42 protein-coding genes and 4 tRNA genes are annotated in these 52,154 nt (G+C 68.1%); 22 read left to right on the forward strand and 24 right to left on the reverse strand.

All coding sequences use genetic code 11. The features are described from left to right. From AC5P5W_RS19810 to AC5P5W_RS19835, 6 genes are all read right to left on the reverse strand, one after another. On the reverse strand, positions 1–294 hold a 294-nt coding region (locus AC5P5W_RS19810), incomplete at its 3' end, for a GTP-binding protein (protein ID WP_495221406.1). Positions 295–335: 41 nt separating this feature from the next. Beyond that, positions 336–411 (reverse strand) — tRNA-Thr (locus AC5P5W_RS19815). Between the two features lie 49 nt (positions 412–460). Further along, a tRNA-Gly gene (locus AC5P5W_RS19820) sits at positions 461–534 on the reverse strand. Between the two features lie 24 nt (positions 535–558). Next, a tRNA-Tyr gene (locus AC5P5W_RS19825) sits at positions 559–644 on the reverse strand. Positions 645–781: 137 nt separating this feature from the next. Then, entirely contained in the window at positions 782–1,798 is a 1,017-nt protein-coding gene (locus tag AC5P5W_RS19830; protein ID WP_169411762.1) for an isoaspartyl peptidase/L-asparaginase family protein, read from the reverse strand. Positions 1,799–1,906: 108 nt separating this feature from the next. Beyond that, entirely contained in the window at positions 1,907–2,908 is a 1,002-nt protein-coding gene (locus AC5P5W_RS19835; RefSeq protein WP_197574785.1) for a Type 1 glutamine amidotransferase-like domain-containing protein, read from the reverse strand. A 169-nt stretch (positions 2,909–3,077) separates the two neighbouring features. Between AC5P5W_RS19835 and AC5P5W_RS19840 the strand changes: the two genes are divergently transcribed. The 6 genes from AC5P5W_RS19840 (at position 3,078) to AC5P5W_RS19865 (ending at position 17,532) form a co-directional block, all read left to right on the forward strand. Continuing rightward, on the forward strand, positions 3,078–5,816 hold the full coding sequence (locus AC5P5W_RS19840; protein ID WP_197574787.1) for a TonB-dependent receptor plug domain-containing protein: 2,739 nt from the start codon (positions 3,078–3,080) through the stop codon (positions 5,814–5,816). Positions 5,817–5,979: 163 nt separating this feature from the next. Then, positions 5,980–8,751, forward strand: a complete 2,772-nt coding sequence (locus tag AC5P5W_RS19845) for a response regulator (RefSeq protein WP_197574789.1) — start codon at positions 5,980–5,982, stop codon at positions 8,749–8,751. Continuing rightward, entirely contained in the window at positions 8,748–9,968 is a 1,221-nt protein-coding gene (locus tag AC5P5W_RS19850) for an EAL domain-containing response regulator (protein ID WP_032956914.1), read from the forward strand. Before AC5P5W_RS19845 ends, AC5P5W_RS19850 begins: the two co-directional genes overlap by 4 nt. Before the next feature lie 127 nt (positions 9,969–10,095). Then, a complete protein-coding gene (locus tag AC5P5W_RS19855) occupies positions 10,096–13,323 on the forward strand; it encodes a hybrid sensor histidine kinase/response regulator (RefSeq protein WP_032956923.1) in 3,228 nt (1,075 codons plus the stop codon). Then, positions 13,320–13,961 carry a response regulator gene (locus AC5P5W_RS19860; protein WP_014036089.1) on the forward strand — a complete coding sequence of 214 codons (642 nt, stop codon included), beginning with the start codon at positions 13,320–13,322 and terminating at the stop codon, positions 13,959–13,961. The genes AC5P5W_RS19855 and AC5P5W_RS19860 overlap by 4 nt, the downstream gene beginning before the upstream one ends. A gap of 262 nt (positions 13,962–14,223) precedes the next feature. Next, positions 14,224–17,532 carry an autotransporter family protein gene (locus AC5P5W_RS19865; RefSeq protein ID WP_197574790.1) on the forward strand — a complete coding sequence of 1,103 codons (3,309 nt, stop codon included), beginning with the start codon at positions 14,224–14,226 and terminating at the stop codon, positions 17,530–17,532. A 503-nt stretch (positions 17,533–18,035) separates the two neighbouring features. Here AC5P5W_RS19865 and ychF read toward each other — a convergent pair. From ychF to AC5P5W_RS19905, 8 genes are all read right to left on the reverse strand, one after another. Then, complete coding sequence (gene ychF / locus AC5P5W_RS19870) at positions 18,036–19,127, reverse strand: redox-regulated ATPase YchF (protein ID WP_014646036.1); 1,092 nt, start codon at positions 19,125–19,127, stop codon at positions 18,036–18,038. Positions 19,128–19,309: 182 nt separating this feature from the next. After that, positions 19,310–19,888: an aminoacyl-tRNA hydrolase gene (gene pth / locus AC5P5W_RS19875; protein WP_495221412.1), complete on the reverse strand. Its 579-nt coding sequence runs from the start codon at positions 19,886–19,888 to the stop codon at positions 19,310–19,312. 48 nt (positions 19,889–19,936) lie between these two features. Continuing rightward, positions 19,937–20,554: a 50S ribosomal protein L25/general stress protein Ctc gene (locus AC5P5W_RS19880; RefSeq protein WP_010481743.1), complete on the reverse strand. Its 618-nt coding sequence runs from the start codon at positions 20,552–20,554 to the stop codon at positions 19,937–19,939. Positions 20,555–20,662: 108 nt separating this feature from the next. Further along, positions 20,663–21,622 carry a ribose-phosphate diphosphokinase gene (locus AC5P5W_RS19885; protein ID WP_005415400.1) on the reverse strand — a complete coding sequence of 320 codons (960 nt, stop codon included), beginning with the start codon at positions 21,620–21,622 and terminating at the stop codon, positions 20,663–20,665. A gap of 140 nt (positions 21,623–21,762) precedes the next feature. Then, positions 21,763–21,839 (reverse strand) — tRNA-Gln (locus tag AC5P5W_RS19890). 11 nt (positions 21,840–21,850) lie between these two features. After that, complete coding sequence (gene ispE, locus AC5P5W_RS19895) at positions 21,851–22,720, reverse strand: 4-(cytidine 5'-diphospho)-2-C-methyl-D-erythritol kinase (RefSeq protein WP_197574791.1); 870 nt, start codon at positions 22,718–22,720, stop codon at positions 21,851–21,853. Next, entirely contained in the window at positions 22,717–23,376 is a 660-nt protein-coding gene (lolB, locus tag AC5P5W_RS19900; RefSeq protein ID WP_014646033.1) for a lipoprotein insertase outer membrane protein LolB, read from the reverse strand. The genes ispE and lolB overlap by 4 nt, the downstream gene beginning before the upstream one ends. After that, complete coding sequence (locus AC5P5W_RS19905; RefSeq protein WP_173390336.1) at positions 23,373–25,058, reverse strand: tetratricopeptide repeat protein; 1,686 nt, start codon at positions 25,056–25,058, stop codon at positions 23,373–23,375. The genes lolB and AC5P5W_RS19905 overlap by 4 nt, the downstream gene beginning before the upstream one ends. Before the next feature lie 63 nt (positions 25,059–25,121). On the opposite strand from AC5P5W_RS19905, the gene hemA reads away from it, so the two are divergent. From hemA to ppk2, 4 genes are read left to right on the forward strand one after another with little or no spacing between them, the layout of a single operon-like run. Further along, on the forward strand, positions 25,122–26,405 hold the full coding sequence (gene hemA / locus AC5P5W_RS19910) for a glutamyl-tRNA reductase (RefSeq protein ID WP_014646031.1): 1,284 nt from the start codon (positions 25,122–25,124) through the stop codon (positions 26,403–26,405). Continuing rightward, positions 26,383–27,465: a peptide chain release factor 1 gene (gene prfA / locus AC5P5W_RS19915; protein WP_014646030.1), complete on the forward strand. Its 1,083-nt coding sequence runs from the start codon at positions 26,383–26,385 to the stop codon at positions 27,463–27,465. The genes hemA and prfA overlap by 23 nt, the downstream gene beginning before the upstream one ends. Before the next feature lie 5 nt (positions 27,466–27,470). Next, the gene (locus AC5P5W_RS19920) at positions 27,471–29,177 is read left to right on the forward strand and encodes an O-linked N-acetylglucosamine transferase, SPINDLY family protein (protein ID WP_197574792.1); all 1,707 of its coding nucleotides are present in this window, start codon (positions 27,471–27,473) and stop codon (positions 29,175–29,177) included. A 46-nt stretch (positions 29,178–29,223) separates the two neighbouring features. Then, positions 29,224–30,006 carry a polyphosphate kinase 2 gene (gene ppk2 / locus AC5P5W_RS19925; protein ID WP_032956942.1) on the forward strand — a complete coding sequence of 261 codons (783 nt, stop codon included), beginning with the start codon at positions 29,224–29,226 and terminating at the stop codon, positions 30,004–30,006. A 493-nt stretch (positions 30,007–30,499) separates the two neighbouring features. Here the strand turns inward: ppk2 and AC5P5W_RS19930 are convergent, their stop codons facing one another. Both AC5P5W_RS19930 and AC5P5W_RS19935 read right to left on the reverse strand, forming a co-directional pair. Then, complete coding sequence (locus AC5P5W_RS19930) at positions 30,500–31,075, reverse strand: TlpA family protein disulfide reductase (RefSeq protein WP_014646027.1); 576 nt, start codon at positions 31,073–31,075, stop codon at positions 30,500–30,502. Beyond that, positions 31,072–32,346, reverse strand: coding sequence for a YihY family inner membrane protein (locus AC5P5W_RS19935; protein WP_032956948.1), 1,275 nt, complete (start codon positions 32,344–32,346; stop codon positions 31,072–31,074). The genes AC5P5W_RS19930 and AC5P5W_RS19935 overlap by 4 nt, the downstream gene beginning before the upstream one ends. 77 nt (positions 32,347–32,423) lie before the next feature. Here AC5P5W_RS19935 and wrbA point away from each other — a divergent pair, with 77 nt between their 5' ends. From wrbA to AC5P5W_RS19950, 3 genes are all read left to right on the forward strand, one after another. Beyond that, positions 32,424–33,017, forward strand: a complete 594-nt coding sequence (gene wrbA / locus AC5P5W_RS19940) for an NAD(P)H:quinone oxidoreductase (RefSeq protein ID WP_069118531.1) — start codon at positions 32,424–32,426, stop codon at positions 33,015–33,017. Beyond that, positions 33,014–33,349 (forward strand): DUF2069 domain-containing protein, encoded by a 336-nt coding sequence (locus AC5P5W_RS19945; protein ID WP_014646024.1) that lies wholly within the window; start codon positions 33,014–33,016, stop codon positions 33,347–33,349. Before wrbA ends, AC5P5W_RS19945 begins: the two co-directional genes overlap by 4 nt. Positions 33,350–33,428: 79 nt before the next feature. Then, positions 33,429–33,914 carry an asparaginase domain-containing protein gene (locus tag AC5P5W_RS19950; RefSeq protein ID WP_010481766.1) on the forward strand — a complete coding sequence of 162 codons (486 nt, stop codon included), beginning with the start codon at positions 33,429–33,431 and terminating at the stop codon, positions 33,912–33,914. A gap of 88 nt (positions 33,915–34,002) precedes the next feature. On the opposite strand, the gene AC5P5W_RS19955 is transcribed toward AC5P5W_RS19950, so the two are convergent. The 3 genes from AC5P5W_RS19955 to sufT form a co-directional block, all read right to left on the reverse strand. Continuing rightward, positions 34,003–35,742: a S8 family peptidase gene (locus AC5P5W_RS19955; RefSeq protein WP_197575397.1), complete on the reverse strand. Its 1,740-nt coding sequence runs from the start codon at positions 35,740–35,742 to the stop codon at positions 34,003–34,005. Between the two features lie 469 nt (positions 35,743–36,211). Further along, on the reverse strand, positions 36,212–37,306 hold the full coding sequence (locus AC5P5W_RS19960) for a branched-chain amino acid aminotransferase (protein WP_014646022.1): 1,095 nt from the start codon (positions 37,304–37,306) through the stop codon (positions 36,212–36,214). A gap of 59 nt (positions 37,307–37,365) precedes the next feature. Beyond that, positions 37,366–37,917, reverse strand: coding sequence for a putative Fe-S cluster assembly protein SufT (gene sufT, locus AC5P5W_RS19965; RefSeq protein WP_005415385.1), 552 nt, complete (start codon positions 37,915–37,917; stop codon positions 37,366–37,368). A gap of 122 nt (positions 37,918–38,039) precedes the next feature. On the opposite strand from sufT, the gene AC5P5W_RS19970 reads away from it, so the two are divergent. Beyond that, on the forward strand, positions 38,040–38,459 hold the full coding sequence (locus AC5P5W_RS19970) for a hypothetical protein (protein WP_046429036.1): 420 nt from the start codon (positions 38,040–38,042) through the stop codon (positions 38,457–38,459). Positions 38,460–38,874: 415 nt separating this feature from the next. On the opposite strand, the gene AC5P5W_RS19975 is transcribed toward AC5P5W_RS19970, so the two are convergent. Together AC5P5W_RS19975 and AC5P5W_RS19980 are read right to left on the reverse strand one after the other, a co-directional pair. Continuing rightward, positions 38,875–40,335, reverse strand: a complete 1,461-nt coding sequence (locus tag AC5P5W_RS19975; protein ID WP_032956961.1) for an NAD(P)(+) transhydrogenase (Re/Si-specific) subunit beta — start codon at positions 40,333–40,335, stop codon at positions 38,875–38,877. Next, a complete protein-coding gene (locus AC5P5W_RS19980; protein WP_111206815.1) occupies positions 40,332–40,652 on the reverse strand; it encodes an NAD(P) transhydrogenase subunit alpha part 2 in 321 nt (106 codons plus the stop codon). The genes AC5P5W_RS19975 and AC5P5W_RS19980 overlap by 4 nt, the downstream gene beginning before the upstream one ends. A 98-nt stretch (positions 40,653–40,750) precedes the next feature. On the opposite strand from AC5P5W_RS19980, the gene AC5P5W_RS19985 reads away from it, so the two are divergent. The 3 genes from AC5P5W_RS19985 to AC5P5W_RS19995 are packed head-to-tail and all read left to right on the forward strand — an operon-like array spanning position 40,751 to position 42,117. Further along, positions 40,751–41,335, forward strand: coding sequence for an RNA polymerase sigma factor (locus AC5P5W_RS19985; RefSeq protein WP_080052964.1), 585 nt, complete (start codon positions 40,751–40,753; stop codon positions 41,333–41,335). Beyond that, positions 41,332–41,661 (forward strand): hypothetical protein, encoded by a 330-nt coding sequence (locus AC5P5W_RS19990; RefSeq protein WP_126411755.1) that lies wholly within the window; start codon positions 41,332–41,334, stop codon positions 41,659–41,661. The genes AC5P5W_RS19985 and AC5P5W_RS19990 overlap by 4 nt, the downstream gene beginning before the upstream one ends. A 3-nt stretch (positions 41,662–41,664) precedes the next feature. After that, positions 41,665–42,117 (forward strand): DUF3106 domain-containing protein, encoded by a 453-nt coding sequence (locus AC5P5W_RS19995; RefSeq protein ID WP_014646015.1) that lies wholly within the window; start codon positions 41,665–41,667, stop codon positions 42,115–42,117. Positions 42,118–42,237: 120 nt separating this feature from the next. Here the strand turns inward: AC5P5W_RS19995 and AC5P5W_RS20000 are convergent, their stop codons facing one another. Both AC5P5W_RS20000 and pacR read right to left on the reverse strand, forming a co-directional pair. After that, complete coding sequence (locus AC5P5W_RS20000) at positions 42,238–43,317, reverse strand: NAD(P) transhydrogenase subunit alpha (RefSeq protein WP_069118521.1); 1,080 nt, start codon at positions 43,315–43,317, stop codon at positions 42,238–42,240. A gap of 52 nt (positions 43,318–43,369) precedes the next feature. Further along, positions 43,370–45,691, reverse strand: coding sequence for a PacR family protein (pacR, locus tag AC5P5W_RS20005; protein WP_197575544.1), 2,322 nt, complete (start codon positions 45,689–45,691; stop codon positions 43,370–43,372). A 331-nt stretch (positions 45,692–46,022) separates the two neighbouring features. Between pacR and AC5P5W_RS20010 the strand changes: the two genes are divergently transcribed. Genes AC5P5W_RS20010 through AC5P5W_RS20025 form a run of 4 tightly spaced genes read left to right on the forward strand, consistent with a single transcriptional unit; the run spans position 46,023 to position 48,877 of the window. After that, the gene (locus AC5P5W_RS20010; RefSeq protein ID WP_014646012.1) at positions 46,023–46,604 is read left to right on the forward strand and encodes a nitroreductase family protein; all 582 of its coding nucleotides are present in this window, start codon (positions 46,023–46,025) and stop codon (positions 46,602–46,604) included. Continuing rightward, positions 46,601–47,536: a 5'-3' exonuclease gene (locus AC5P5W_RS20015; protein WP_014646011.1), complete on the forward strand. Its 936-nt coding sequence runs from the start codon at positions 46,601–46,603 to the stop codon at positions 47,534–47,536. The genes AC5P5W_RS20010 and AC5P5W_RS20015 overlap by 4 nt, the downstream gene beginning before the upstream one ends. Further along, positions 47,533–48,087 carry an NUDIX hydrolase gene (locus AC5P5W_RS20020; protein WP_024957736.1) on the forward strand — a complete coding sequence of 185 codons (555 nt, stop codon included), beginning with the start codon at positions 47,533–47,535 and terminating at the stop codon, positions 48,085–48,087. The genes AC5P5W_RS20015 and AC5P5W_RS20020 overlap by 4 nt, the downstream gene beginning before the upstream one ends. Then, positions 48,080–48,877, forward strand: coding sequence for an N-formylglutamate amidohydrolase (locus tag AC5P5W_RS20025; RefSeq protein WP_014646009.1), 798 nt, complete (start codon positions 48,080–48,082; stop codon positions 48,875–48,877). The genes AC5P5W_RS20020 and AC5P5W_RS20025 overlap by 8 nt, the downstream gene beginning before the upstream one ends. Before the next feature lie 136 nt (positions 48,878–49,013). Here AC5P5W_RS20025 and AC5P5W_RS20030 read toward each other — a convergent pair whose 3' ends face one another. Next, positions 49,014–50,432: an MFS transporter gene (locus tag AC5P5W_RS20030; RefSeq protein WP_032956978.1), complete on the reverse strand. Its 1,419-nt coding sequence runs from the start codon at positions 50,430–50,432 to the stop codon at positions 49,014–49,016. A 105-nt stretch (positions 50,433–50,537) separates the two neighbouring features. On the opposite strand from AC5P5W_RS20030, the gene AC5P5W_RS20035 reads away from it, so the two are divergent. Next, on the forward strand, positions 50,538–51,422 hold the full coding sequence (locus AC5P5W_RS20035) for a LysR family transcriptional regulator (protein WP_014646007.1): 885 nt from the start codon (positions 50,538–50,540) through the stop codon (positions 51,420–51,422). Positions 51,423–52,154 lie beyond the last annotated feature (732 nt).

The following is a 52,154-nucleotide window of genomic DNA, read 5'->3' on the forward strand; positions in this document are numbered from 1 at the left end:
CTGGGCGGCACCGGTGATCATGTTCTTGACGTAGTCAGCGTGGCCCGGGCAGTCAACGTGGGCGTAGTGACGGATCGGGGATTCGTATTCGACGTGCGCGGTCGAGATCGTGATACCACGAGCCTTTTCTTCCGGCGCGGCATCGATCGAGGAGTAGTCCTTGAACTCGCCACCGAAGCGCTCGGCACCGATCTTGGTCAGTGCGGCGGTCAGCGTGGTCTTGCCGTGGTCGACGTGACCGATGGTGCCGACATTGACGTGCGGCTTGGTGCGCTCGAACTTACCCTTGGCCATGGCTGCTTATCTCGAATTCGTCTGAGAGGTGATGCTTAAGATGGTGCTCACGAAAGGAATCGAACCTTCGACCTCTTCCTTACCAAGGAAGTGCTCTACCGACTGAGCTACGTGAGCCGAGTTTTGCATTATGACATGAACTCGATAAGATTCAAAGTTCATTCAATGGAGCGGGAGACGGGAATCGAACCCGCACCATCAGCTTGGAAGGCTGAGGTTCTACCATTGAACTACTCCCGCGCCGGGAATGTCACAACGTGAAACTGGTGGAGGGAGGTGGATTCGAACCACCGAAGGCGTAAGCCAGCAGATTTACAGTCTGCCCCCGTTGGCCGCTTGGGTATCCCTCCTTACCACCCCATTCCGTTGCCGCCGAAGCGTTGCGGTGTGTGGTGGTGAGCCGCTTATTCTGCTGATGGGACGGGGGGCTGTCAACGCTTTTTTCCATCTTTTTCACACGTTGTCGCAAACCCATTGATACGCAAGGTTATTGACCGGGGACCGGCAGGGTCTCGCTGGCGAAAATTGCGACATGGGGGACTCCGTCGGCGCCGATCCAGCCCCGATACATGCCCTGGGTGTTGAACGGCGTGGCCATTCTGCCGTCCGCGGCAAGCACGATCGCACCACCGTCGCCGCCCATCTGCGGAATCGTCTCGTTGATCACGCCCTTGCCGGCCTGCTCCGGGCTCTGCCCCTGGTAGCGCATGCGCGCACAGATCTCGTGCGCGGCCGCGGTGCGGATGTAGTACTCGCCCCAGCCGGTGCCCGACACCGCACAGCGCGCATCGGCCCAGGTGCCGGCGCCGATGACCGGCGAGTCACCCACCCGGCCATAGCGCTTGTTGGTCATGCCGCCCGTGGAGGTGCCGGCGGCCAGCTGCCCCTGCGCATCCAGCGCGACCGCACCGACGGTACCGAAGTGCTTTGCGGTCTCCAGGTCGGCATGGGCCTGGCCATTGGCCTCTTCCTTAAGCGCGCGCTGCAGCTGCTGCCAACGCTTCTCCGTGCGGAAGTAGGAGGGATCAACCAGAGCAATGCCCTGCTCCACCGCGAAGGCTTCGGCACCCTGGCCTACCATCATCACGTGCCTGGACTTCTGCATCACGGTCTGCGCCAGCAGGATCGGGTTACGCACCCGCTGCACGCCGGCCACCGCACCTGCTGCCTGGGTGGCACCGTCCATCACCGCCGCATCCAGCTCGTTGTGGCCGTCATGGGTGAACACTGCGCCCTTGCCAGCGTTGAAGGTCGGATCGTCCTCCAGCACGGTGATTGCCGCAGTGACCGCTGCAAGCGCCGGACGACCGGCCGCCAGTTCGGCATGGCCTTTCAGCAGTGCGGCGCGCAACGCATCGCGCGCAGCCTTCTCTTCGGCCGGCGACAGGTCCTTGCGTTCGACGCCGGCGCCGCCATGGATGACCAGCAATGGCGACGCAGCCGGGGCGGCCTGGGCGATCAATGGAAAGGACAGCAGCACGGACAGCGCCAGGCGCAGTTTCATCAGGTACGTCTCCAGCAGGACAAGGGAATGGATTGCAGGGTAGCGCCGGCCGCTGGCCGCAAGGGGCGCATCAGCTCAGGGAAGTGAGTTGCCGGCCAGCGGCCGGCGCTACCGAAGCGTGAACTCGATCTGGCCGTCGCTGATGTCGGCCTCGGCCTGGAAATCGTCCAGGCGCATGCGGCTGCCACTGGCGACCACGGTCACCGGAACGGCATGGAAGCGCAATGGTTCGCCCTCGACCAGGCGATCGGCATCACGACCGGGGCTGACCACCCAGACCTTGCCCTCGCCATCAGCGCTGTAGACCTGGGCCTGGCCATCGGGCTCCACGCACAGGGCGGTGTCCTCATCAACGCCGATGCCGACGATGTCAGGGTCGCCGCTGTCCTGCGCGGCGCGTGCCACGAACACGATGAGGCGGCCAAGGCGGTCACGCTTGTCGAAATGGGTGTCGGTGACCACGCGCTGCAGGTAGGGCATCTGCAGGAAGCCACTGTCCATGGTGACTGCGCTGCCCATCGGATCGGCCAGCGCACCGGCCGAGCTGATGCTGCCGCCATCCATGGCGCCATAGGCATAGCCGCCGAGGATGGCCAGGCCAGCGCTGGTACCGGCAATCGGCTTGCCGGCGCGTACATGGGCGTTGAGCGCGCGGTTGAGTGCGGTGCCCTTCCAGAAGCGGATGTAGCGCGACTGGTCGCCGCCGGCAATGAAGATGGCATCGGCCGCAGCGACCACGCGCAGCACGGCTGGATCATCGGCACCGCGGCGGCTGTCGAAGACCAGCGTCTGTACCGCGGTGGTGCCGCCGATCTCGCGGTACAGGCGGTCCTGCAGTTCATCGCCACCGGAGGCACGCAGGATCAGTACACGGCCATTGCCGGCCTGCTTCAACCACCACTGGAAGGCATCCGGCACCCACTCGCCACCGCCCATCAGCATCATCGCGGATGCACGCGGCCCGGGACGTGGGGCCTCAAGGTCGCCGACCTCGTAATAGGAAAAGCCCGGGCCCTGCAGATCCTGCGCGGGCGCGGCCGACGGCCAGGCCAGCATGAGCAGCGCCAGCCAGGCAACAGGGGTACGCAGGGTCCGGTGAACGCGTCGCATCTTGATCTCCCTGAACAAAATCGACTTGCAAGCGTTTTCACTCTTTGCCAGATAGGGACCCAGTAGTCAAGGACATAAAAAAGGCGTTAAATGCGCGCGCCCATTCCGGAAATCTGAATGGGGGACAGGCCCCTCCTCTGCGGGCCGGCTTCATTTCCGAGAATTCCTCATGCGTAGAAAGGCGATGGCGTGGTCGATCCAGCTAGCGTTGATGGGTGTGGCTGCTTCCGCGGCCGCCCAGGCTCCGGCGTCCTCTCCGGTACAACAACTGGACGCGGTGCAGGTCACCGGTTCGCGCATTCCGCGCGCCCAAGTGGAAGGCCCCGCCCCGATCACGGTGATCAACGCCGAACAGATCCGCTCCAGTGGCTTCACCAGCGTGCCGGACGTGCTGCGTGCGATGACCCAGAACGGCGGTGAGACGCAGAGCCAGCAGTCTTCCAGCGGCGCCGACTTCTCGCCGGGTGCCCAGCAGGTGGACCTGCGCGGCCTGGGCCCGAACCACACGCTGGTGCTGGTCAATGGCCGCCGTATCGCCGACTTCCCGATGCCGTTCAAGGGCCGCAGCAACTTCACCGATGTCTCCAACATTCCGCTGGGGATGATCGAGCGCATTGAAGTACTGACCGGCAGCGCCTCGGCCATCTATGGATCGGACGCGATCGCCGGCGTGGTCAACTTCATCCTGAAGAAGAAGGCCGACGGCACCACGATCGACATGCGCATGGGCACCACCACTGAAGGCGGTGGCGAGTCGTTCGACATGAGCATCGCCAGCGGTTTCAGCCGTGGCAACTTCAACGCGGTATACAGCGTCGAACTGCAGTCGCAGACGCCGCTGTGGGCCTATGAGCGCGACATCCAGGACTCGACCCAGGACGGCCCCACCGAGGGTTCGCGCATCGCGCGCCGTGCGTACCTGCGCACCGACTACAACGATGACTATCTGGACCCCGGCGCCGCCACCTGCGAAGCGCTGTCCGGCCAGAACCAGGGCAGCACCTACCGCGCCTACCGCCCGAAGTACGGCTACTACTGTGGCAGCGACAGCTCGATCGGCTACGGCACCATCCTCAGCAAGCGCCGCGGTGCCAACGGCTACGCGTCGTTGAGCCATGGCTTCGACAATGGCCAGCAGTGGTTCGCCGACGTGCAGCTGGGCTACCACACGATGTCGCTGATGCGCGACGTCACCAAGTGGGGCCGCATGGACGCCAACGGCGATGAGTCGGGCTACTTCAACAACGAAGCCACCGGCGAGATCGAGTTCTGGCAGCGCCAGTTCTCGCCCGAGGAAATGGGCGGCCTGCGCAATGCCATGGTGCGCAGCACGCAGAAGACCTTCAGCGTGACCACCGGCTTCAAGGGCAACCTGGCCGGCAACTGGGACTACGAAGCGGCATTGAGCCATTCGCAGTACCAGTCGCGGATCAGCTGGGCGCAGATCATCGCCGCCAAGGCCAATGACCTGTTCCTCGGCCCGCAGCTGGGCGTGGATGACGACGGTTTCCCGATCTACAACGCCGACCCGTCACGCCTGTACCGGCCGCTGACCCGCGCCGAGTACGATTCGATCGCCGCGCGTACCACCTACACGCCGAAGTCGCGCACGGAGACGGCGGCATTCACTCTGACCAATTCCGCGCTGTTCGGCCTGCCCGGCGGTGACGCCGGTTTCGCCGCGACCGTGGAAGTGGGCCAGCAGGCGTACTCGCTCAATCCTGATCCGCTGGCGACCCAGTACTACTATTACAGCTGGAAGGATTCGGACGGCCAAGGTTCGCGCAACCGCTGGGCTACGGCGGCCGAGCTGCGCATGCCGCTGCACGAAACGGTCAACCTGAGCGTGGCCGGCCGCTACGACCAGTACCGCTATTCCGGCCACACCATCGGCAAGGCGACCTGGAGCGGTGGCCTGGAATGGCGCCCGATCGACACGCTGCTGGTGCGCGGTTCGTATGGCACCGCGTTCCGTGCGCCGGACCTGCACTATGTATTCGCCGGCCCGGGCAACGATGAGACCACCGCCGAAGACCTGTACAGCTGCCGCGCCGACGGCGCCACCGACTGCGCCGACTACGAGCGCAACCTGATCCGCAGCCGCACCGGCAACCGCCAGCTCGACCCGGAAACCAGCACCTCGTGGAGTGCCGGCTTCGTCTGGTCGCCGGCCGTCGGCCTGGACCTGTCGGTGGACTGGTTCGACATCGACATGCGCGACCAGGTGCAGGACATGGACGTGCGCACGATCCTGGCCAACGAAGCGAACTGCCGCCTGGGCAGCGCCGACATCACCTCGCCGACCTGCGTGGATGCACTCGCCCGCATCACCCGCAGCAACGACGGGCGCCTGTATGGCGTGCGCGTGGCGCCGATCAACGTCGCCCGCGAATCCACCTCCGGCATCGACGTCGGCCTGCGCTACCGCCTGCAGACGGGCATCGGCGACTTCATCTTCAACGGCACCCACACCTGGGTGAAGAAGCATGACTTCCAGCGCTACCCGGGCGACCGCACCGAAGACCAGTTCGCAGTGAACAGCGGCTTCGACATCCCACGCACCAAGACCAGCCTGAGCGTGACCTGGGAAAAGGATGCGTGGTCGGCAACGGTGTACGGTTCGCGCCTGGGCAAGCTGCCGACCTCGGACAGCTACGACCAGGTGTTCGACTGGGACAGCGGCGACAGCCCGTACGTGAAGGCGACCTATCGCTACAACGCCTCGCTGCAGTACCGCTTCGACGACCACTCGCGCCTGTCGCTGTCGGTGGTCAATGTGTTCAACAAGATGCCGCCGACGGACCGTACCTACACTGCATACCCGTACTACGACGTGTCCTGGTTCGACAGCGTGGGGCGCACGATCAACCTGCAGTACACCCACAAGTTCGGTGGCAGCGCGCTGTAAGCGCCCGGCCAGCGCCGATACAGGAGACCCCCGCTTCGGCGGGGGTTCTTTTTTTCCGCCGCCTGAACGGTACCCGCGCGCAGGCTCCGGCCCGACCGGCCAGCCGGGGATTTTAGGAAACAGCTGATTCCGCGCCGCGCGCGCCGCTCCCTAGCATCGTTGCATGTTCCGCTTCCCCCGCCCTTCGCTGCAGCAGGCCGTGCCATCGACCACCGCGTCGGTGCTGCTGCGCTGCCTGACCGTGTGCGTCTTCGTCTGCCTGGCCGCCGCGGCCGGCTTCTACCTGCTCACGGCATTCACCGAGGACATCTCGACCCATCGCCGCGAGATGAATGCAGCGGCCTACAGGGCCCAGATCTATTTCGACCAGCGCGAAGCCCTGCTGCGCTATCTGGGCGATTCGGTGGTGAGGGGCAACCCGGATGCACCTGCGGCGGACAGCGAAGGCATGCGCCAGGTGCCGCTGGATGGTGCTGGCGACCAACCGGGCCAGCGGCTGCTGTTGTCAGCGCGCGCCGAACACACGCTGCAGGCACTGCAGACGCATCTGCTGCTGGTCGATGCGCACGGCACGCACTGGCTGGCCGGCGGCGAGGTCGACGTGGACCTGGCGCACCTGCCATCGCTGCGTGCGCTGCAGGCACGCAGCGGCAGCCTGGAGGCGGCCGACCCGGTGCACTGGCTGCGCCCGGGTGACAGTGGCGTTGCATTGGCGCAGCCGGTACAGGCCGGCCCGCATCCGACGCAGTGGCTGGTGCTGCTGCTCGATGGCGCGGCGGCGGCGAGCATGATCGACGGCCAGGGCATCGGCGGCTATGCGCTGCTCGACCGTGCGGGGCAGCCGGCATTGTCCAGCCAGACCCCGCGTCTGGATGGTGCGGGCTGGAAGACCCTGCGGGAACGCCAGGACGACAGCTTCGGCACGCTGTGGAGTGGCGGGCTTCCGCGCGGTGTAGCGCTGGTGAAAAGTGTCGGCAACGACGGCTGGCGGTTGGTCTACCACCTGCCGTCGCAACTGCTGCTGGGTGACCTGGCGGTGCCGCTGCTGGTCTGCGCGCTGTTGCTGCTGCTGGCCGGCGTCGCGCTGCGCCTGCTGCGGCATCGCGTGGACCTCCAGCTGATCCAGCCGGCCCTGCAGCAACAGCGCAGGCTGCTGGAGAACCTGGATTTCAGTTCGACGGTGATCGACATGGCGCCGGTCGGCATCTGCGTCCTGCGCCGCAGCGACCGCGCGCTGCTGCTCTCCAACCAGCTGCTACGCGACTGGCTTGGCGAAGAAGGCGAACACAGCGACTGGCAGGCGCCATGGCGCGGCCATGCCGGCGAGCGCGGGCGTGGACTGGAATTCACCACCCGCGATGGTCGTCAGCTGCAGGTGCTGCACGCGGCCTGCCGCTACCAGGGCGACGACGTGCTGCTGTGCGTGTTCCATGACATTTCCCGGCACCGCCAGGCACAGGCCGCGCTGTCGTCGGCACGCCAGGCCGCCGATGCGGCCAACCAGGCCAAGAGCGCGTTCCTGGCCACCATGAGCCATGAAATCCGTACTCCGCTCTACGGCGTGCTGGGCACGCTGGAGCTGCTCGGGCACACCTCGCTGGACGCCCGGCAGTCGCAGTACCTGCGCACCATCGAGAGTTCCTCATCGGTCCTGCTGCAGTTGATCAGCGATGTGCTGGATGTTTCCAAGATCGAATCCGGGCAGCTCAGCCTGGAGCCGGCGCCGTTCTCGCCGCGCGAGCTGACCGAGAGCGTGCTGCGCAGCTTCGCCGCATCGGCCACCTGCAAGGGCCTGCAGATCCTGGTCTGCACCGACCCGCGCCTGCCCACGCGCGTGCTGGGTGATGCCGACCGCATCCGCCAGGTGCTGGGCAACCTGCTCAGCAACGCGATCAAGTTCACCGAGCATGGCCGGGTGGTACTGCGCGTGCGCCAGGTACAGCGCGAAGGTGAATCGAGCGTGCTGGCCTGGCAGGTCACCGATACCGGCGTGGGCATCGCCGCGGAGGAACAGGCGCGGTTGTTCGAACCGTTCCGCCAGGTCCGCGGCGCGGCCAGTGCACAGGGCACCGGGCTGGGCCTGTCCATCAGCGACCGCCTGGTGCGCCTGATGAGCGGCGAGCTGCAGGTGGTGAGCGAGCCCGGCCTGGGCAGCAGCTTCAGCGTGCGCCTGCCCTTGCCGGTGCTGGCCGCCGCCGAGGATGGCCCGACCCTGCTGCCGGAGCCGCCGATCCTGGTGCGCGGCCGTGATCGCGAACTGGTCGACAGTGCCTGCGGCTGGCTGCGTCGCTGGGGTGCCAACGCACAGCCCCTGCAGGGCGACCCTGCACTGCTGGACCATGACGGCGCGATCCTGATGGACGGCGAGGCCGGGATGCCGCTGGCCTGGGCAGGCCCTCGCGTGGTGGCATCGATCGACGGCGGCGACCAGCCCACCGTTGCCGCCGATGGCAGCCTGGTGGTGACCCTGCATGGGATGACCGCGATCGGCAATGCACTGGCCAACGTGCAGCAGCAACGTGCGGCGCTGCCGGAAACATCGCGCGCGGCAAGGCCGATGCCGCTGGGCCTGCACGTGCTGGCCGTCGAAGACAACCCGATCAACCGGGTGATCCTGGCCGAGCAGCTGCGCACCCTCGGCTGCGACGTGGAGCTGGCACAGGACGGCGTGGAAGCCCTGCAGCGATGCCGAGAGCAGTCTTTCGACCTGGTGGTGACCGACATCAACATGCCGCGCATGGACGGCCACGCGTTGGCCCGGCAGCTGCGCGAGGACGGCAACCCGGTGCCGGTGATCGGCGCCACCGCCAATGCCACTGCCGAGGAGCGCGAGCGCTGCCTGGCCAGTGGCATGCAGGGCTACCTGAGCAAACCCATCGACATCGCACGCCTGCGCAAGGCGCTCACCTCACTGCGCCAAGGAGACCCCGCATGACCCAGCGTGTCCTGATCCTGGAAGACCAGCCCTTCCAGCGTGGTTTCCTGGCCAATCTGTTCGGCAGCCACGCAGGCGTGCAGGTCGACGCCTGCGAAGACGTGGATGCGGCCATCGCGCTGTGTGCGTGCCAGCCCTACGACCTGGTGGTCAGCGACCTGCTGATGCCCGGGCAGGACGGCATCCAGTTCATCCAGGCGCTGGCGGCACAGCCGCGCCCGCCACGCCTTGCGGTGGTCAGCGCGGCCCCGCGGCGGATGATGACCTCGGCACGGCTGATGGCCGAATCGCTGGGGCTGGATGTGGTCGGCCTGCTGCCCAAGCCGGTGGCGGCCGCCGACGTGGACGCTCTGTTCGAGGCCTTGGCGCAGGCGCGTCCGGCCGCCGGCGAGGCCCCCACGCGCGCGGCGGCTGCGCCCGAACCGGATGCATCGCAGCTGCGCCAGGCCATGGCAGATGGCAGCCTGACGGCCTGGTTCCAACCGAAGAAGTCACTGCAGTCAGGACGCGTGGTGGCGGCCGAAGCACTGGTGCGCTGGCGACATCCGCAGCTGGGAACGCTGGCCGCTGGCAGCTTCCTGCCGGCAATCTGCCGCTACGGGCTGGAGGGCGATCTTCTGCGGATGATGCTCAAGGCCAGCATCAGCGCGCAGGCACGCTGGCGCAAGCAAGGGTTCCGGGTACCGGTATCGATCAACCTGCCCCCTCACCTGCTGGAGCAGTCGGACCTGCCCGACGAACTGCTGGCACTGACCCTGGCCAACGGCGGTACGCCCGGTGAATTGTGCTTCGAACTGATGGAAAACAGCACCACGCGGCACGTCAGCGACTTCTACGCCGGCGCCTGCCGCCTGCGCATGAAGGGCTTCGGCCTGGCCCAGGACGATTTCGGGCAGGGCCTGAGCTCGGTCCACAACCTGGTCAATACCCCTTTCACCGAGGTCAAGATCGACCGCGCGCTGGTCAGCGGATGCGCGCGCGACCCGGCCTTGCACCTGACCCTGTCGACGGTGATCGCGCTGGCCAACCAGCTGGGCCTGACCATCGTGGCAGAGGGCGTGGAAAGCGATGCCGACCTGGCTGCCCTGCGCCAGCTGGGGTGCAGCCAGGTGCAGGGCTTCCTGATCTCGCAGGCGCTGCCGTCGGACGAGTTCACCCGCCTGCTGGACGAAGAAGCGCCGCAGTTGGACGAGTCGCCGCGAGCCGCCCTGCGCTGACACGGATTCCACGTCCGCTTCACGAAATCATCAAGTGGCATTGACGATCCTGTCTGTGCAGCGGTGGCGGATGTCCCTCCTTTGCTGCCCATGGTGCCGCTGACCGCTCCCTGCCCTGAGACCTGCCATGCCGGCCGAGGCCGCTCCTGTACGCCGACTCGCTCGCCGCTCACTGCGCGTCCACGCCCTGCTGATCGGCGTTGTGGTGCTGGCCACGCTGCAGGCCGGACTGCTGCTGTCGGCCGGCTCGCAGCTGTTCAACGAAGAGCGCAGCAAGATCGAGTACCACTTCCGCCGCCTGGACGGCACGCTGCGCGAGCAGGAGCGCTTTCTGCGCCAGTGGCGGCTGCATGATGTCGGCACGCATGGGCAGCCGGTGGCCGATGCCAGCGTGGAGCTGCAACGCGGGCCCTTGTTCGCCAACTTTGCGGTGATCGGAAGCGAGGGGGCCAGTCTTTCGCCACCGACTGAACTGGGCGACCGTTTCCTGCGCTTCTACGGCACGTTCTGGTCGGCCTCGCGCTATCCACCGCCGCAATGCCTGCTGGTCGATGGCCAAGGCACGCGCGGGCTGCTGGCACCGGTACAGATCGCCGGTACCGACGCGAGCCAGAACAGCCCGCATCACCTGCGCCCGGCGATCGCCGACATCCACCGGGTGCTGGGTACGCGACCGGCGGTGCAACGTGGTGGCATCGTCTGGGTGGGCGTGCCATGGCGCGACCGGCAGACCTGGCTGCTGGCCATCGCCCACGCCCCGCAGGATGCGCGCCTGTGGGGTGAGGACGACAAGGACTCGCAGGCCGCACTGGCCTGCCTGCTCGATCCTGGCCGTGTCGATGACTATCGCCAGGTGCTGGGTGTCCCGGTGTTCCAGCGGCTGTCGCTGTTCGATGCCAACGGCCAGCGCCTGCTGGGCGATGCAGCCGATGCCAGCGAGGCCGGCACCTCCTGGCAGGCCGGCCTCGCTGGCCTGCAGTTCCGCATGCGCAGCGAGCGCGGCTGGCTGGCGGTCTACCACGTCGGCTGGCGGCAGGTGTTTCAGCACCCGCAGGGGCCATTGCTGGGCGCGACCGTGGTCGCCCTGCTGCTGGCACTGGGCGGCACGCTGGTGCTGCGCGCGTACCGGCGTTCGGTCATCGAGCCGCTGCGCAGCAACCACGCGCGCCTGCTGGAAAGCGAAGCCTTCAGTCGCACGATCCTGGACAACGCGCCGATCGGGCTGTGCCTGCTGCGTCGTACCGATGGCAATGTGCTGCTGGACAACGCCCTCGCCCGCCGCTGGCTGGGCGAGGACTATCATGCCGGCGGCTGGCATGGCCCGTGGCGGCGCAGCGTACTGGCTGCCGGCGGCACCACGCTGGGCGATGGCCTGGCCTACGCCACGCCCGAAGGCCGCCACCTGCTGGTAACGGCGACACCGGCGCGCTATCGCGGTGAGCCGGCGGTGCTGTGCCTGTTCATTGACCTGAGCAGCCAGCATGAAGCCGAACAGGTGCTGCAGCAGGCGCGCCGCGCCGCCGACCAGGCCAACCGCGCGAAGAGCCAGTTCCTGGCCACGATGAGCCATGAGATCCGCACGCCGCTGTACGGTGTGCTCGGCACGCTTGAACTGCTGGGGCTGACGCCACTGGATGCACGGCAACAGGACTACCTTGCAACGATCCAGCGTTCGTCCTCGACCCTGATGCAGCTGATCAGCGACATCCTGGATGTCAGCAAGGCCGAGGCCGGGCAACTGAGCCTGGAGCCAAGCCCATTCGATCCAGTGCGGCTGACCGAGGACGCGCTCGACTCGTATGCTGCCGCGGCCGCCAACAAGGGGCTGCAGTTCTACGCCTGCATCGATGCCGACGTACCGCCCGGGGTGTGCGGTGATGCCGCGCGGATCCGACAGGTGCTCAACAACCTGATCAGCAACGCACTGAAGTTCACCGACAGCGGGCGCGTGGTGGTCCGTGTTTCGGCACGCTGGCAGGAGCAACGCTGCTGGCTGCAATGGCAGGTGGCCGATACCGGTATCGGCATTGCCAGCGAACACCAGGCGCATCTGTTCGAGCCATTTTTCCAGGCCAACCCGGGCACCGATGCGATGCGCGGCACCGGCCTGGGGCTGGCCATCTGCGCGCATCTTGTGGCGTTGATGGAAGGCCAGCTGCGCGTGGTCAGCGAGAGCGGCCTGGGCAGCAGCTTCAGCGTTGAACTGCCGCTGCCCTCGGCTCCACCGGATCCACAGCAGGCCCCGCCGCCGCAACTACCCGCCGGCCTGCAGGTACAGGTGCGGGGCAGCGTGCGCGAACTGGTGCAATCGCTGTGCGAGCGCCTGCAGCAGCGCGGTGCACAGGCCAGCGTGTACCGGGAGGACAGCGCAGCAGGCCTGCCATCGTCCGCCGTGCTGCTCGAGCTGGTCCTGGACGACCCTCTGCCCGCATGGGCGGGTGGACCGCGCGTGATCGCCTGCCGCGAAGGCGGGGTGCGGCCACGGCAGGTCGATGGCGCCTGGCAGGTCGGCCTGCATCGATTCGACGCGATCGTGCTGGCCCTGGCCGCGGCCAGCGGCCAACCGCTGGCGGCCAGCGCCGAAGGGCGCCTGCCGGCGACGCGCCATTTCGGCCTGCAGGTGCTGGTCGCCGAGGACAACCCGATCAACCAGGCGATCCTGCGCGACCAGCTGGAACAGCTCGGCTGCCGCGCCGTGGTCGCCAGCGATGGCAATGAAGCGCTGGGCTACTGGCAACAAGGGGCGTTCGCGCTGGTGCTGACCGACCTGAACATGCCCGGGCTGGATGGCTACGGCCTGGCCCGTGCCTTGCGGGCACGGGGTGTCAGCGTGCCCATCCACGGCGCCACGGCCAATGCCGACCCGGCCGAACGCCAACGCTGCCAGGAATCGGGCATGCAGGGCGTGCTGGTCAAGCCGATCACGCTGGAAGCCCTGCAGCGCCTGCTGACCCGGATCACCGACGGTGATGCACCGGCCGTCGCGATGCAGGAGCGCCCTGCGTCCACTGCGTCGCACGACAAGGATCCCCCGCTGCAGGTTCCCGCGAAGATGCAGTCGCTGTTCGTACAGACCATGCAGGCCGACCTGGACAGCCTGCGCCAGGCGATCGCCGCTGCCGATCCCGCCAGGGTGGCGCAGGTTCTGCACCGCATCCGCGGCGCGCTGGTGATCGTCGGTGCACCTGCGCTGGTCGACAGCGGCCTGCAGATCGAACAGTGCCTTGCCGGCGGCGATGACCTGGCCACCCAGGCGGCCGCTCTTGCCGGGTTCCAGCGACGCCTCGAGCAGCTGCTGCATCCGTTGCGCGACGCTGCATCCCCCTCCCTTCCCGACGACCCGACCCTGCCATGACCACACGGATCCTCATCGCCGACGACCACCCGATCGTGCTTGCCGGCATCCGCGACGTACTGGCCGGGGAACTGGACCTGGACATCGTGGGCGAAGCGGCCGATCCGGCGACGCTGATCGAGCTGATGACCCGGACCCGGCCACAGGCGGTGATCACCGACTACAGCATGCCGGGAGGCGATCGCTTCGGGGACGGCATCAAGCTGATCTCGTTCCTGCGCCGCAGCTTCCCGGAGACGCGCCTGCTGGTGCTGACGATGGTGTCCAATCCGTCGTTGGTCGCGGCGATGTATGCCGCCGGCGCCGGTGGCGTGGTGCTCAAGAGCCATGGATTGGGCAGCCTGGTACAGGCCCTGCGCGTGGTGCTGGCCGATCGCGTCTACCGCCCCCCGGGACTGCTGCCGGTAGCCGCGAGCGAACCGGCCGATGCGGATGCGGTCCGTGCGCGGCTGTCGCCGCGCGAGCTGGAGGTGATCCGCCTGTTCACCAGTGGCATGAGCGTGGGCGACATCGCACGCCAGCTGCAGCGCAGCGCCAAGACGGTCAGCACGCAGAAGATCAGCGCGATGCGCAAGCTCGGTGTGGACAGCGACCAGGCGCTGATCGAGTACTGCCTGCAGGCCTCGCTGTTCGGCTGAGGCCACTCCCGGCTGAATCCCGCCGGCCCCGCGACGGGGCCTGCAACCGCTTTAGGAAACGCCTGATTCCATCGGACAGTGCCGATTTCTAGGCTGGAGACATCCCGCCAAGGTGCGCCTGCCGGCTGTTGCCGCATCGCCGTGGGGGACGGAAGTCCGATGGCGCCTGCAATTGCCGTGGCGTGGGACTTCCGCAGCGACGCGGCCCTGCCGCGTCAGTCCGCGCAGCCTCGCTGCGCCCTGCCACAGGAAGTCCATCAGCATGAACGCCTCCCCCACACGGCACGGCCGTGCGTACGGGCGCGCGCACGGAAAGCGCGTACCCCTCATTCCCAGCCTGTTGGCCACTGCGCTGTGGGCAGCCCTGCCGGCGCATGCCGCAGACCTCACCGGCCCGCTGCTGGTCAACGACGGTGACACCCTGCAGCTGGGTGCCGACGACGTCCTCACCCACAGTGCGGGCAGCTTCGCACTTGCGGTCACCGGTACCGGCAGCAATGCGCTGATCGACGGCAGCCGCATCCACGTGACCGGCAATGGCAGCGGCGTCTCCGCTGCCAATGGTGGCCAGGTGCAGCTGCGCGACGCAACGCTGTCGATCGCACCGGCGACCGGCACGGGCTTCTATGCGCTGTATGCCAATGGTGCCGGCAGCGTGATCGATGCGCGCGATGTCGACATCGATGCCACGCGCAACGGCAGCGGATTCGGCAGCGTGCAGGCCTACAACGGTGGCGTGATCCACTATGCCGGGGGCAGTCTTTCAATGACCGGGACCGGTGGCACGCTGGCCGGTGCATCCGGCAAGGGTAGCGAGCTGCACCTGGCCGATCTGCGGATGAGCGCCGACGGCGGTGCCCGCCTGCGCGCCGACAGTGCCGGCCTGCTGACGATCCGCAACAGCCGCATCACCCTCGCCCCCGGTGGCATCCTTGCCGGCGTGGCGGCCAACGGCGTGGGCAGCCGCGCCGAGCTGTACGACACCTACCTGCAGGGCGGTTGGTTCGATATCGACAGCGGCGGCAGCCTGCTGCTGGAGAACGTGGAAGCCCATTCGGTGGGCGGCAGCATGCGCCTGCTCGGCAGCCGCATCAGCAAGACCTATTCCAGTGCAGTGATCAACGGCGGCAGCTTCTACACCGTCGGTGGCTATGGCGTGAACATCAACAGCTGGGGACAGTTGACCGCAAGCGATGCCGCGTTCGATGTTCGTGATGGCTACTCCGGATTCTGGCTGGCCAGCGATGAGTCGCGCCTGCAGCTGACCGACAGCAGCATCGACACCTGGACCGACACCTACGGCTATGGCGTTGAGATCGCCGGCGGCGTTGCCACCGTGCAGGGTGGCCGGATCACCACGCACGGTGATGCGACCTACGGCGTGCGCGTGACCGGCTCCACCGGCAGCACCGCCAGCCGCATCGAAGCCAACGGCAGCGTGATCGACGTGCGCGGCAACGGCGGCGGTGGCGTGTTCATCGGCGGCTCCACCGCCACCGCGCTGCTCGATGCCGTTGCGATCCGCAGCGATGGCGAGAACGTGTTCGGCATCGTGCACATGAACACCGCGCGGTTGACCCAGGCCGATCGCCTGGATATCCGCATGACCGGCAGCAACAGCGGCGGCTACCGCTCCTACCTGACCGCGTTCGGCCCGTACTGGAACCGTGCCACCTTCAATGACAGCCACATCGAGACCGCCAGTGGCCCCGCGTTCTGGCTGCAGGGCAGCAATCACGCACTGACCGTCAATGGCAGCGACGTGACTGCGGGCGACGGCAGTGGCCGCCTGCTGCGGGTCAGCGACACCGTGTTCACCGACGGCAGCAGCGTGGCGACCAGCCGCATCGACTTCAGTGCCGACGCCAGCACGCTGCGCGGTGACGTGGTGGTCGACAGCGCAACGGCTGAGGTGCACATGGTGCTGGGCAACGGCACCACGTTCAGCGGCGCCCTGCGCAACGAATCCGGCTACCAGGTCGCACAGCTGGCGCTGGATGGCAGCAGCCAGTGGAACGTACGCGCCAGTTCCAGCGTCGGCACGCTCGAACACGCCGGCACCATCGCTTTCGATGCGCCGGCGGCCGGCGATTTCAAGACCGTTACCGTCAGCGGCGACTACGTGGGCAACGGCGGCCAGTGGATCTTCAACCGCGCGCTGGGCGACGACACTTCGCTGGGCGACCAGCTGGTGATCAACGGCAACAGCAGCGGCACCGCCAGCGTGAGTGTGCGCAATGCCGGCGGCGCCGGTGCGCTGACCCAGGAGGGCATCCGCCTGATCACCGTGGCCGGCCAGTCGGATGCACAATTCAGCCTGCAGGGGCGCGCGGTCGCCGGTGCCTTCGACTACTTCCTGTTCAAGGGTGGCGTGTCGACCCCGGACGATGGCAACTGGTACCTGCGCTCGGAATACGTGCCGCCGGTCGATCCGCCGCAGCCGCCGGATCCCCCGATCGACCCGCCGCAGCCGCCGGATCCGCCGGTCGACCCGCCGCAGCCGCCGGAACCGCCGGTCGATCCACCGTCACCGCCGGAGCCGCCGATCGATCCGCCGTTGCCGCCGGAGCCGCCGATCGATCCACCATTGCCGCCGGAGCCGCCGATCGATCCGCCGCGCCCGCAGGTGGAACGCCCGGAACCGGCGGCCTACCTGGCCAACCGCAGCGCCGCGCTGGGCATGTTCCGGCACAGCCTGCACGACCGCGCCGGTGATCCCGCCGCCCAGGCCGGCACCCGCGGCGATGCCGTGGCCTGGATGCACCTTCGCAGCGCGCAGCCCGACAGCCACGACCGCAACCGCCAGGTCCAGGTCGATGGGCAGATCAGCAGCGTGCTGGTCGGCGTCGGCCGCCGCTTCGAAGTGGGTGGCACGGGCGAGCTGCAGGCCGGTGCGATGCTCGGCCACGGCCGCGCGCGCAATGACAGCCGCTCGCAGGTGACCGGCTACACCGCGCGTGGCGTGGTCACCGGCACCAGCGTGGGTGCCTATGCTACCTGGCTGCAGGATGCGCACATGCAAGGCGGCGCCTATGTGGATGGTTGGCTGCAATACGGCCGCTTCCGCAACAGTGTGCAGGGCGAAGGCTTGCAGAAGGAGCGCTATGACGCCCGCAACTGGAGTGCGTCGGCCGAGGCCGGCTATGTGCTGCCCCTGCGGCGCACCGCGCAGCGCGGCATTTACCTGGAACCGCAGGTGCAGGTGGTGCACAGCCGCTATGACAGCGACCGCGTGGTCGAGGCCAACGGCACGGTGGTCGAGGACCGCGGTGGTGGCGAGACCAGCACCCGCCTCGGCCTGCGCCTGTACAGCCGTGGGTTGAGCCCGGCGCAGGGCCAGGTGCACCCGTACGTGGCGGTGAACTGGTGGTCCGGCGGCAATGGTGCGGGCCTGGCGATGGACGGCGAGCGCCTGCAGCGGCAGTTGCCGCGTGACATCTACGAAGCCAAGGCCGGCGTGCAGGTGGATCTGTCCGGCGGCTGGCGCGGCTGGGGTGAACTGAGCCGGCAGAGCGGTGGCATGGGCTTCCACGACGTCGGTGCCCAGCTGGGCGTGTCGTACACCTGGTGACGCGGGACGTGCCCGGCAAGGGAATGCCGGGCACTTTTTCCACATGCGGCGTGGAAAGCGATGGGGGTTTGGTGTGGACAAGTGGGTTCGAGCGTTGCGGGGCAGGCGCTTCCGGGCGTGGTGAGTTTTTGTCCACGCCTGCAGTTCTTTTCCACAACGCGCGTGGAAAGCGATGGGAACTAGGTGTGGACAAGTAGTTGTGAGCATTGCACCGCAGGCGTTTCGAAGCGTGGTGAAAATTTGTCCACACCGCACCGCCAAGCCTCGTAGAGCCGAGCCCATGCTTGGCTGATGCCAACCTGAGCCGAGCGCAGGCTCGGCTCTACAGAGGCGCGCGGGGTTTTCCACACCCGACGTGGAAAGCGATGGGAGTTTGCTGTGTACAAGTACCGGCGAACGTCACACCGCAAGCGTTTCGCAGCCTGGTGTTTTTTTGTCCATCACCGGAAACGCGAACGCCCCGCACAGGGCGGGGCGTCCGGGGTCGATCCGATGCCGCAGGATCAGACGTTGAAGCGGAAGTGCAGGATGTCGCCTTCCTGCACGCGGTACTCCTTGCCTTCCAGGCGCAGGCGACCGGCTTCCTTGGCGCCGGCTTCGCCCTTGTACTTGATGAAGTCGTCATACGCGATGGTTTCGGCGCGGATGAAGCCCTTCTCGAAGTCGGTGTGGATGACGGCGGCAGCCTGCGGAGCGGTAGCGCCCTTGCGCACGGTCCACGCACGGACTTCCTTCACGCCGGCGGTGAAGTAGGTCTGCAGGCCGAGCAGGCTGTAGGCCGCGTTGATCACGCGGTTCAGGCCCGGCTCGCTCAGGCCCAGGTCCGCCAGGAAGGTATCGCGGTCTTCGTCGTCGAGCTGGGACAGCTCTTCTTCGATCGCGGCCGACACCGGCACCACCTGCGCGCCTTCGGCGGCAGCATGCGCACGCACGGCTTCCAGGTGCGGGTTGTTGTCGAAACCGTCTTCCAGCACGTTGGCGATGTACATCACCGGCTTCAGGGTCAGCAGGAACAGGTCGCGCACCAGCGCCTTCTCTTCCTCGTCCAGCCCGGCCGAGCGCCCAGCCTTGCCCTCCGACAGTGCAGCCTGCAGCTTGGCCAGCACCGGCTTGCGCGCCGCCGCATCCTTGTCGCCGCCCTTGGCCGCACGCTCGGCACGGTTCAGCGCCTTCTCGACACTGTCCAGGTCGGCCAGCGCCAGTTCGGTGTCGATGGTTTCGATGTCCGAGATCGGGTCGACCTTGCCGGCCACGTGCACGATGTCACCGTGCTCGAAGCAGCGCACCACGTGAGTGATCGCATCGACTTCGCGGATGTGCGCCAGGAACTTGTTGCCCAGGCCCTCACCGCTGGCGGCACCGGCGACCAGGCCGGCGATGTCGACGAACTCGACCGCGGTCGGGATGACCTTCTGCGGGTTGATGATGCCCGCCAGCTCGTTCAGGCGCGGATCCGGCACCGGCACGATGCCGACGTTCGGTTCGATGGTGCAGAACGGGAAGTTCGCCGCGGCGATGCCCGCCTTGGTCAGCGCATTGAACAGGGTCGACTTGCCGACGTTGGGCAGGCCGACGATGCCGCATTTGATACCCATGGGTGACAGCTCTCTGGGGTGAAAGTGATTGGGGAAACAGCGGCCTGGGCGCTGCTTTTCCAATCATTCTCCATATCGACCAGCGGTCGATACCTACCGCTCTGGTTGGCTCCGTATCGACCAACGGTCGATACCTACCGGCCTGGTTGGTTCCGTACCGACCAACGGTCGGTACCTACCGGTTATTTCGGGGTGTGCAGGCGCTTCATCGCTTCGTTGAAATCGCCCTGCACCGCCAGCGGCAGCACGTCGATCGCATCGTCGATGGCGCGTGCGATCAGCACGTCATCCTCCTTGGACGGGCGCCCCAGCACCCAACCCACCACGCGGTCCTTGTGGCCGGGATGGCCGATGCCCACGCGCAGGCGGTGGAATTTGCCATGACCCAGCAGGCGGATGGTATCGCGCAGGCCGTTCTGGCCGCCGTGGCCACCGTCGAACTTCAGTCGCGCCGCACCGGGCGGCAGGTCCAGCTCGTCGTGGGCCAGCAGGGTTTCCTCCGGCTCGATCTTCCAGAACCGCTGTGCGGCGGTGACCGACTTGCCGCTGAGATTCATGAAGGTGGCGGGCTTGAGCAGCCACACCGTCTGCCCGGCGATCTCGACCTTGGCGGTCTCGCCGAACAGCTTGCTGTCCACATTCCATCGCGCACCGGCTTTTCCCGCCAGGGCCTCAACGAAATGAAACCCGGCATTGTGCCGGGTCCGGGCGTGTTCCGATCCGGGATTGCCCAGACCGACGATCAGTCGCAGTCCTGCCATGGTTCCTTCCAGTACGGTGCCTGCCCCGAGGCAGGCACCGTAACGGTATTACTCGGCGGCAGCCGCTTCTTCGTCAGCCTCGTCGGCCTTGCCGGCCTTGGCGGTGACGATGGCGTCGTCGTGGTCCTTGCCCAGCGCCAGCGCCGGGATTTCCACGCCCTTCGGCAGCTTGATGTTGGACAGGTACACGACGTCACCGGCCTTCAGCTCGCCCAGGTCGACTTCGATCGACTCCGGCAGGTCCTTCGGCAGGCAGGTGATGGTCACTTCCTTCAGTTCGTGGGTGACCACGACGTCGGCAGCCTTGCCGGCCGGCGAGGTGTCTTCGTTGACGAAGTGCAGCGGGACCGAAGCGGTCAGGGCTTCGTTCTCGTTCACGCGCTGGAAGTCCAGGTGCATGATCAGCTGCTTGTACGGGTGGCGCTGCATGTCACGCAGCAGGACCTTCTGCACCTGGCCATCCAGGTTCAGGTCCAGGATCGAGGCATAGAACCACTCGTTCTGCTGGGCCAGCCAGATTTCGTTGTGGTCCAGGCTGATGGCGACCGGCTCGGCGTTGCCGCCGTACACGATGGCCGGGATCACACCAGCGTGACGCAGGCGGCGGCTCGCACCCTTACGCTGCAGTTCACGCTTGGTGACCTTGATTTCATGGGTCTTCGACATTTTCGACTACTCAGGTTGTTGCCGCGCCCTGCGGCGTGGCGGTTGAAGATGCTTCCGCGACCAGAAGCATCCGGGTATGTCCCCGCCGTTGCCGGCAGGGACGAAAACTCAGTCGACGTACAGCGAGCTGACCGACTCGCCGAAGGCGATGCGGCGCATCGTTTCGGCCAGCATTTCCGCCACGCTCAGCTGGCGGATCTTGCTGCACACCCGCGCTGCGTCCTTCAGCGGGATGGTGTCGGTCACCACCAGCTCGTCGAGCTGGGAATTGGTGATGTTGTCCACCGCCGGGCCCGACAGCACCGCGTGGGTGCAGTAGGCGGCGACCTTGAGCGCACCGCGCGCCTTCAGGGCAGCGGCAGCGGCGCACAGGGTGCCGGCGGTATCGACGATGTCATCGACCATCACGCAGGTCTTGCCTTCGACGTCACCGATGATGTTCATCACGGTGGAGACGTTGGCGCGCGGGCGGCGCTTGTCGATGATCGCCAGGTCGGCGTCATCCAGGCGCTTGGCCACCGCACGGGCGCGGACCACGCCGCCCACGTCCGGCGAGACAACAATCAGGTTCTCGGTGCCGTAGGCGCGCCAGATGTCGGCCAGCAGCAGCGGGGACGCATACACGTTGTCCACCGGAATATCGAAGAAGCCCTGGATCTGGTCGGCGTGCAGGTCGACGGTCAGCACGCGATCAGCGCCAGCGGTGCTGAACATCTTGGCCGCCAGCTTGGCGGTGATCGGCACGCGCGAGGAACGCATGCGGCGGTCCTGGCGCGAGTAGCCGAAGTACGGCACCACGGCGGTCACGCTGGCCACCGATGCGCGCTTGAGCGCGTCGATCAGCACCAGCAGTTCCATCAGGTTTTCCGCGCTCGGCGCGCAGGTCGGCTGGATCACGAACACGTCCTGCTTGCGGACGTTCTCTTCGATTTCCACCTGCACTTCACCATCGGAGAAGTGCGACACCAGCGCCTTGCCCGGGCGGACCCCCAGTTCCTTGCAGATGTTCTGCGCCAGACGTTTGTTGGCGTTGCCGGAAAAGACCAGCAGGTTCGGGGACTCTTGCATCATGATTGTCTCGGGCGGGGACGAGTGGCGGGGATCCGGAGTCGGCAAGGACCCCGATGGACCCTTGCTGCTGACAACACCGCGGTTGTTTCCACGTCCCGCGCGGGCGATGCGCTGGAAGGCGCGGACACAGCCGCTATTGGCAGGGGCGGTAGGATTCGAACCTACGAATGCCAGGATCAAAACCTGGTGCCTTGGGCCTCTTGGCGACGCCCCTGCATTGATAAATCAGTGTTGCTCGAGTGCATCCAGCAGTGGCGAACGCGCAACGCCCGCTGCCACCCTTGCCCGCAACTCCTTCGGCAACTTCGACCGCCCCTGCTCTGCAGCAGCCTGCGATGCGAACTCGACGAAACAACCACTTCCCGAACCGGTCAGCCGCGCCGCGCCGATGTCGCTCAACGCGGCAAGCGCTGCCTCGACGGCAGGCTCACGGCGGCGCAGCACCGGTTCGAACGCGTTCCCGACCAGGGTCCCGGAAGCGAAGTCCTCTATTTTCGCCACTGGGCTGTCGCGCGTCAAATCCGGGTCTGCAAACAGGACCGGCGTAGGAACATGAACACCCGGTTCAACCACCACATACCAGGCCGGCGCCAGCGTGATCGGCTGCAGGCGCTCGCCCACCCCTTCGGCCCAGGCGTTGTGGCCACGCACGAACACCGGCACGTCGGCGCCCAGGCGCAGGGCCAGCGCGGCCAGGGCATCCTCGTCCAGGCCGGCGCGCCAGAGCTGATTCAGCACCACCAGCACGGTGGCCGCGTCGGACGAACCGCCGCCGAAGCCACCACCGGCAGGAACGTGCTTTTCGACGATGATGTCAGCACCTTGCGCGCCCTTCGCCTCATCCTGGAGCAGGCGCGCGGCCCGCACCGCCAGGTCATCGGCCTCGGCCACGCCGGCCAGGCCCTCGCCCTGCCGACGCACCTGACCGTCTTCACGCAGGCGCAGGCCGATGCGGTCCCCCCAGTCCAGCAGGCGGAATACGGTCTGCAGCTCGTGGTAGCCGTCGGCCCGGCGGCCAGTGATGTGCAGGAACAGGTTCAGCTTGGCCGGGGCCGGCCACCAGGACCAGCCCGCGTCGTCGCGCCCGGCGCTCATGGCGTGCCCTGCCCCCACTGGTCCACCAGCAGGCGCACCTTGGCGTCGCCATTGCTGGCCTCGATCCGTCGCGGCAGCGCCGGTCGTCCGGCGTCGGCCGGGTACCAGTCCAGGTACTGCACCTGCCAGCCCATCTGCTGCATGCGGCGCGGCCGGCCTTCACCGTCGCGCTCGACCTTTTCCGGACCGGCAGCATCCCCGGCCACCAGGCCGCGGATCCACTCCGGCAGCTGATTGACCGGGATGTCCCAGCCAGTCGCTTCCAGCAGCAGCTGCTGGGCGTCCTCGCCATCGCGCGGACCGCCGGACAGCCCTTCCAGGCGACCGGCTTCGGAATGGGTGTCGCCGGTCAGCTTCCAGCTCTGCCGGGTCACCGGCGCGCTCAGTTCGACCACGTAGCGGCGGCCGTCCTGCTTCCAGTCGATGCGACCGCTGCCGCCGTCCTTGCCCTTGCTGACCGCCACCCGCCCCTGGAAGGCCCAGTCCGGCTGTGCCTGCAGCGCGGCCACGCGCGCTGCCTCGGCCTGCGCCGCTTCAGCCGAAACAATCTCGACCACCGCTGGCGCCGGGGTCTTCTGCGTGCCGACACTGGTACAGGCGCTCACCGCCAGGGTCACGGTCGCCAACAGCAGCGGCCGGATCAGGGAACCACTCATGGATTGAATTTCTCACGGGCGCGCAGCAGCGCGCGGTTTTCAGGGTCGAGCTTGGCCGCTTCGTCGAAGAAGTGGCGGGCCTCGTCATGCTTGCCCAGCACCCACAGCACTTCGCCGACGTGGGAAGCGATCTCCGGGTCCTTGGCCAGGGTCCAGGCCCGGCGCAGCTGTACCAGTGCCTCTTCCTTGCGGCCCAGGCGATACAGCACCCAGCCATAGCTGTCGACGATGGCGGCGTTGTCCGGCTCGGCCACGCGGGCGCGGTCGATCAGCTCCAGCGCTTCCTGCAGCCGGCCGGTGCGATCGGCCAGGGTGTAGCCCAGCGCGTTCAGCGCCGGCACGTTTTCCGGGTCGGTCACCAGGATCTTGCGCAGGTCGGCCTCGGCGCGCGGGATGTCGTCGCGGCGCTCCCAGGTGAGCGCACGTGCGTACAGCAGGCCGTTGTCGTCCGGGTAGGCGGCCAGGCCGCGGGCCAGCGCATCCAGTTCACCGGCGCTGTCGTCACCACGCTGGCGCAGTTCGGCTTCCAGCAGGTAGGCGTCACGGCGCACATCGTCGTCGACCACCGCGTCGGACTGGATCGCGTGCACTTCCTCCAGCGCCAGCGGCAGGCGCCCGGCCAGGGCCTGGGCATTGGCCGCGCGCAGGCGCGCTTCGCTCAGCTCATCGCCACCGGGCACGCTGTGGTACCACTGCACCGCCTCGGGGTAACGCTTAAGGTATTCGGCGATCTTGCCCAGCAACAGGCGCTGCGCCGGATCCGGCTTGGCCGCCTGCCGCGACAGCTCGTTGTAGAGGTTGGACAGCGCCGCCTTGTCGCCCTGCTTGGCCAGCAGCGAGGCGCGCATGCCCCAGGTCTGTACGTCCTGCGGGCCGAACGCCAACACGCGCTCGGCCGCAGCCGGCTGGCCCAGGCTGTCGTAGGCGATGGCCACCGCATTGCGCAGCTCGGGGTCCTGGCGGGTCTTCGGCTCGACGTCGTGCAGCAGCGACAATGCCTTGTCGGTCTCGCCCGCCTGCTGCAGCTGGCTGGCACGCAGCAACGCTACGCGCGGCTCTTCCGGGAAGCGCTTGACCACTTCATCGATCATGCGCCGCGCCAACTCGGGCTTGTCCATGCGGAGGGCCAGGCGACCGAACTCCTGCCAGGCCTCGATCTTCGGCGGAATCGCATTGGCATCGACCAGCTCGCCGAGCACCTGCGCCGGCACCGCCGGGTCGCGGCCACCGCCGATCAGCGCGGCCAGGGCGAACTTCCAGCCGCGCTCGTCGGGGTCGGCCAGCAGCGCCTGCAGCTCGGTGCGGGCAGCCTTCACATCGCCCTGGCGCATGGCCAGCGCACCGGCGGCGCTGCGCATGGTCAACGAGCGCGGGGCGCGCTGCTGCCACAGGGCCAGGCCCTTGGCGGCGCTGGCATCATCGTTGGCCAGCATGGAGATACGGGTCGCGCGCTCGGCCAGGCCGGCGTCGCCGTCGGTCTGCTGCGCGGCCTGCAGGTACCAGCGCGCGGCCTCGGCCAGCTTGCCGGCCTGCAGGGCGAACTCACCGGCCATCACCGGTTCCAGCGCCAGTTCCTCAGTGGCCGCGGCCCGCACGGGGGCCTTGGCCGGCACCGCCGCCAGGGCCTGGGCGCAGGCCAGGGACAGCAGCAGAACACTGGGGATGCGAATCAATGCGGGCATCGTCGGCATCGGGGCCTTAAAATGTCGTCCAATGGCCAGCAGCTTATCGCAAGCAACTGAACAATGACCCTGTGGGTGCTCGGACTGAATCACCAGACCGCACCGGTGGAGCTGCGCGAGCGCGCGGCCTTCGCCGGTGAGGCGTTGCCGCGTGCGCTGGGCTCGCTGCGCGATACCCCGCAGATCGCCGAGGCAGTGCTGCTGTCCACCTGCAACCGCACCGAACTGTATGCCGTGGCCGAGTCGGCACAGGCGCTGGACCAGTGGCTGCACAGCCAGGCAGGCGACCTGCAGGGCTACCTGTACCAGCATGCCGATGCCGAGGCCGTGCGCCACCTGTTCCGGGTCGCCACCGGGCTGGACTCGATGGTGCTGGGCGAACCGCAGATCCTCGGCCAGGTAAAGGATGCCTGGTCGACCGCGCGTGACCACGGCCTGCTCGGCCAGCGCCTGGACCGCCTGTTCCAGCAGACCTTCTCGGTAGCCAAGCGTGCGCGCACCGATACCCAGGTCGGCGCCAACCCGGTGTCGGTGGCCTCGGCGGCGGTGCGCCTGGCGCAGAACGCCTTCGCGCGCCTGGATGACTCCACCGTGCTGCTGGTCGGTGCCGGCGAGACCATCGAGCTGGCTGCACGCCACCTGAGTGAGGGCAAGGTGCGGCGGCTGCTGATCGCCAACCGCACCCTTGCCCACGCGCAGGAACTGGCCAGCCGCCATGGCGGCGTGGCCCTGCCGCTGACCGAACTGGACCGCCACCTCGGCGAGGCCGACATCGTGTTCTCGGCCACCGCCGCGCGCGAACCTGTGATCCATCGCGAGATGGTGGCCAAGGCACTGCGCGCGCGCCGGCACAAGCCGATGCTGCTGTTCGACCTGGCCGTGCCGCGCGACATCGAAGCCGAGGTCGGCACGCTCAACGACGCCTTCCTCTACACCGTCGATGACCTGGAACGCGCGGTGGAAGACAACCGTCGTGGCCGCCGCGAGGCCGCCGCCGAGGCCGAGGCGATCATCGACCTGCAGGTGTCGCGTTTCATCGAGACCCAGCAGGCCAGCGCCCACCAGGCACCGCTGCGGCAGCTGCGTGCGTTCGGCGAAGCGACCCGCGCCGAACTGCTGGAGCGCGCACGGCAGCAGCTGGCCAACGGCAAGCCCGCCGATGAAGTGCTGGAACTGCTGGCCCATGGCCTGACCAACCGCCTGCTGCATCCGCCGACCGCCGCTCTGCGCGCGGCCGCGCTGAGTGGCGATGCCGACCTGACCCGCGCCGCCGAGCGCCTGTTCCCGGCCACGCCGGGTTACCGCCACCCACCCGTGAGACCCGATGACGCCGACCCTGCGCCGTAAGCTGGAAGCGCTGGCCGAGCGCCGCGAAGAACTGGAACGCCTGCTCGCCGAACCCGATGTGGTCGCCGACAACACCCGTTTCCGCGACCTTTCGCGCGAATTCGCCCAACTTGAACCGGTCGCTGCCGCGCTCGCCGAGGAAGCCCGTGCCAAGGCCGACCTGGCCGCCGCCGAAGGCATGCGCGCCGACCCCGACCTGCGTGAACTGGCCGACGAGGAAATCGCCGCGGCGCAGGCGCGCCTGCAGGAACTGGAACAAGAACTGGCCCTGCTGCTGGTACCGCGCGATCCGCGCGACGAAGGCAACCTGTTCCTGGAAGTACGCGCCGGCACTGGCGGCGATGAAGCCGCGATCTTCGCCGGCGATCTGTTCCGCATGTACGCCCGCTATGCCGAGCGCCAGGGCTGGAAGGTCGAGATCGAATCGGACAACCCCGGTGAGCATGGCGGCTACAAGGAAGTGGTGGCGCGCGTGGTCGGCCGTGGTGCGTTCTCGCGCCTGAAGTTCGAATCGGGCACGCATCGCGTGCAGCGCGTGCCGGCCACCGAATCGCAGGGCCGCATCCACACTTCGGCGGCCACCGTAGCGATCATTCCCGAGGCCGACGAGGTCGATGACATCGTCATCAACCCGGCCGACCTGAAGGTGGATACGTTCCGCTCGTCCGGTGCCGGCGGCCAGCACGTCAACAAGACCGAATCGGCCATCCGCATCACCCACGTACCGACCGGCGTGGTGGTGGAGTGCCAGACCGAGCGCAGCCAGCACGCCAACCGCGACAAGGCGATGAAGCGCCTGAAGGCGCAGCTGCTCGATGCCGAGCGCCAGCGCCAGGACGCCGCGCAGGCCGAATCGCGGCGCCTGCAGGTCGGCAGCGGCGACCGCAGCCAGCGCATCCGCACCTACAACTTCCCGCAGGGCCGGATCACCGACCACCGCGTGGAAGGCCTGACCTTGTACGACCTGCCCAACATCCTCGCCGGCGACCTCGACCCGCTGCTGCAGCGGCTCAGCCACGAACACCAGGTCGATGCCCTGGCCCAGCTGTCGGCGGGCTGAGCACGATGTCGGCCTGGCAGCAGCGACAGCACCTGCAGCAGGCGATCGCACGCCAGCCCGGCGATTTCGTCGCCTGGGTGATGCTGGCCGACCTGGAACTGGAAGCCGGCGACATCGCCGCCGGCGAGCAGGCGGCACGACGCGCGCTGCAGCTGCGCCCGAACCACCCCGAGGCCCTGGCGCGCCTGGGCCGCGTGGCCTGGATGGCCGGCGCGCACGCCGACGCGGCGAAGCTGCTTGGCCAGGCCTCGGCATTGGCCCCGCAGCACCCGGGCATCGCGCTGTGGCTGGGCCATGCGCTGGAAGACGCCGACGATGCCGAAGGCGCAGCAGCGGCCTATCGCCGCGCGCATGCGCTGATGCCGGAGGAACCCTACATCGCCGCGCAGCGCCTGGCATGGCAGCGCCGCCTGTGCGACTGGCAGGACGTGGACACGCTGGCTGCGCAGGTACGCGCCGCGCTCGCCGCCGGCCACGGTGCGGTGGAACCCTTCGCCTTCCTCAGCGAAGACGCCAGCGCGGGCGAGCAGTTGGCCTGTGCACGTGCGCGCGCCGCACTGATCGCCGCCTCGGTCCGGCCCTTGCCGGCAGTGACGGTACGCGCGCGCGGCCCGTTGCGCGTCGGCTTCCTTTCCAATGGCTTCGGCGCCCATCCCACTGGGCTGCTGACCGTGGCCCTGCTCGAACACCTGCGTCATGACTCGGCGTTGCAGCTGCACCTGTTCGCGCTGAACCGCACCGATGGCAGCGGCATCCGCGAACGCCTGCAGTCCGCGACCCGGCTGCATGAGGTGGCCGCACTGCGGCATGCCGACATCGCTGCCCGCATCCGCGCACAGGGCATCGACCTGCTGTTCGACCTGCGCGGCTGGGGCGGCGGCGGCACGCCCGAAGTGCTGGCGATGCGCCCGGCCCCGCTGCAGCTGAACTGGCTGGCCTACCCCGGCACCTCGGGCGCGCGCTGGCTGGACGCCGTGGTCGCCGACGAATTCGTACTGCCGGCAGCGCTGGAACCGCACTTCAGCGAACGCGTCCTGCGCCTTCCGCGGGCCTTCCAGCCCTCGGACAACACCCGCACGCTGGAGCCGTCGCCGTCCCGCGCCGAGTGCGGGCTGCCCGAGCACGGCGTGGTGTTCTGCTGCTTCAACAACAGCTACAAGCTCAACCCGCGCAGCATGGGCCGCGCCTTCGCAGTGTTGCAGGCCGTGCCCGGCAGCGTGCTGTGGCTGCTGTCCGGCCCCGGCCAGGCCGACGCCCGCCTGCGCACCGCCGCGCAGGCTGCCGGCCTGGACCCGGCGCGGCTGGTGTTCATGGCCAAGCTGCCGCATCCGCAGTACCTGGCCCGCTACCCACTGGCCGACCTGTTCCTCGACACGCATCCGTACAACGCGCACACCACCGCCTCCGATGCACTGTGGGCCGGCTGCCCGGTGCTGACCTGCCCGGGCGACACCTTCGCCGCGCGCGTGGCCGGCAGCCTCAACCACCATCTGGGGCTGGCCCGGATGAATGTCGCCGATGATGCGGCGTTCATCGCCACCGCCAGCGCACTGGGCAATGACCCCGCAGCACTGGCCTCGCTTCGCGCCGAGCTGGCGCAGGCGCGCGAACGCAGTGGCCTGTTCGACATGGCCGGGTTTGCCCGCGACCTGTCGGCCCTGCTGCAGCGGCTTGCCGGTGAACACGGCTGGCAGGGCGTCGACAGCACCTGAGCGACCCCTGCGTTACGCTCGGGCTTCCTCCCCGCGTGGTGTGACGATGGCCAAGCTCAAGCGCAAGGACTACGACGAACTGCTGCTGCCGCTGCAGCTGGAACTGACCGCGATGGCGCGCTGGGTGCAGCTCAGCGGGCAACGCCTGCTGGTGCTGTTCGAGGGACGGGATACGGCAGGCAAGGGCGGCGCGATCCAGGCCATCAGCCAGCATCTCAATCCACGCCAATGCCGGGTGGTAGCACTGCCCAAGCCTACCGACCGCGAAGCCACGCAGTGGTATTTCCAGCGCTATGCCTCGCATCTTCCCGCCGCCGGCGAGATCGTGCTGATGGACCGCAGCTGGTACAACCGCGCAGGCGTCGAGCGGGTGATGGGCTATTGCAGCGAAACCGAGTACCAGCAGTTCCTGCGCCAGGCACCGGTGTTCGAGCAGCTGCTGGTGGATGACGGCATCCTGCTGTTCAAGTACTGGCTGTGCGTGGACCAGGAGCAGCAGGAGAAGCGCTTCGCCGAACGCCACCTCGATCCGCTGAAGGGCTGGAAGCTGTCCCCGGTCGACCTGAAATCGCGCAGCAAGTACAGCGCCTATACCGAAGCCCGCGAGGCGATGCTGCGCGCGACGCATCGCGAGGCGGCGCCGTGGACGCTGGTGGATTTCAACGACCAGCGGCTGGGGCGACTGACCCTGGTGCGCAACCTGCTGGACCGGTTGCCGGACACACGGGTGGATGCGCCGTTGCCGGAGCTGCCGAAGCTGAAGGGCAAGCTGCATCGCGAGCACTACGATGTGCTGAAGCCCATCGAGGATTTCCCGGTCGAGGATTAGGGTTGTTCGGCAGGGTTGCACCCTGCACCTGCTCAACGCAACGGCAACGGCAACAGCAACAGCGGGCATCCGCGGGATGGCGGCGCGGTGGGTGGGCACGACCGTTGGCGCCATGGATGGCGACATCGAGCCCCCATGGACGGGTCTACGGCGTGTCCTACCCACCCAACCGCCCCGCCTCTGACAGATCCCTGCGGCTGTTGGTAGGTGTCGACCTTGGTCGACACATCTGTCAGATATCGAAATGGAGCCGGGGTCAGATCCGTTTTCCTGCGGAAAGCGGATCTGACCCCATCGGCAATCCCATTGGCCTGGCGGGCGTCGGATCGTGTCTGGGGCAGAGCCCCCTGAGTCAGGGGGCGGCCGCGAAGCGGCGGGGGTTTGGGTGTTGGTAAATGGGGCCCGCGGTTCGCGCAGCGAAGCGTGGGAGCGGCAGCGCGCATGCGATGGCGCGTACCGAGGTGCAGGGCCGCAGGCCCTGCCGACCCACCCACTACTTGGCGGCCGCGATCTGCTTTTCGATGTCGGCGGCGGTCACCGGGCCAAGGAAGGTGTGGGCCAGCTTGCCCTGCGGATCCAGCAGATGCGTCAACGGCAGGCCTCGCGGCGTGGCGAAGTCGGCCGGCGGATCGAACGGGTCCACGATCACGATCGGATAGGTCACCGGATGCTTGGTCAGGAACGACTGCATTTCCGGCACTTCGATGTCCTCGTAGGCCAGGCCGACCACCTCGATGTTGCTGCGCATCGCATGCAGCGCCGACAGCTCGGGCATCTCCTTGCGGCACGGGGCGCACCAGGTCGCCCAGAAGTTCACCACCACCCACTTGCCACGATGCGCGGCCAGATCGTAGTCGCTGCCATCCACCGCCTTCATCTTCAAGGTCGGGAATTCGGCAGTGGTGCGCTCGGCCGGGGTTTCATCGACCGGTGCCGGAGTGGTCGGCGTCGGCGCCTGTGCCGGCGGCTGGCTGCTGGCCGGTGTCGGCTCCTGGGCCGGCTTGCAGGCCGCCAGGGCCAGCAGCAGGGTCAACGGGAGCAGCAGCGGCAACGGCGTCTTGCGGGTCATGGCATGTCTCCAGAGTCGGTATAGATATCACTGACCTTGCGCTTCAGGCGTTCGCGCAGGGGCAGCCGCAGATCGTCCAGCGCCGCCAGTGCGGCACGGCCCAGGCTGTCATCACGGTACGGCAGGTGCTGCTCGGCCACCGGGATGCGCAGCTGGGTGCATTCGTACAGATCGGCCAGGCTGACCTGGTCCAGGTCACGCGACAGCAGCCACTCGCCCCGCTCGTCGCGGCGCAGCAGGTCGATCTCCTGCAGGTTGCAGATCAGGTCCTGCAGCAGTGAATCGGTCAGCATCGGCTCCAGCCGCAGGATCTCGTCATCGGCCAGGCCCTTGCCCTTGGCCCGTGCATGCTGGAAGCGGCCAAGCAGGCGCAGCAGTCCATAGAACTCATACCCCTGCGGCAGGCGCAGTTCCACCGGCTGGTAGCGGAAGGCGGCCATCGAAGAAGCCAGCGACGCCCCCAGCAGCACCGCCACCCAGCACAGGTAGATCCACAGCAGCAGGATCGGCACGAACGCCACCGTGCCATACAGTTTCTGGTAGGACTGGAAGCTGCCCAGATAGGCACCGATGCCCCACTTCACCAGTTCCAGGATGACCGCCGCCAGGATCGCGCCGGGCACGGCATGCCGCCATTTCACCGTGTGGTGCGGCACCACCCGGAACATCAGCGTGATGCAGACGAACTCGATCAGGATCGGCGCCAGCCGCAGCGCCAGCTCGGCCAACCAACGGCCCTCCTGGGTACCGAACAACGGCATCGCGAACACCCGCGCCGATACCGCAAGCGATGCGGCGGCGAGCATCGCGCCCAAGGTCAGCACGGTCCAGTAGACCAGGAAGCGGGTCAGCTTGGGCCGGGTCGAGCCAACCCGCCAGATCTGGTTGAAGGTCTCTTCCACACTGTTGAGCGTGATCAGCAGTGAGGCCACCAGTGCGATGAAGCCGGCCGCCGTCAGCTGGCCGGCACTGGCCGAGAACTGCCGCAGGTAGCCCTCGGCCGCACGCGCCGCGGAGGGCACGAAGTTGGAGAATACGTAGTCGCTGAGCTGATCGCTCCAGCGGTCGAAGACGGGGAAGGCCGACAGCACACCGAATACCACGATCGCCAGCGGTACCAGCGCGAACACCGTGGTGTAGGCCAGCGCCGCCGCTGCCTGGAACAGGCGGTCGTCGAGGAAGCGATGCCACAGGAAGCGGCCGAAACTGATGGCCCGTGCGCGATCCCGCGCGCGCTCCATCCACAGGTTGAGCGTATCCAAAGGTTCCATCGGTGGAAGGGTACCCGATGCGGAATGCTGGCAGGATAGCCATACTGGTAGCCACACGACGAGGAGAAGCGGGCACGATGGGCGAGATTCTGGTGCTGTACTACAGCCGGGGCGGTTCGGTGGCACGGCTGGCGCGCCAGATCGCGCGGGGCATCGGCGAAGTGCCGGGCATGACCGCGCGCCTGCGCACGGTGCCGCCGGTGGCCGCCGTGACCCAGACCGCGCAGCCACCGGTACCCGACGATGGCGCCCCCTACGTGAGCGTGCAGGACCTGGTCGACTGCCAGGGCCTGCTGCTCGGCAGCCCCACCCGCTTCGGCAACATGGCCGCGCCGGTCAAGCACTTCCTGGATGGGCTGGGCGCCGAATGGGTCAATGGCACCCTGTCCGGCAAGCCGGCCGGCGTGTTCACGTCCACCGCCTCGATGCACGGCGGCCAGGAATCGACCCTGCTGTCGATGCAGGTGCCACTGCTGCACCACGGCTGCGTGATCGTCGGCATCCCGTTCACCGAACCGGCGCTGAGCCACACCATCAGTGGCGGCACGCCCTATGGCGCCAGCCACGTGGCCGGTGCCGCCGACGATCCGCAGCCGACCGACGACGAAGCGGTTCTGGCGCGCGCGCTGGGGCGCCGGGTGGCCGACATCGCGCAGCGGTTGGCCCGATGAACCGCGCGCCGCGCACGGTCCTGCTGTTGGCCCTGATGGGGCTGGCCGCGCTGTTCGCAGGCTGGTTCATCAATGACAGGCACTGGCTGGCCACCCAGCTGGTGTTCACCGCGCCACCGCTGGCGCTGGCCATCGCCGTGCGCCTGGGCTGGCGCAAGGCCGGCTTCTGGGCCTCGGTGCTGGCGCTGGGCTGGTTCAGCCACGGCGTGATGAGCGCCTGGAGCCACCCGGAGACGCGCTGGCTGGCGCTGATCGAGATCGCGCTGGCGCTGCTGGTGATCTTCAGCGCCAGCCTGCCCGGCCTGCGCGCCCGCTTCGGCAAGCGGCGCTGACGCTGCGCGCCCAGGGCCTTATCATCTGCATTCCTGGCCCCGCGCCGCAGTCCCTGTCCTGGTTTCGCGCATGCACATGATGGAAGAGCTCCTGGTCGTCACCACCGGTGGCACGATCGACAAGATCTACTTCGACGACAAGTCGGACTACCAGATCGGCGATCCGCAGATCGGCATGATCCTGCGCGAGCTGGGCGTGACGTTCCGCTTCAACGTGATTCCGATCCTGCGCAAGGATTCGCTGCACATCAACGACGAAGACCGCGAGCTGATCCGCGCCACCATCGCCGCGCAGCCCACCCGGCACGTGCTGGTGACCCACGGCACCGATTCGATGGTGCAGACCGGCAAGGTGCTGGCGACGATCCCGGACAAGACCATCGTGATGACCGGTGCGCTGAGCCCGGCACGCTTCCGCGGCTCGGATGCGGAGTTCAACATCGGTTGTGCGATCGGTGCGGTGCAGTCGCTGCCGAGCGGCGTGTACATCGCGATGAACGGGCGGATCTTCGACCCGCAGCACGTGCGCAAGAACGTGGCGGCTAACCGTTTCGAGTCGGTCTGAGGAACAGCGTGCCGGCCGAGGTCGGCACCCACCCGGACAAAAACGCCCCGGCCGAAGCCAGGGCGTGCCCTTGGAGAGGGACTTGGGCTCAGTACTGGGCGCTGAGGGTCAGGCCCGAGAAGGTGCTGTACGCCTTCACCCGCACATACCAGGTGCCGGCGGCAGGGCTGTTGATGGTGCAGGTCTCGCTGTTGCCGCTCAGGTACGGACGGCAGGTGTAGGTGGTATCGGTCGGGGCACTGCCCTGGCGCACGTACAGGTCGGCATCACCGCTGCCGCCACTGATTGCCACGCGCAGCTGGGTGCTGCCGGCCGGGACGGCGACGGTGTAGTTCAGCTCGGCACCGGTCGCGGCGCCCAGGCCGGTCACCGGCACGTTGTTCTGCAGCACGTTGCCGCCCGGGTTCGGGCCACCGCCATTGATCGCCGCATCCACGGCCGCGTTGGCGTCGACGATGCCGGCGCCGCAGCCCCCCGAGCAGGCGCCCGGCAGCGGGCGTGCGGTGCTCTTGATGATGCTCTCGACCTGTGCCGGGCTCAGCGGGCTCGGCGCCACCGACTGCATCAGGGCCACCACACCGGCCACATGCGGCGCCGCCATCGAGGTGCCGTTGTAGGACGCGTAGCTGAAGCTGCCCGGCGTGGTGGTGCCGGTGTTGAGGGTGGACAGGATGCTCTGGCCCGGGCCGGAAATGTCGATGCCGGCACCATAGTTGGAGAAGCTGGCACGCGCACCGGCCGAGGTCGTGGCCGCCACCGCGATCACGTTCGCGCAGTTGGCCGGCACCGACGAGGACACGTTGGTGTTGCTGTTGCCGGCGGCGACCACCACGGTGGTGCCGCGGCTGACCGCGCCGTTGATCGCGTTCTGGTAGGTGGCCGAGCAGGTGCCGCCGCCGCCCAGCGACATGTTGATGACTTCCGCCGGATTGGCATTGGCCGGCACACCACTGACGGTGCCGCCGGAGGCCCACACGATCGCATCGGCGATGTCGGAGGTATAGCCGCCGCACTTGCCGAGCACGCGCACCGGGACGACCTTGGCGTTGAACGCCGTGCCGGCCACGCCGGTGCTGTTGTTGGTCACCGCCGCCACGGTACCGGCGACGTGGGTGCCGTGCCAGCTGGAGTTGGACGCCGGGATGCCCGAGCCGCACTCGTTGGCGCCATACCAGTCGCCCTCGTCGTTCGGGTTGCTGTCGCGGCCACCGCCATCGCGCGCCATCGCGGCATCGCTGATGAAGTCATAGCCGGGCAGGATGTTGGCGTTGAGATCGGGATGGTTGGTGATGCCGGTATCGATCACGGCCACCACCACGCCGGTGCCGGTGGCCTTGTCCCAGGCCGGCCGCACGTTGATCGACGCGTTGGAGGTACCAAAGCCCCACTGTTCGCTGAAGCGGGTGTCATTCGGGGTCAGCGTCGCGCGCATGATCTGGTCGACTTCGACGTATTCCACGTTCGGGTCGGCGGCCAGCTTGCGCATCAGCAGCTCGGATTCAGCCTGGTCAAGCGGGCGGTCGGTCCTGACCAGGGTCGGGCCGACGGCCAGCTTGCGGACCTGCTGCAGGCCCAGCGCACGGCCCTGGCTGCTGGCCAGGCCGGCGGCGGCACTCTTCAGCGAAGAGGCCAGTGCGGTGGTGTTGGCCACCGGCGCACTGCCGTCGCGGTACTTCACGATGAAGCGCTGGTGCGTCGGCGCGGACTGCAGGCCGCTGAGCTGGACGTCACCGGCCAGCGCAGGCGTGGCCAGCAGCAGCGATGACAGAACGGACGCACCAAGGACCACCCACACTCGACGCACACGCGGTTGCGTTACCTGGGACATCGTATTTCCCTTTCTTGTGGTGTGAATGCCGGAATCGGCAGAAGCACCGGCCCGAACCCTGGGCTGGCTTGCGTTGGCGAGGTTCGAAGTCCGGCGAGTCAGCGGATCCCCCTAACGATCCGCCGTGCAGATGACGCTAATGGCCAGAACCGGACACCACAAGATTTTCAGCGTCTTTTCAGCAAGATGAAATGTTCGTTCTGAGACTTTCCGGGTCGAGGGTTTGTGAAGGTGAAGGAACTTTCTCATCTCCTGCACACACCTGACTGGGTCATCACCTGTCCTGCGATGACTTTGCCGACATCGGCATCCGCCGATTCGGGGTCGGAGCCGGGGTCAGATCCCTTTTCCCACGGAAAAGGGATCTGACCCCACCCACCTGTCCACAACGCAGAAAGCCCGTCACAGGGACGGGCTTTCCAGCAACGCAGCCGGGCGTGGGCTCGGCTCTACAGTTCAGCGTGAGCGATCAGCCCAGCTTGACCAGCCAGTTGTGCCGGTCCGGCAGGCGGCCGTACTGGATGTCGGTCAGCTCCTTGCGCAGCGACATGGTCACTTCGCCGGCCGGCGCGTTGATGTCGCCCACCGAGAAACCCTCGCCCTTCAGCTGGCCGATCGGGGTGACCACCGCCGCAGTGCCACAGGCAAACACTTCGCTGATCGCACCGGAGGCCACGCCGTCCTTCCACTCGTCGATGCTGACCTTGCGCTCTTCGACCTTCATGCCACGGTCGCGCGCCAGCTGCAGGATGCTCTCGCGGGTGATGCCCTCGAGGATGCTGCCGGACAGTTCCGGGGTGACCAGCGTGCCGTCCTTGTAGACCAGGAACACGTTCATGCCGCCCAGTTCTTCCAGGTACTTGCCTTCGACCGGGTCCAGGAACAGCACCTGCGAGCAGCCCTGCGCCTGCGCCTTCTGCTGCGGCAGCAGCGAGGCGGCGTAGTTGCCACCGCACTTGGCGGCGCCGGTGCCGCCCTTGGCCGCGCGCGCGTATTCGGTGGACAGCCAGATCGACACCGGGGCCACGCCCTTGGCGAAGTACGGGCCGGCCGGGCTGGCGATGACGTAGTAGCCGGCCTTGTGCGCGCCGCGCACGCCGAGGAAGGCTTCGTCGCCGATCATGAACGGGCGGAAGTACAGGCTCGACTCGTCGGCCGACGGCACCCACTCGCTGTCGACGGCGATCAGCTGCTTCAGCGATTCGACGAAGATCTCCACCGGCAGTTCCGGCAGCGCCAGGCGCTGCGCCGAACGCTGCAGGCGACGGCCGTTGGCATCCGGGCGGAAGGTCCAGATCGAGCCGTCAGCATGGCGGTAGGCCTTGATGCCTTCGAAGATCTCCTGGCCGTAGTGCAGCACGGCCGCGGCCGGGTCCAGCTGCAGCGGGCCGTAGGCACGCACGCTGGCGTTGTGCCAGCCGGCATCCTTGTCCCAGCGCACTTCCACCATGTGATCGGTGAAGTGCAGGCCGAAGCCCGGCTTCTCCAGGATCTTGGCGCGCTCTTCAGCGCTGCGCGGGTGGTCCGAACGGGTGACGGCGAAGCTGGGAATGGACTGGGACACCGGAGGATTCCTGTTCTGGTTGCGGGTAGTGCCGGGCCCGCGTCACTGCGGGCCCTGGGTCAAAGCATGCCGGTCTCGAGCCGCGCCGCCTCGGACATCATGTGCTGGTTCCACGGCGGGTCGAACACCAGGTCGACGTCGGCCTCGGCCACCGTCGGGATCATTTCAAGCTTGCTGCGCACGTCGTCGACCAGGATCTCGCCCATGCCACAGCCCGGTGCGGTCAGGGTCATCTTCACGTCGATCTCGCGCTTGCCTTCGTCCAGATGCTTGATCTCGACTTCATAGACCAGGCCCAGTTCAACGATGTTGACCGGAATCTCCGGGTCGAAGCAGGTGCGCAGCTGCTGCCACACCAGTTGTTCCACCTGCTCATCGGTGGCGTCGGCCGGCAGCTCAAGCGGTGCCGGCGCCTCCTTGCCGATGGCGTCGCCGTCCTTGCCGGCGATGCGGAACAGGTTGCCCTCGACGAACACCGAATAGCTGCCGCCCAGCGCCTGGGTGATGTACCCATAGCTGCCGGCAGGCAGGGTCACGGTATCGCCCTGCGGGACCATCACGGCCTCGCAATCGCGTTCGAAGTGGACAGGTTCGCTGCTACGGGAATACATGGGGACCGATATGGGGCCGTGGCCGCGGCCACGCAAGACGGCATTCTAGCCCAGCCGCCCCGGCACCGCCGGTGCACTGCGGCAAACCACAGTATCCTGTGGGTGATCTTCAGGGAGCTTCGATGTCCTCCATTGCCACGCGTGCCAGGACCGTCACCTGGCTCTGGTCCCTCATGCTGTTGCTGGGTCTGCTTGTTGCTCCCCTCGCCTGGATGGTCCTGGCGCTGATGACCGGCCGACAGGTCGGCTGGATGGCGGTAGTGTCCGCCCTGGAACTGGTGTTCATGCTGCGCCTGGGCACACTGGGCCCGGGCCGGTTGCGCATCGCCCTGGTCGTGCTCGGCACTCTGCTGGTGGCCGCCGTGGCCAACTGGGCCATCGCCAGCGCCTGGATGGGCGGCTCGATCGGTCTGGACCTGTGGGACGCCACCACGCGGATGGGCCCGCACCTGGCCTGGACCCTGATCAACCTGGCCAATGGCGCGATGGAATGGCTGTGGCTGGCCGTGGCCGTGGTCGTCGGCGCCTGGCTGGCGCGCTGAGCGCGTAGATCCACGCCACGCGCGGATGGGGGTCAATGCCGGACGCTGGCCGGCAAAAGCGTGCGGCCCCAGGTCCGCACTACCAGATGCAACCACCACGCGCGGATCCGGTAGTGCCGGCCGCTGGCCGGCAAAAGCGCGCGGCCCCAGGTCCGCACTACCAGATGCAACCACCACGCGCGGATCCGGTAGTGCCGGCCGCTGGCCGGCAAAAGCGTGCGGACCAAGGCCCGCACCTACCAGATGCAACCATCACGCGCGGATCCGGTAGTGCCGGCCGCTGGCCGGCAAAAGCGCGCGGCCCCAGGTCCGCACCTACCAGATGCAGCCGCCACGCGCGGATCCGGTAGTGCCGGCCGCTGGCCGGCAAAGGGGTCAGAGCCCTGTCCTGCGGAAAGGGATCCGACCCCGGTCTTCAATGCCCGCCGTCGAGCGCCTTCAGCTCGCTCACCAGCGAGGCGGCCGCTTCGGCGCCGTCGCCATAGAGCATGCGGGTATTGTCAGCGTAGAACAACGCATTCTCGATACCGGCGAAGCCGGTGCCCTTGCCGCGCTTGATCACCACCACGTTGCGCGCGTTGACCACGTCCAGCACCGGCATGCCGTAGATCGGGCTGGCCGGATCAGTACGCGCGACCGGATTGACCACGTCGTTGGCACCGATCACCAGTACCACGTCGGTGTTGGTGAACTCCGGATTGATGTCATCCATGTCGGCGATCAGGTCGTAGGGCACGCCCGCTTCGGCCAGCAGTACGTTCATGTGCCCGGGCATGCGCCCGGCGACCGGGTGGATGGCGAACTTCACCTTCACCCCGCGCTGGCCCAGCCGCTGCGCCAGTTCCCAGATCTTGTGCTGGGCCTGGGCCACGGCCATGCCGTATCCAGGCACGATCACCACGCGTTCGGCGTAGGCCATCATCGCCGCGACATCCGGGGCTTCGATCGGCTTCTGCGCGCCGCTGATCGCCTGCGCTTCGCCACCAGCACCGCCGCCGAAGTTGGAGAACAGCACGTTGCGGATCGGCCGGTTCATCGCCTTGGCCATCAGCCGGGTCAGCAGGATGCCGGCCGCGCCGACCATCATGCCGGCGATGATCAGCGCCTCGTTGCCCAGCACATAACCTTCGAACGACACTGCCAGGCCGGTGAACGCGTTGTACAGCGAGATCACCACCGGCATGTCGGCACCGCCGATCGGCAGCGTCATCAGCACGCCCAGCGCCAGTGCCAGCACGAAGAAGGCGACGATTGCCCAGGCACTGAGCGTACTGGCCGCGATGATCGCCAGCACCACCACCGCCAGCGCCACCAGCAGGTTCATCACCTGCTGGCCGGGCCAGGTCACGCGCTTGTCCAGGCGTCCATCCAGCTTGGCCCAGGCGATCACCGAGCCGGACAGCGACACCGCGCCGATCGCCGCGCCGACCACCGCCAGCAGCAGCATCGTGCCGGACGGCTGGCGCGCGGCCAGGTCGGCCAGCGCCTGCGCGCTCCAGTGGCTGGTATCGCGGTGGGCCAGGAAGGCATAGCGCAGCAGTTCCACCGCGCCGATCGCCGCCGCCGAGCCACCACCCATGCCGTTGTACAGCGCCACCATCTGCGGCATGTCGGTGATGGCAACCTTGCCGGCCGACCACCAGGCCAGGCCCGCACCCAGCAGCAGTGCCACCAGGATCAACGGCACGTTGTGCAGTTCGGGCAGGAAGAAGGTGGCCGCGGTGGCCAGCAGCATGCCCAGCCCGGCCCAGCGGATGCCGCTGCGCGCGGTCAGCGGCGAGGCCATGCGCTGCAGGCCGAGCAGGAACAGCGTGGCGGCGACCAGGTAGCTGGCCTTGACCAGCCAGTCGAGCAGTTCGACGGTGCTGATGTTCAAGCCTGCGGCTCCTTCGGTTCGTCCTTCCCGCCCCTGGGCGCGCTCGGCTTGAACATTTCCAGCATGCGCGCGGTGACCACGTAGCCACCGGCGGCATTGCCGGCGCCGAGCACCACGGCCAGGAAGCCCAGTACCTTCTCCAGCGGCGTCTGCGCATGCCCCAGTACCACCATCGCGCCGATCAGCACGATGCCGTGGATGAAGTTGGAGCCCGACATCAGCGGGGTATGCAGGATCACCGGCACCCGCGAAATGATCACGTGGCCGGCGATGGCTGCCAGCATGAAGATGTACAGCGCTACGAACCCGTCACTCACCGGCAACGCTCCTGCTCTGTCTTCGTCGGCCCATCATAACCATGGGCTGAACCCGGCGCGCACCCGGCGTCAACCGGAGCGCCGCTCACGCGTTGTCGATGGTGACCCCGAGCGAGGAACCGTACCCTGTGCTGGTGAGCAGCCCCGCCCCCCCGAGCGCCGAGACCGATGCCCTGCCGGCATCGCTGGAGGCATTCCTGGCCAGCGTCGGCCCGCGTGCGTTTCGCTTCGCCGAGGCCGGCCTGCGCCAGCGCGAAGACGCCATGGATGCGGTGCAGGACGCGCTGCTGCGCATGCTGGATTACACCGACAAGCCGGCCGCCGAATGGGCGCCGCTGTTCTGGAGCATCCTGCGCCGCCGGGTGATCGACCTGCAGCGCCGGCGCCGCTTCCGCCTGCCGTTCTGGCGCGACAACCAGGACGCGGAAGGCGGCGAGATCGACTGGGCCGATCCCGGCCCGGACCCGGCACAGGCACATGAGCAGCGCCAGCAGTACCAGCAGCTGGTGGACGCGTTGCGCACCCTGCCCGCCCGCCAGCGCGAGGCCTTCACCCTGCGCGTGCTGCAGGACCTGGACGGGGCCACCACCGCCCGCGCCATGGGCTGCAGCGAAGGCGCGGTAAAAACCCATCTGGCACGCGCCCGGCAGGCGCTGCAGGACTACCTGGAGACCCACCCGTGAACCGCTCCCTGCCTTCCGATGACACCCTGCGCCGCCTGCACGCGCAGTCGCTGCAGGCGCTGGCGCCGGCAACGCTGGCCCGGCTGCGCCAAGCTCGCCACGGCGCCACGGCCACCACCCATCGTGGGCGCTGGCGCTGGTGGCTGGCCAGCGCCTGCTCACTGGTGGTTGCACTGGGCATCGGCCTGCAGTTCACCGGCCATGGCACGCTTGCGGGTCCGCCGCCGGACCCCGTACTTGCTTCAGTGGAAGACAACGGCGCGCTCTACGACGAGAATCCCGATCTGTACCTGTGGCTAGGCGATACCGACCTGGCGATGGAGTAAATCATGTCCCGACTGCTTGCCCTGCCACTGCTGTTGACCCTGGCGCTGCTGCCGGCCGTTCCGGCGCTGGCGCAGAACGCCACGCCCGCCCCTGCCGCACCGGTCGCGCCATTGCCTGCGTGGGAGCAATTGAGCGAATCCCAGCGAGAGTCCCTGCTGGCGCCGCTGCGCGACCGTTGGAACAGCGCTGATGCCGGCCAGCGCCAGCGCATGCTCTCGCACGGCCAGCGCTGGCAATCGATGAGCCCGGAGGAGCGCGACAAGGCCCGCCGCGGCCTGCGCCGCTTCGAGCACATGAGCCCGGAACAGCGTGAACAGGCACGCGCCCTGTTCGGGCAGATGCGCAACATGCCGCCGGCACAGCGCGACGCGCTGCGCGAGCGCTGGTCGCAGATGACGCCGGAGCAGCGCCGGGACTGGGTGCGCGACAACCCGCCGCCGGCGAAGCCGCGGTAAGGCCCCGGGGAACGGGGTCAGAGCCCTTTGCTGACGCAAAGGGATCCGACCCCTGGCAGATTGCGGGAGATCGGGGTCAGATCCCTTTGCCAGAGGCAAAGGGATCTGACCCCACGTCATTCATGCCTGCCAGCGCGTCTTTGCCAGCAGCTCGTCGTCCCAGTCGAAACCGAGCCGCCCCTCGCGCACGAACAGCGCAACGAAGTTGAGCAGGTTGCGCGCATACATCTCACTGGCCTGGGTCGCGCCGCGACTGGCCAGGCCCAGCGGACCATCGATGGTCACGCCCTGGTGTTCGATGCAGTGCCCCGGCTGGGTCAGTGCACAGTTGCCGCCGCTCTCGGCCGCCAGATCGACAATGACGCTGCCGGTGGCCATGCCCTCCACCATCGCGGCGGTCACGATGGTCGGCGCCGGCCGACCGGGTACGGCAGCCGTGCAGATCACCACGTCCACGCTGCGCAGGTGGTCGGCCAGCCGACGCTGCTGCTCGGCGCGCTCCTCGTCGGTCAACGCACGCGCGTAGCCGCCTTCACCGGTCGCGCTCACGCCAAGATCGAGGAAGCGCGCACCCAGTGACTGGATCTGCTCGCGGGTTTCCGGGCGCACATCGAAACCTTCCACCTGTGCACCGAGGCGCCGCGCGGTGGCGATGGCCTGCAGGCCCGCCACGCCGGCACCGATCACCAGCACCTTGGCCGGCCGCACGGTGCCAGCGGCGGTGGTCAGCATCGGGAAGAAGCGCGGCGCGCGTTCGGCGGCAATCAGCGCGGCCTTGTAGCCGGCCATGCCGGCCTGCGAACTGAGTACATCCATCGCCTGCGCGCGGGTGGTGCGCGGCAGCTGCTGCAGCGGGAACAGCTGCAGGCGATCATCGGCCGCCAGCGCGGCCAGCGCCGGATCGTTGGCCGGGGCCAGCAGGCCAACCACGCTGGCACCGGGCCTGAGCTGCTCCAGCACCGTCGCAGGAGGTGCCTGCACGCACAGCAGGATATCGATCTCGGCCCAGCGGCCCGCGTCGAAGACACGTGCGCCGGCGTCGTCATAGGCGGCATCGGTGAAGCCGGCGGCCAGCCCGGCGCCGGCCTCGTACCAGACCGTAATGCCGAGGGCACCGAGCTTGCGCGCGGTTTCCGGTGTCAACGCCACGCGCCGTTCACCCGGCGCGGTCTCCTTGATCCCCAGCAACGCCACGGCCATGCAGGTCCCCGCTGATCGGTGAGTTTTCCCGATCCTAGCAGGCAGCCAGCACTCAGTGCAGGGTGGTGCTGCCCGGGTCGAGGCGGTCGATCACGCCCTGCATGGCGCTGTCGAAGGCGCCATCGTCAACGTGGGCACGCAGGCGGCCGAGCCGCACCATCACCGCCAGCTCTTCTGGCGAGGCCACGCAGAAGCGCACGCCGCGACGGTTGACGAACAGCAGGCGCGAGGAAATCGGGCTGACCCAGGACAGCTTGCCCGCCTGGACCTTGCCGTCCTTGTCGACGAAGTCCAACCAGTTGCCGATTTCCATGCGTCGGAAGCGGTCGGCATCGGCGTTGTCGAAATCGTCGGCATCGATCTGCCCGCTGAGTTCCACCGCTGGCGATTCGGCCACCGGCGGTGCCGGCAGCGCGACCTGCGGCAGCTCGGGCAGCGCGCGCTGCAGTTCCGGCCGCGACTCGGCGATGCCCTGCAACGTGTCGTGCAGGGCGTCGATCGCACCGGTAGCCGCATCGCCGTGCACACCGACGCTGGCAAACACCTTGGCCAGCACCGGCTGCCAGGCCTGCAGCCATGGCTTGCCGACAATCTGCCGGCGTGCCTCGGCCACTTCCTCCAGCAGGCCGTCGCCGAGGCTCAGTGCCTCGGCCACCGACGCGCCTTCTTCGCCCTCGCGCAGCACCGCCAGGGTCAGGTGGTGCTGCCAGGGCTGGCGCAGGAACTCGGCAATGGCCGGCGGAAGGGTGGCATCACCGATGCGACGATCCAGTTCCGCACTGGCCCGGCTGCGGGCCATTTCCAGCTTTTCCTGGCCGCGTTGCGTTTCTGCGGCGCGACGCTCGGCGATTTCCACGCGGCGGCGATGCTGCACCAGGAACTCGCGGAATTCTTCTTCCAGGGTCAGGAAGATCGCCAGGTTTTCGTTGAACTCGGCCACCAGGCGCTCGATGATCTCCTCGACCTTGGCCATCAGCATGCGCTCGGCCTGGCTCTCGCCGGTGTTGCCCTCGCAGGCCTCGGCCAGCGAATTGAGCAGCTTGCGCGCCGGATGGGTCTTCTGCACGAACATGCGGCGGTCGAGCATGGCGACCTTGACGAAAGGCACGACCAGGCGGCCGATCAGTTCGCGCGAGCGGCCTTCCAGTTCACGCTCGTCCAGCATCACGTCGAACAGCATGCCGACCAGGTCGATGGCATCCTCATCCTGCGGGTCCAGCCGGGTCTGGCCCGGATCGACGCCGAGCTGGGTGGCGCTGGACAGCACTTCGCTCTTCAGCCGCTGCGCCAGCGATTCGCCGTCCTCGCCGATGGCTGCACGCAGCGTCGCGCTCGGCGTGGCCTGCAGCAGCGACAGCACCGACATCATTTCGCGCTGGCTGAGCGGGCGCTGCTGGCCGACCGCCACCTGTGCCGCAGACGTGGCGTCCTCACGCACATGGCGGGTCTGCTGCAGCAGTTCGTGCAACGCTTCCAGCAGCATGCCTTGCTGGCCGGCGTAGGCCTCGCCGGCGGCGCCATCATCGCCGCCCAGGTGCTGCTGCATATGCCCGCGGCGCTCGGACCAGCGGGCGGCAAAGCGCTGCGCCCAAGCCGGTGCGGCCTGCTCGTCATCGCTGAACCCCGGATCGACGCCCGCGCCGTGGCGATGCTCGACCAGGTCATCCAGCATCCCGGTCATGCGCGGATCCGGTGCCGGCGGTTGTGGGCGCTGCGGAGCCCCCATCTGCGACATCACGCCGGCTGCGGCCAGCTGCTCGTCCAGCTTCTCGTAGATGCGGCCGACCGGTGCACGCAGGTCGCGCTCGCACAGCTTGATCAGCACCAGATGCACTTCCGGGGCCAGTTCGCAACCGGCAAAGGCCTCGTGGATGGCCACGCCCAGATGTTCGGGGCTGATGGGATTGTGGTCGGCGTCCAGTTCCACGCCGCCGATCAACCGGCCCAGGCGGCGGTCCAGCCGCGCCAGCACCGGCTTGAAGTCACGCAGCAATACAGTGGCGAAATTGCGCACCGCCAACCGCGATTCCAGTACGTGTTCGGCCAGCAGGCTCAGGCCATCCTCGGCCGGCCCCGACAGGGTCGCCTCGGCCGACAGCGGCTCACCGGCCGCCAATGCGGCCCACGCCTGCTGCAGGTGGCCGGCGAAGGCGGCAGCGATCTCCTCACGGCGGCGGCGCAGTTCGCGCATCGCGTCCAGGAACAGCAACTGCGACGAGCCGGCATTGCCGGCGCGGTCGAACAGGGCATCGTCGAATCGCGCCAGTGCGGCCCCGAAGGCCTGGCACAGCGCGGGCAGGACCATGTCCCGGGCAAGCTGGAGCTGGGCCGGGTCACGGCCCGGCGATCCCATCGGTGTGGGCACGCTCATCATTCGGGAAGGCTCCCCACCTTCTCTGGTACGACAGACAGCATGGACATCGCGACGACCGGCACACCCCATGTACCGGAACGTCGATGGTAGGCCGGCCAGCCCGTCACGGACAGTGAAACAGTCCTCACTTCAAACCTCATGACCGGCGGCCCGGCAAGAGGGGTATCGTAAGCCGTGCAAGGCCCACGAGGCGAGGGGAAGCGGCTGTCCGTTTCCCGCCAGTGGCATGATGTTCATCACAGTTTGGTATTCAGGGGCCGGACGCGACACAGACGGCGTCATTGACCACCCCGACTATAATCAAACACCCGTGATGACCGGTTCAGACTCCATGCCCGACCCCGCTGCCCTGCTCGCCCTGGATGCCCGCCGCTCAGTGCCTTCGCGGCAACTGGGCGAGCCCGGCCCGGACCCGGCCACCCTGCAGCGGATGCTGGCCTCGGCCGTGCGCGTGCCCGACCACGGCAAGCGCGTGCCGTTCCGCTTCCTGAAGATCGCCGGCGATGCACGTCACACTCTGGGCGACTTCCTGGCCAAGCGCAGCCGCCAGCGCGACCCGCATGCCGGCGAGGCCGTGTTCGAGAAGGACCGCCAGCGTTTCAGCCACGCCCCGCTGGTGATCGTGGTGGTCGCCAGCCCGCGCCCGGACCCGAAGGTGCCAGAACAGGAACAGCTGATGACCGCCGGCTGCGTCTGCTTCGCCCTGCTGCAGGCCGCGCAGGCGCTTGGCTTCGGCGCACAGTGGCTGACGGCCTGGATGGCCTTCGATCCGGTCGTGCAGGCCCACCTGGGCCTGGTCGAGGGTGAACGCATCGCCGGCTTCATCCACATCGGCACCGCCAAGGCCGACGTGCCCGAGCGCGAGCGCCCCGACCCAGCGACCCTGCTGCAGGACTGGACGCCGCCGGCATGACCCTGCCGGCACCGCCGCCGTCGCTGTACCTGGTCGATGCCAGCATCTACGTGTTCCGCGCCTGGCACTCGCTGCCGGACCAGTTCCAGGACGCGCAGGGCTGGCCGACCAATGCTGTGCACGGCTTCGCCCGCTTCCTGCTGGACCTGCTGGAGCGCGAGCGCCCGCGGCACATCGCCATTGCCTTCGACGAAGCGCTCGACAGCGGCTTCCGCCACCGCCTGTATCCGGCCTACAAGGCCAACCGTGATCCGGCACCGGAAGCGCTCAAGCGCCAGTTCGTGCACTGCAAGGCGCTGTGCGCGGCGTTGGGCCTTGCCGTCCTCGCCCACCACGACTACGAAGCCGACGACCTGATCGGCAGCGCACTGCACGTGCACCGCGGCAGCCATCGCGGGGTGATCATCTCCGCCGACAAGGACCTGTCGCAGCTGCTGCTGGATCACGACGAACAGTGGGACTACGCCCGCAACCAGCGCTGGGACGTGGCCGGCGTGAAGGCACGGCACGGCGTGCACGCGCACCAGATTGCCGATTACCTGGCGCTGTGCGGCGATGCGGTGGACAACATTCCCGGTGTCAGTGGTGTCGGCAGCAAGTCCGCCGCCGTGCTGCTGGCCCATTTCGGCAGCTTGGATGCGCTGTACGAACGCCTGGACGAAGTGCCGTTCCTGCGCCTGCGCGGTGCCGCCCAGATGGCGGTGCGCCTGCGCGAGCAGCGCGAGCACGCCCTGCTCTGGCGCCAGCTGACCACCATCGCGCTGGACGCGCCGCTGGAAGGCAGCCAACCCGGCCTGCTGCGCCAGACCGCCGACCCCGAGCTGCTCGGCGGCCTGTGCCAGACCCTGCGCTTCGGCCCGATGACCCGCCGCCGGCTGTTCGATGCCGCCGGCGTACCCGATATTCTTCCCACCCACAGCGAGCCCGCATGAGCCAGCGCAACACCGAAGCCCCGCGTGTCGTCTATGAAGGCAAGTACCAGCGCATGCTGGTACGCGGCACCTGGGAATACAGCGAACGTACCCATGCCGGTGGCCTGGCCGCGATCATCATCGCGGTGACCCCGGAGGACAAGGTGCTGTTCGTCGAACAGTTCCGCGTGCCGCTGCAGGCCCCCACCATCGAGATGCCGGCCGGCCTGGTCGGCGACATCCACGCCGGCGAATCGATCGAAGTCTCGGCCGTGCGCGAGCTGGAAGAAGAAACCGGCTGGACCGCCGATCACGCCGAAGTGCTGATGATCGGCCCGACGTCCTCCGGCGCCAGCAGCGAGAAGATCGCCTTCGTACGCGCCACCGGCCTGCGCCGGATCGGCGAAGGTGGCGGCGATGACAGCGAAGACATCACCGTGCACGAGATTCCGCGCGCGCAGGCGGCGGCCTGGCTGGTGCAGAAGATGGGCGAAGGCTATGAGCTGGATGCCAAGCTGTGGGCGGGCCTGTGGATGATCGAGCACCACCTGGACGGGCGCCCGCGTGGCTGACGCCGATCTGCACGTACTGCCGGCGCTGCTGGGCGCCGACGACCCGGCGATCTATACCCTCCACCGGCCGCAGGGCGCCTCGCCTTACCTGCTGCTGGCCGATCACGCCGGCCAGCAGGTGCCACGCGCGCTGACCGGGCTCGGCCTGGCCCAGGCCGAGCTGGACCGCCATATCGGCTGGGACATCGGCATCGCCGGCACCACCCGCGCACTGGCCGAACGGCTGGATGCATGGGCGATCGAACAGACCTATTCGCGGCTGCTGATCGACTGCAACCGCCCACTGGCCTCGCCGACGCTGATTCCGGAAGTGAGCGACCACACCGTGGTCCCGGGCAATGCCAGGCTGTCGGCTGCACAGCGGCAGCAGCGCATCGATGCGATCCACGCGCCCTACCATGCGCGCATCGACGCGGAACTGGATGCACGCCGCGATGCCGGCCGCCCCACCCTGCTGGTGATGATGCACAGCTTCACGCCAGTGATGAACGGCACGCAGCGGCCGTGGCACGCCGGCGTGCTGTACCACCAGGACACGCGCTTTGCGCATGCACTGCTGCAGGCACTGCGCGATGAAGGCGACCTGGTGGTGGGTGACAACGAACCGTATTCGGTCAGCAGCACCAGCGACTACGCGGTACCGGTGCACGGCGAAGGGCGCGGCCTGGTGCACGTGGAACTGGAGATCCGCCAGGACCTGATCGCCGATGCCGCCGGGCAGCAGGCGTGGGCGGAGCGGCTGGCGCGGATCTTCAGCGCCTTGCAGCCACAGTTGCTGGCGTTCGGTTGAACGCTCTTGGACCCATCCCGTATCGGTAGTGCCGGCCGCTGGCCGGCAACCTCAATGATCCAACCACCCCGGGGTTGCCGGCCAGCGGCCGGCACCACCGCAGGCGTGGCACATCCACCTACGGCAGCGCCTTCAATCATGCCTCGTTGACCGGGCAGACGGCAGCAGCCGATTCGACCGGCGCCGGGCGCAGGCCCAGCGCGATCACCACGCCGAGCGCGGCGAACAGCGCGGCGCCGTACTGCGCATTGACCATGCCCTGCAGCGCATCAGGGCTGGTTGCCTCCTGCGTGCCGCGCGCGGCGTTGGCCACCATCACCAGTACCGCCAGTCCCAACGCGCCGCCGATCTGCTGTGCGGTGGCGGCCATGCCGGACGCCACACCCTGCTGCGGCCCCGGCACGCCCTGCCCGGCCACGATCCACATCGCCGTCCAGCTCATGCCCTGGCCCACGCTGAGCACCACGATGCCCGGCAGCAGCGGCCAGTAACCGGCGCCATGCGGCATCGCCAGCGCCACCGCAGTGATGCCGATGGCACCGGCCGCGAAGCCCCAGGCCAGCACCTGCCGTGGCGAACGGCGCCGCAGCATGCGTTCGGCAATGCGGATGCCGAAGGTGCACACCACGGTCGGCAGCAGGAAGGCCATGCCGGCCTGCAGCGGGCTCCAGCCGTAACCATCCTGGAAGTAGAGCGCCAGGAAGTAGTACTGCACGCCATAGCTGCTCATGAAGGCGAAGGTCAGGCCGAGTGCCGCGCGCAGGCCGGGCAGGCGCAGCAGCGCAAACTGCATCAGCGGGTCACGGCTGCGCTTTTCGATCTGTACGAACACCGTCAACAGCACGGCTGAAAGCAGCAGGCAGATGAGCGTGGCCCGTGCCGTCCAGCCCCACTCCGGCCCTTGCACCAGGGTGGTGACCAGCAGGCTGCCGCCGGCGGTGACGGTGAGGCAACCGGCCAGATCGAAGGAACGGCCCTGCACACGCGGGCCATCGGCCGGCAACCACGCGCCGGCCGCGACTGCACAGGCGGTGGCCAGCGGAACGATCACCGCCAGCACCGCCGGCCAGCCGAACGCCTGGGTCAGCACGCCACCGAGCAGCGTGCCCAGCGCCAGGCCGACCGCACTGGCCATGCTCCAGATCGCCAGTGCGCGGTTGCGCACCGGGCCTTCCGCATACAACGTGTTGATCAGCGCCAGCGTGGCCGGGAACAGCAACGCGGCACCGATGCCCTGCGCCGCGCGCGCGATGATCAACAGGGTGGCATTCGGCGCCAGCGCGCCGAACAGCGACGCCAGCGCGAACAGCAGCATGCCCAGCCGGTAGAAGCGGCGGCGGCCGATCAGGTCGGCGGCGCGCCCGCCCAGCAGCAGGCTGCCGCCGAACGCCACGGTGTAGGCACTGACTACCCATTGCAGCTGCTGCGCGTTGATCTGCAGCGCGCGGCCCATGTCGTGCAGGGCGACGAAGATGATGGTGGCATCAAGGGCGATGATCAGCTGGGCAGTGGCCAGCAGGGTCAGCGCCCAACGCGGGTACTTGAGGGGAGGCATCGGCGGTCTGGTGCGGTGGGGGAGCGCAGTCTCATTGATGCAACCGAATCAATAAACCCCCTGCCAGCCATATCTGTCATGATTTTCATCATGAATGGAACCTCGATGGACCTCAATGCAGTGCGCATGCTGGTGCAGGTGGCCGAAGCCCGCAGTTTCACCGTCGCCGCCGGGCAGCTGGGCCTGAGCCAGTCCGGCCTGTCGCGCGCGATCGGCCGGCTGGAGGCCACGCTGGGGGTGAAGCTGCTGCAGCGGAACACCCGCAACGTGGCGCTGACCCCGGATGGCCGCCAGTTCGTCGATCAGGTGGCACCGCTGCTGTGTGGCCTGGAGGATGCCGAACGCCAGTTGGCCGACCGTCCCTGCACGCCCGCGGGCACCCTGAAGATCAGCGCGCCCTCGATGTTCGGGCGCAAGGTGCTGGTACCGCTGCTGGCGCCGTTGCTGCAACAGCACCCGCAACTGCAGGTGGAGGCCGTGCTCAGTGACCGTCTGGTCGATCTGGTCGAGGAAGGTTTCGATGCCGCCCTGCGCACCGGCGTCATCGCCGACCAGCGCATCGTCGCGCGCCCGCTGCGTCCGCTGCGCTGGGTGACGGTGGCCAGCCCCGCGTATCTGGCCCGCTGTGGCGCACCGGACGATGTGGCCGCGCTGCGGGATCACGCGTGCCTGGCGGTGCGCAACCTGCGCAGTGGCCGGCTGGTGGACTGGCAGTTCCTGCAGGAGGGCCAACTGCGCGACTTCACCCCACCGACGCGGATGGTGTTCGACAGTGGCGATCCGCTGGTGGAAGCGGCCATCGCCGGCATCGGCATCGTGCAGGTGATGGATTTCGCGGTGGCCGACGCGCTGGCTGACGGCCGCCTGCAACGCGTGCTGCAGCCGCTTGAAGGCCGCAGCCGCGCGCTGTCGCTGATCTACCCACCGTCGCGCCAGCACTCGCCAAAGCTGCAGGTGCTGGCCGACGCGTTGCTGGCCGGGGATTGGTAAATCCACGCCATGCGTGGATGAAGGTTTCGGCGGGGTCAGAACCCTTGGCTATCCGGTAGCGCCGGCCGCTGGCCGGCGAGCCACATCGGGCGGCGGCGAAACGGACCGGCAAGGCATTGCCGGCCAGCGGCCGGCACTACCGATCAGGCGAAGCCATCGGTGGCGCGCACCAGCGCGTCCACGTTCTCGGCCTCGAACGCCGAATGGCCCGAGGCCTTGGCTATCCGGTAGCGCCGGCCGCTGGCCGGCGAGCCACATCGGGCGGCGGCGAAACGGACCGGTAAGGCATTGCCGGCCAGCGGCCGGCACTACCGATCAGGCGAAGCTATCGGTGGCGCGCACCAGCGCGTCCACGTTCTCGGCTTCGAACGCCGAATGGCCCGAGGCCTTGGCTATCCGGTAGCGCCGGCCGCTGGCCGGCGAGCCACATCGGGCGGCGGCGAAACGGACCGGTAAGGCATTGCCGGCCAGCGGCCGGCACTACCGATCAGGCGAAGCCATCGGTGGCGCGCACCAGCGCGTCCACGTTCTCGGCCTCGAACGCCGAATGGCCCGAGGCCTTGGCTATCCGGTAGTGCCGGCCGCTGGCCGGCGAGCCACATCGGGCGGCGGCGAAACGGACCGGTGAGGCATTGCCGGCCAGCGGCCGGCACTACCGATCAGGCGAAGCTATCGGTGGCGCGCACCAGCGCGTCCACGTTCTCGGCCTCGAACGCCGAATGGCCCGAGGCC

This window comes from Stenotrophomonas sp. YJH_SMC_123, assembly GCF_059368215.1.

Coding starts and splice junctions, on each gene's coding strand:
- AC5P5W_RS19830 (WP_169411762.1), bottom strand. CDS start 1,798: ATGAAACTGCGCCTGGCGCTGTCCGTGCTGCTGTCCTTTCCATTGATC.
- AC5P5W_RS19835 (WP_197574785.1), bottom strand. CDS start 2,908: ATGCGACGCGTTCACCGGACCCTGCGTACCCCTGTTGCCTGGCTGGCG.
- AC5P5W_RS19840 (WP_197574787.1), top strand. CDS start 3,078: ATGCGTAGAAAGGCGATGGCGTGGTCGATCCAGCTAGCGTTGATGGGT.
- AC5P5W_RS19845 (WP_197574789.1), top strand. CDS start 5,980: ATGTTCCGCTTCCCCCGCCCTTCGCTGCAGCAGGCCGTGCCATCGACC.
- AC5P5W_RS19850 (WP_032956914.1), top strand. CDS start 8,748: ATGACCCAGCGTGTCCTGATCCTGGAAGACCAGCCCTTCCAGCGTGGT.
- AC5P5W_RS19855 (WP_032956923.1), top strand. CDS start 10,096: ATGCCGGCCGAGGCCGCTCCTGTACGCCGACTCGCTCGCCGCTCACTG.
- AC5P5W_RS19860 (WP_014036089.1), top strand. CDS start 13,320: ATGACCACACGGATCCTCATCGCCGACGACCACCCGATCGTGCTTGCC.
- AC5P5W_RS19865 (WP_197574790.1), top strand. CDS start 14,224: ATGAACGCCTCCCCCACACGGCACGGCCGTGCGTACGGGCGCGCGCAC.
- ychF (WP_014646036.1), bottom strand. CDS start 19,127: ATGGGTATCAAATGCGGCATCGTCGGCCTGCCCAACGTCGGCAAGTCG.
- pth (WP_495221412.1), bottom strand. CDS start 19,888: ATGGCAGGACTGCGACTGATCGTCGGTCTGGGCAATCCCGGATCGGAA.
- AC5P5W_RS19880 (WP_010481743.1), bottom strand. CDS start 20,554: ATGTCGAAGACCCATGAAATCAAGGTCACCAAGCGTGAACTGCAGCGT.
- AC5P5W_RS19885 (WP_005415400.1), bottom strand. CDS start 21,622: ATGCAAGAGTCCCCGAACCTGCTGGTCTTTTCCGGCAACGCCAACAAA.
- ispE (WP_197574791.1), bottom strand. CDS start 22,720: ATGAGCGCCGGGCGCGACGACGCGGGCTGGTCCTGGTGGCCGGCCCCG.
- lolB (WP_014646033.1), bottom strand. CDS start 23,376: ATGAGTGGTTCCCTGATCCGGCCGCTGCTGTTGGCGACCGTGACCCTG.
- AC5P5W_RS19905 (WP_173390336.1), bottom strand. CDS start 25,058: ATGCCCGCATTGATTCGCATCCCCAGTGTTCTGCTGCTGTCCCTGGCC.
- hemA (WP_014646031.1), top strand. CDS start 25,122: ATGACCCTGTGGGTGCTCGGACTGAATCACCAGACCGCACCGGTGGAG.
- prfA (WP_014646030.1), top strand. CDS start 26,383: ATGACGCCGACCCTGCGCCGTAAGCTGGAAGCGCTGGCCGAGCGCCGC.
- AC5P5W_RS19920 (WP_197574792.1), top strand. CDS start 27,471: ATGTCGGCCTGGCAGCAGCGACAGCACCTGCAGCAGGCGATCGCACGC.
- ppk2 (WP_032956942.1), top strand. CDS start 29,224: ATGGCCAAGCTCAAGCGCAAGGACTACGACGAACTGCTGCTGCCGCTG.
- AC5P5W_RS19930 (WP_014646027.1), bottom strand. CDS start 31,075: ATGACCCGCAAGACGCCGTTGCCGCTGCTGCTCCCGTTGACCCTGCTG.
- AC5P5W_RS19935 (WP_032956948.1), bottom strand. CDS start 32,346: ATGGAACCTTTGGATACGCTCAACCTGTGGATGGAGCGCGCGCGGGAT.
- wrbA (WP_069118531.1), top strand. CDS start 32,424: ATGGGCGAGATTCTGGTGCTGTACTACAGCCGGGGCGGTTCGGTGGCA.
- AC5P5W_RS19945 (WP_014646024.1), top strand. CDS start 33,014: ATGAACCGCGCGCCGCGCACGGTCCTGCTGTTGGCCCTGATGGGGCTG.
- AC5P5W_RS19950 (WP_010481766.1), top strand. CDS start 33,429: ATGGAAGAGCTCCTGGTCGTCACCACCGGTGGCACGATCGACAAGATC.
- AC5P5W_RS19955 (WP_197575397.1), bottom strand. CDS start 35,742: ATGTCCCAGGTAACGCAACCGCGTGTGCGTCGAGTGTGGGTGGTCCTT.
- sufT (WP_005415385.1), bottom strand. CDS start 37,917: ATGTATTCCCGTAGCAGCGAACCTGTCCACTTCGAACGCGATTGCGAG.
- AC5P5W_RS19970 (WP_046429036.1), top strand. CDS start 38,040: ATGTCCTCCATTGCCACGCGTGCCAGGACCGTCACCTGGCTCTGGTCC.
- AC5P5W_RS19985 (WP_080052964.1), top strand. CDS start 40,751: ATGGTGACCCCGAGCGAGGAACCGTACCCTGTGCTGGTGAGCAGCCCC.
- AC5P5W_RS19995 (WP_014646015.1), top strand. CDS start 41,665: ATGTCCCGACTGCTTGCCCTGCCACTGCTGTTGACCCTGGCGCTGCTG.
- AC5P5W_RS20000 (WP_069118521.1), bottom strand. CDS start 43,317: ATGGCCGTGGCGTTGCTGGGGATCAAGGAGACCGCGCCGGGTGAACGG.
- pacR (WP_197575544.1), bottom strand. CDS start 45,691: ATGATGAGCGTGCCCACACCGATGGGATCGCCGGGCCGTGACCCGGCC.
- AC5P5W_RS20010 (WP_014646012.1), top strand. CDS start 46,023: ATGCCCGACCCCGCTGCCCTGCTCGCCCTGGATGCCCGCCGCTCAGTG.
- AC5P5W_RS20015 (WP_014646011.1), top strand. CDS start 46,601: ATGACCCTGCCGGCACCGCCGCCGTCGCTGTACCTGGTCGATGCCAGC.
- AC5P5W_RS20020 (WP_024957736.1), top strand. CDS start 47,533: ATGAGCCAGCGCAACACCGAAGCCCCGCGTGTCGTCTATGAAGGCAAG.
- AC5P5W_RS20030 (WP_032956978.1), bottom strand. CDS start 50,432: ATGCCTCCCCTCAAGTACCCGCGTTGGGCGCTGACCCTGCTGGCCACT.
- AC5P5W_RS20035 (WP_014646007.1), top strand. CDS start 50,538: ATGGACCTCAATGCAGTGCGCATGCTGGTGCAGGTGGCCGAAGCCCGC.